The following is a 41,642-nucleotide window of genomic DNA, read 5'->3' as shown; positions in this document are numbered from 1 at the left end:
TATTCAATTGGTTAAGTGACGCTAGCCTAGGAGATACACCTGTTTCCATGCCGAACACAGCAGTTAAGCCCTAGCACGCCGGAAGTAGTTGGGGGTTGCCCCCTGCCAGATATGGGAGTCGCTTAGCTTTCATCCGCCATAGCTCAGTTGGTAGTAGCGCATGACTGTTAATCATGATGTCGTAGGTTCGAGTCCTACTGGCGGAGTTTATTTATAGCATTAAGGAACAGAGCTTTAAGAAGCTCTGTTTTTTTGCTTTTCTTTTGAAAATAGGACATTGATGTCCTGTTCACTTTTGCCTATACTTTTTATAATAAGAGTATCACTACTAAAAGGAGATACGATTTATGGTAAAAGAGAGTGATTTTGTTTTGGCTTATGATAGGGTGAGACCTATTGTGCTACGCTGTAGCCGTCATTATTTTCTGCAGTTATGGGAGTTGGCGGATATGGAGCAGGAAGCCATGTTTTTGCTTTATAAGCTTTTGGAGAAGCATCCCTATCTTTTGGGGGATATTGGGCTTTTACGGCGTTATTTTAAGACGGCTTTTACTAATCATTTAAACGATGAGGTTCGTCGTCAGGAGTCGGAGAAGCGTCGGTTTCATAAGATGGCTTATGAGGAGATTTCGGAGGTTGCTTATAGTGTTCCGTCTAAAGTCATGGATGCTTGCGATCAGATTGCCTATCGGGAGGGTCTTGCGGCTTATCGGAGGACTTTATCGTATGAGGAAGCCGAGCAGTTGGAGCTTTTGCTTGAGGGAAGGTCTTTTAAGGGGAGAAAGAAGATGATGAAAGCTCTGCAGGTTTACTTAATGGAGTTTAAACAATCGGTCTAGGGGGAGATATCAGGAGTTGTAATAATCTTTTGTACTGAATAAAAATTCTTATTTTGAATTTTTGCTGCTGGATTTCGAATAACTTAAATGTAACTATTACTTAGGAGGTTTTATGAAAAAAACGAAATCATTATTGTTTACAGCAGCAGTTCTTAGTTCTTTGGGAACAGCACCTTTGGCTTTGGCGAAGGAGAGCAATCAACTTAATGTCAGCTATAGTAATTTGAATACTCAGGAAGGGACTTATGATGTTTTTGTTGATGCAGCAAAGACAGATAAGACAGTGGCTTCAGTCTCAGTTGCGATATGGTCTGATAAGGATGGCCAGGATGATTTGAAGTGGTATCACTCAAATTCTTCTGATGGGAAGACAGCTAGCGTTCATTTTGACATTGCTAATCATGGTCGTAAAGCTGGCAGTTATAATGCACATGTGTACACAACCTATTCTGATGGAAGTCAGAGTGGACAAATTTTAGAGAAGCAGAGCTTTTCAGCTAGTCTTCCTAAAGTTACACAAACATTGACGGGCTTTGAATTATCGTCTTATATTTTGCCGGAAAGTGGAACATTGCAAACGGCGGTATGGTCTAATGAAAATGATCAAGATGATATTGTTTGGTATACAGCTGATAATTCGGGAAATATTCAGATACCATTTTTAAACCACAAGTCTTATGGGGATTATCAATTTCACACTTATATTGATGTTAATGGGCAAAAAACAGGCGTGGGCGCTCAGACTGTAACACTTGCCAATTCGGCTGTTCAGCTTGCGACAAATAAGATTAGCGATACTCGTTATGAAATGACACTTTCAAATGTGCCGACTTATTTTTCAGATATTAAGATTCCAATATGGTCAGATAAAAATGGACAAGATGATATTATCTGGTATAGTGCACAAAAAATTGATGCAACGACTTATTCAGTCTCAGTTCCTTTGAAAAATCATCGTTATGACTTAGGAAATTACTCTGTACATGTTTATGGTGTTAGTTCCCTAGATGGGAAATTTTCTGGCATAACATCTGGCAGTTACACGGTTGACAGTATCGTATCTTATGAACAGCCCACATTAACACTTGAAAATATCAATAAAACTTCAGGTAGCTTTTTAGTCAAGGCAAGTGAGACTTTGTATTCCAAATCCATTGCGTCAATTAATGTAGCTATTTGGTCTGCGTCAAATCAATCCAATATTTATTGGTATACTTCAAACAAGGTAAATGATGGGCAAATCTTTATTCAAGCAAATCTTGCAAAACATGGCAATTTATCTGGCTCTTATAATATTCATGCTTATGTTACGTATACAGATGGGAGCAGCGGTGGTTTTGTTTTGCCAAATCAAGATATGACCGCTGTTAGTACGAACAATAGGGCTGCAGAGCCTAAAATTAAAACTTATCTCAATGAAGCTAATACCTATCCAGTTGGTCAGTGTACATGGGGGGTAAAAGCGCTAGCGCCTTGGATTCCAAACTATCTAGGCAATGCCAAAGAGTGGGCAAATGGTGCAGCAAGAAAAGGTTTTCGTACGGGAACAACACCAGCTGTTGGGTCAATTGCTGTCTGGCCTAATGATGGAGGCGGATATGGGCATGTTGCCTATGTTGTTGCAGTTGAATCAAATAGCAGAATTCAGGTGAAAGAAGCGAATTACGCTGGTAAGCAGTACATTTCAAATTTTCGTGGCTGGTTTAATCCTACTACTGCAACTTGGGGAGGCGCAGTTTACTATATTTATCCGGATTAAACACTATTGGAAAATAAAGGAGAGAGATGGAAATCGGTAAGACGAAATCTTCGATTTATCGGTAGGTCTTCATTTTTCATTACTAACCTGAAACGATCTAGGATATGCTTATTCTATTTTTCAATTTTAACTGTCTGAGAGAAAAGTATTCTCAGCTTCTCATAGCTCAAAAGGTTTGTGAGACAGTTTAAAATTGAAAAAAGAGTTTTCTGAGCAGATGTCAAAAATTACCTAATGAACAATTGTGCAGGGAAAACTTTAAATTGAAGTCAACAAAGTCATTCACGACACCTGCGTTTTATGTACTAAAATTGTAAAAAAAAAAGAGTTTAGAACTGCTTTGTTCAAACTCTTATTTTTTATAGGTTAAAACGAAATATTTTTTCTTACCACGACGGATTACAGTGAGTTCTTCATCAATTTTATCATGATCTGAAAGTGTGTAATCCAAGTCTTGCATTCGTTCACCGTTAATATAAATAGCTCCATTTTGTACATCTTCACGTGCTTGACGTTTTGATGATGAAATTTTAGCAGCTACGAGGATTTCAACGATATTGTGGTTATCGTCAGAATGAACAGCGTGGTTAGGAACATTGCTAAGACCTTGTTTGAGTTCTCTAGCAGAAAGATTTTTAATATTTCCCGCGAAGAGCTGCTCGGTGATATTGAGTGCTTGCTTGTAGGCTTTTTCACCATGAACAAGTGTTACAACTTCGCGTGCTAGAATTTTCTGAGCCAGACGCTCGTGGCGTGCTGCATTGAATTTTTCTTCAATTTCAGCGATATCATCAAGCGATAAGAAAGTGAAAATTTTCAGGAAACGAACAGCATCCTCATCCATAACATTCAACCAAAATTGATACATTTCATAAGGCGATGTCTTGTCTGCATCAAGCCAGATGGCATTGCCTTCAGATTTACCAAACTTTTTACCGGTTGAATCTGTAATGAGAGGGACGGTAATGACGTGTCCTGTTTTATCGGCTTTGCGGCGAAGGAGTTCGGTTCCAGCGGTCATATTTCCCCACTGGTCAGAACCGCCGACTTGCAAAGTGACATTGTGGCGGCGGTTAAGTTCATAAAAATCATAACCTTGCATAATTTGATAAGCGAATTCGGTGTAAGAAATTCCTGTTTCAATACGTTTCTTAACCGATTCTTTACTCATCATATAGTTGACGGTGAAGTATTTCCCGATGTCACGTAAAAAATCAATGAAACTAACATTTTCAAACCAATCATAGTTGTTGGTCATCTCAGCTTTATTATCTCCATTTTTAAAATCCAAAAAACGAGAAAGCTGGGCTTGAATGCTAGTTACCCAACTGTCAACCGTCTCCTTAGTTTGCAGGCTGCGTTCAGCATCTTTAAAGGATGGATCCCCAATAAGACCTGTTGCTCCTCCAACCAAAGGGAAGGGTTTGTGACCAGCCAGCTGCAAATGGCGGCAAACTAGAATAGGTACCAGGTGGCCGAGATGAAGGCTATCGGCAGTTGGATCATAGCCTGAATAAAAAGCAAGAGTGCCTCCGGTAAGTGCTTTTTCTAAAGCTTCTTCATCCGTTGTTTGAAAAATGAGACCGCGTGCTTTTAATTCTTCAAAAATATTCATCGTTTTCTCCAGTAAATGCTTAATAGTACCCTCCATTATACCAAAAGATAAGGAACCTATGCAAGCCTTGTCAAAGTTTGTTATAATAATCTTGAGGTGTTCTGATGTTAAAAGATAAACTAGTGGAATTTTTAAATACATTCAAGACTAAACTGACAAAATTTTTTCATAAAAACGAATCGCAGGAAAAGGCAGACAGATTTTATTTTAAAGTACACCGCTCTGGGAACAAAAGTGAAGGAGAAGGGCTGTCTTGGCTTGATTTTGGGGATGTTTTCTTAAAAACGCTCAAACTCTTATCAGATTTTTTCTATGTGGTTGTTATTTTATTGACAATGCTGGGGGCGGGTATTGGTCTGGGCTATTTTGGCAGTCAGATTGAAAATGTTAAAAGCATGTCTGATAATGATTTGCTCAAACAAATCTCGACGGTCAGTTTGATTTCCTCAATGCACTATTCCAATGGCGACAGTATCTCTGACATTGATACGGATTTATTACGAGAGCCAGTTGAAGGCTCAGCTATTTCTGAAAATGTAAAAAATGCTGTTATTGCAACCGAAGATGAGAATTTTAAAAGCCATAGTGGGGTAGTGCCTAAGGCAGTTTTTCGTGCCTTGGTATCTTCGGTTCTTGGTATTGGTTCGTCTAGTGGAGGTTCCACTTTGACTCAACAGCTAATTAAACAGCAAATCACAGGAGATGATCCAACTTTTAAACGTAAGGTAACAGAGATTATTTATGCTTTGCAGCTAGAGCGTTCTCTCAGTAAGGATGAAATTCTAACGGACTATCTAAATGTGTCACCTTTTGGACGTAATAATAAAGGGCAGAATATTGCTGGAATTGAAGAAGCTGCGCAAGGGATTTTTGGTGTATCTGCCAGTGATTTAACCATTCCGCAGGCAGCTTATCTTGCAGGGCTTCCGCAAAATCCTATTTCTTATACGCCTTATACGTCAGCTGGTCAAATGAAAGACGATACTTCTGTCGGTGTAGCTCGTCAGCAAGATGTTCTTTACAATATGTACCGCGCAGGCTATTTAAGCAAGGATGAGTACAACACCTATAAACAGTATGACATCACCCAAGATTTTGTTGCTGCTCAAACATCGGGGGCATCGTCACATGATTACCTTTATTACGCTGTTATGTCTGAAGCTGAGGATGTTATGTATGATTATCTGGTAAAACGTGAAGGTGTATCTTCTCAAGATCTGAAAAATGACACGACTAAGGAAACCTACCGTGAAAAAGCTTTAGAAGAGTTGCAGACAGGTGGCTATACCGTTAAAACAACCATTGATGAGGGGATTTATGCAGCTATGCAGTCAGCAGTTGCTCAATATGGCAATACTTTGGATGCTGAAACAAATGGCGGTGTTGAGGTTGGTAATGTTTTGATGGATAATCAGACGGGAGCCATTTTGGGCTTTATTGGCGGCCGTGATTATAACAGTAATCAGAACAATCATGCTTTGGATACTGCTCGCTCTCCAGGTTCTTCAATCAAGCCGATTATTGCCTATGGTATTGCCATTGATCAAGGTTTAATGGGAAGTGCCAGCATGTTATCAAATTATCCGGCGACTTTTTCTGGCGGTCAAAAGATCATGCACGGTTCAGATGAAGGAACAGGTATGGTCACTCTTCAGGAGGCTTTAAATACCTCATGGAATATCCCAGCCTACTGGACTTATCAAATGCTGCTGCAGGATAATGTTGATGTTGAGGCTTATATGTCAAAAATGGGCTATCAAGTTGATAATTATGCTATTGAGAGTCTGCCTCTCGGCGGCGGGATTGAAACCACTGTTGAACAGCAGGTAAATGCTTACCAGATGCTGGCTAATGGCGGTGTTTATCAGAAAGGTTATATGGTTGAGTCTATTACTTCAAAAAATGGTGATGTTATTTACCAACATAAAGACGAAGGGGTACAGGTATTTTCCGAAGCAACAGCAAGTATTATGAATAATTTATTGAAAGAAGTTATCGTAAAAGGCGGAACTACTAAATTTTATGAAGACCTCAAAGGTCTAAATGCTACAGCAGCGACAGCTGATTGGTCTGGTAAAACGGGAACAACGGATAATTATTCTGATGTTTGGCTGCTTCTTTCAACTCCGAACGCAACCCTAGGAGGCTGGGCTGGTTATGATGATAATTCTTCTCTGGCTTCAACTTCGGGGTATGATCATAATGCTCAGTATATGGCTTATCTTGTTGATGCTATTTATGATGCTAACCCAAGTGTGTTTGACACGAGTCAAAAATTTGAACTATCAAATAGTGTGATGAAATCAACAGTTCTCAAGTCAACAGGTCAAAAACCGGCTACCGTTACTGTTGATGGCAAGAGTATATCTGTTTCTGGGGATACAACCACTAGTTATTGGGCTAAAAATGGTGCTGGAGATACCGTTTATAATTTTGCTATTGGAGGCAGTGACAGTAACTACAAAGATGCTTGGAATAAAATCCTTAACAAATAGTCTATCAAGCTCTAAGTAGCTTGCAAAAATGCATAAAATAGGGTATAATAATTGCAACTATTTGTCGTGTGTTTTAGTTGAAATATTGTCCAACTAAGGCTAACAGCAGTTAAATCAAACTTATTCGGTCGGATTTAGCTGCTCTTTTTGTGTCATTTTTCTTATGAATTGTGCTTATATTGACATTTGTAATGTATATTTAAATATTCTGAAAATAGACAAGAAGGACAGAAGTAGACAATCGAACTTGACCCCAAAAATCAGATAAAAACAGCTGTGCTTTCTAAACCATTATAACGTTTAGTGTCTGATCTGAAGGGTCTCAGTATCTTACTATAAAAGGAGTTATATCTTGGCAGGACATGACGTTCAATACGGGAAACATCGTACCCGTCGTAGTTTTTCAAGAATCAAGGAAGTTCTTGATCTTCCAAACTTGATTGAAATCCAAACAGATTCATTCAAGGATTTCTTGGATACTGGTCTAAAAGAAGTTTTTGAGGATGTACTTCCCATTTCAAACTTCACAGATACAATGGAATTGGAGTTCGTTGGTTATGAATTGAAAGAACCTAAGTATACGCTGGAGGAAGCTCGTATCCATGATGCATCATACTCGGCGCCTATTTTTGTAACCTTTCGTTTGATTAATAAAGAAACCGGCGAAATTAAAACTCAGGAAGTCTTCTTTGGTGATTTTCCAATTATGACTGAAATGGGTACCTTTATCATCAATGGTGGTGAACGTATTATTGTTTCCCAGCTGGTTCGCTCACCGGGTGTATATTTTAATGATAAAGTGGATAAAAATGGTAAGGTTGGCTATGGTTCGACAGTTATTCCTAACCGCGGAGCATGGCTTGAACTTGAAACAGATGCCAAAGACATTGCCTACACACGTATTGACCGTACGCGTAAGATTCCATTTACAACTTTAGTGCGTGCGCTTGGTTTCTCAGGTGATGACGAAATTGTTGATATTTTTGGGGATAGCGATTTGGTTCGCAATACCATTGAAAAAGATATTCATAAAAATCTTTCAGATTCACGTACGGATGAAGCTCTTAAAGAAATCTATGAGCGTCTTCGTCCGGGAGAGCCAAAGACTGCTGATAGCTCACGCAGTTTGCTGGAAGCCCGTTTCTTTGATCCGCGCCGCTATGATTTAGCAGCTGTCGGCCGTTATAAGGTTAATAAGAAACTTAATATCAAGACACGTCTTTTAAATCAAACTATTGCTGAAAATTTAGTTGATCCTGAAACCGGTGAAATTCTTGTTGAAGCTGGAACAGTCATGACCCGCGATATCATTGATTCTATTGCCCAACAATTGGATGGCGAGTTGAACAAATTCATTTATACTCCAAATGAGTATGCTGTTGTAACAGAGCCTGTAACACTTCAGAAATTTAAGGTGCTTGCGCCTAATGATCCGGATCGCGTCGTGACAATTGTGGGGAATGCGACTCCTGATGATAAAATTCGCGCTTTGACGACTGCAGATATTTTGGCTGAAATGTCTTACTTCCTTAATCTTGCAGAAGGTCTTGGGAAAGTAGATGATATTGACCATCTTGGAAATCGTCGTATCCGTGCTGTTGGTGAATTGCTTGCTAATCAGTTCCGTATTGGTTTAGCGCGTATGGAACGCAATGTTCGCGAACGTATGTCGGTTCAAGATAATGAAGTTTTAACGCCGCAGCAAATCATTAATATTCGTCCCGTGACAGCTGCGGTTAAAGAATTCTTTGGTTCATCTCAATTATCTCAATTTATGGATCAGCACAATCCGCTTTCTGAACTGTCTCATAAACGTCGTTTGTCAGCCCTTGGGCCTGGTGGTTTGACCCGTGACCGTGCTGGTTATGAAGTGCGTGACGTGCACTATACTCATTACGGCCGCATGTGTCCGATTGAAACACCTGAAGGACCAAACATTGGTTTGATTAACAACTTGTCTTCGTACGGACATCTTAACAAATATGGCTTCATCCAAACGCCCTATCGTAAGGTTGACCGTGCAAAAGGTATTGTCACAAATGAAATCGTCTGGATGACCGCTGATGAAGAAGACGAATATACTGTAGCGCAAGCTAACTCTAAATTGAATGAAGATGGTACTTTTGCAGAAGAGATCGTTATGGGACGCCATCAAGGTAATAACCAAGAATACCCAGCCAGTGCTGTTGATTTTGTTGATGTTTCACCAAAACAGGTAGTCGCTGTTGCAACGGCATGTATTCCGTTCTTGGAAAATGATGATTCAAACCGTGCCCTTATGGGGGCTAACATGCAGCGTCAGGCTGTGCCTTTGATTGATCCTCATGCTCCTTATGTTGGAACGGGTATGGAGTATCAAGCAGCCCATGACTCAGGTGCAGCTGTCATTGCTCAGCATGATGGTAAAGTCATTTATTCGGATGCTGATAAAGTTGAAGTGCGCCGTGAGGATAGCTCACTTGATGTCTATCATATTACGAAATTCCGTCGCTCGAATTCAGGAACAGCCTATAATCAACGGACACTTGTAAAAGTTGGTGATACTGTTGAAAAAGGTGATTTCATCGCTGACGGACCGTCTATGGAAAAAGGTGAGATGGCACTTGGGCAAAATCCAATTGTTGCTTATATGACCTGGGAAGGGTACAACTTTGAGGATGCTGTCATCATGAGTGAACGTCTTGTGAAAGATGATGTTTACACATCAGTTCACTTGGAAGAATTTGAATCAGAAACACGCGATACAAAACTTGGCCCTGAAGAAATTACGCGTGAAATTCCAAATGTTGGTGAAGAGGCTCTTAAAGACCTTGATGAAATGGGTATTATTCGTATTGGTGCTGAAGTTAAGGAAGGTGATATTCTCGTCGGTAAGGTTACTCCTAAAGGGGAAAAGGATCTTTCTGCAGAAGAACGTCTTCTCCATGCTATCTTTGGTGATAAATCTCGCGAAGTCCGCGATACCTCTCTGCGTGTTCCACACGGTGGTGAAGGGGTCGTCCGTGATGTGAAAATCTTTACCCGTGCTAATGGTGATGAACTGCAGTCAGGTGTCAATATGCTGGTTCGTGTCTACATTGCGCAAAAACGCAAGATCAAGGTTGGTGATAAAATGGCCGGCCGTCACGGGAATAAGGGTGTCGTTTCTCGTATTGTTCCTGTAGAAGATATGCCTTACTTGCCTGATGGAACGCCAGTTGATATCATGCTTAATCCACTCGGGGTACCATCACGTATGAATATCGGACAGGTAATGGAACTTCACTTAGGTATGGCTGCTCGTAACTTGGGAATCCATATTGCGACGCCAGTCTTTGATGGAGCTACCTCAGAAGATCTTTGGTCAACAGTTGAAGAAGCTGGCATGGCTTCTGACGCTAAAACTGTTCTCTATGATGGCCGCACGGGTGAGCCGTTTGACAATCGTGTCTCTGTTGGTGTCATGTATATGATTAAACTTCACCACATGGTTGATGATAAACTTCACGCTCGTTCGGTTGGTCCTTATTCAACTATTACTCAACAGCCGCTTGGAGGTAAAGCTCAATTTGGCGGACAGCGTTTTGGTGAAATGGAAGTTTGGGCTCTTGAGGCCTATGGAGCATCAAATATTCTCCAAGAAATTCTGACTTATAAATCAGATGATGTGAATGGGCGTCTTAAAGCCTATGAAGCTATAACAAAAGGTAAACCAATTCCTAAACCGGGTGTTCCAGAGTCATTCCGCGTTCTCGTTAAAGAATTGCAGTCACTGGGTCTGGATATGCGTGTTCTTGACGAAGAAGATGCTGAGGTTGAACTTCGTGATCTTGATGAAGGTGAAGATGATGATGTTATGCATGTTGATGATCTTGAACGTGCACGTGAAAAACAAGCTCGCGAAGCTGCTGAGCTAGCTGAAAAAGAAGCTTTATCAGAAGAATAAATCTTACAACATCTAAGACGATAGCTCTGCTATTATCAAAAGAAAAAAAGAAAGGTAAAACTAGTGGTTGATGTAAATCGATTTAAAAGTATGCAAATCACATTAGCTTCGCCAACTAAAGTCCGTTCATGGTCTTATGGTGAGGTTAAAAAACCTGAAACAATCAATTACCGTACACTTAAGCCAGAACGTGAAGGCCTCTTTGATGAAGTGATTTTTGGTCCTACCAAGGATTGGGAATGCGCCTGCGGTAAGTACAAACGTATTCGTTATAAAGGTATTGTTTGTGACCGTTGTGGTGTTGAAGTGACCCGCGCTAAAGTTCGCCGCGAACGTATGGGACACATCGAGCTAAAGGCTCCGGTGTCTCATATCTGGTATTTCAAGGGAATCCCTTCACGTATGGGTTTGACTCTTGATATGAGCCCGCGTGCACTTGAGGAAGTCATCTATTTTGCTGCTTATGTGGTTATTGATCCTAAAGAAACACCGCTTGAAGCTAAGTCGCTTTTGACCGAACGTGAATATCGTGAAAAGTTGCAAGAATACGGACATGGTTCATTTGTCGCTAAAATGGGTGCAGAAGCTATTCAGGATCTTTTAAAACAAGTGGACTTGGAAGTTGAAATTGCTGAGCTTAAGGAAGAATTAAGAACTGCCAAGGGACAAAAACGTGTTAAAGCTGTCCGCCGTTTGGATGTGCTTGATGCTTTCCAAAAATCAGGCAATAAGCCTGAGTGGATGGTTCTTAATATCTTACCTGTTATCCCACCAGATATTCGTCCAATGTTGCAGTTAGACGGTGGTCGTTTTGCAACTTCTGACCTCAATGACCTTTATCGCCGTGTTATCAATCGTAACAACCGTTTGGCTCGTCTTCTTGAACTTAATGCCCCAGGTATTATTGTGCAAAATGAAAAACGAATGCTGCAAGAAGCGGTTGATGCTTTGATTGATAATGGTCGCCGCGGACGTCCCATTACTGGACCGGGCAGCCGTCCGCTTAAGTCTCTCAGCCATATGCTCAAAGGTAAACAAGGTCGCTTCCGTCAGAACCTGCTTGGTAAGCGTGTTGATTTCTCAGGACGTTCTGTTATCGCTGTTGGTCCAACGCTAAAGATGTATCAATGTGGCGTACCACGTGAGATGGCGATTGAACTTTTCAAACCATTCGTCATGCGTGAAATCGTTGCCCGAGAGTATGCAGGAAATGTTAAAGCTGCAAAACGTATGGTTGAACGCGGCGACGAACGTATCTGGGATATTTTGGAAGAAGTAATTAAAGAACATCCAGTTCTTCTTAACCGGGCACCGACTCTTCACCGTTTGGGAATTCAGGCCTTTGAACCAGTTCTGATTGATGGTAAGGCATTGCGTCTCCATCCTTTGGTATGTGAGGCCTATAATGCTGACTTTGACGGAGACCAAATGGCCATCCACGTGCCGCTTTCGGAAGAAGCGCAGGCAGAAGCACGTTTGCTCCTTCTTGCTGCGGAACATATTCTTAATCCTAAAGATGGAAAACCAGTCGTAACACCATCTCAGGATATGGTTCTTGGAAATTACTATCTGACAATGGAAGATGCTGATAGTGAAGGTGAAGGTATGGTCTTCAAGGATAAAGATGAGGCAGTTATGGCCTATCACAATGGCTATGTTCATCTTCACAGCCGTGTTGGTATTGCGGTTGACAGCATGCCAAACAAACCTTGGAAAGAAAACCAATTGCATAAGATTATGATTACTACAGTTGGTAAAATTCTTTTCAATGATATTATTCCTGATGAAATCCCTTATCTTCAAGAACCAACAAATACTAATCTGACGGAAGGCACAGCGGATAAATATTTCTTAGAACCAGGCACAGATATTAAGCCGGTTATCCAAGCTCTTGAAATCAATTCACCGTTTAAAAAGAAAAATCTGGGAAATATTATTGCAGAAATCTTCAAGCGTCTTCGTACAACTGAAACATCAGCCTTTCTTGACCGTTTGAAAGACCTTGGCTATTACCATTCAACTCTTGCTGGATTGACAGTTGGTATTGCCGATATTCCAGTCATTGACAATAAAACAGAAATTATTGATGCGGCTCACCATCGTGTTGAGGAAATTAATAAAGCTTTCCGTCGCGGTCTTGTGACGGACGAAGACCGTTATGTTGCCGTTACGACAACATGGCGTGAAGCTAAAGAAGAACTTGAAAAACGTTTGATTGAGACTCAAGATCCTAAAAACCCTATCGTTATGATGATGGACTCAGGAGCACGTGGGAATATCTCTAACTTCTCCCAACTTGCTGGTATGCGCGGTCTTATGGCTGCTCCTAACGGACGCATTATGGAATTGCCAATCCTTTCAAACTTCCGTGAAGGACTGTCTGTTTTGGAAATGTTCTTCTCAACTCACGGTGCACGTAAAGGGATGACTGATACCGCCCTTAAGACAGCCGATTCTGGTTACCTTACTCGCCGTTTGGTTGACGTGGCTCAGGATGTTATCATTCGTGAAGATGATTGCGGAACTGATCGCGGTCTTCTTATCAGTGCCATTACAGATGGCAAGGAAGTCACTGAAACGCTTGAAGAACGTCTTGTTGGCCGTTACACTAAAAAATCAGTGAAACATCCTGAAACAGGTGTGGTTATCGTTGCTGCTGATACTTTGATTACAGAAGATAAGGCATCAGAGATTGTAGCCGCAGGTGTTGAAGAGGTAACCATTCGTTCGGTATTTACATGTAATACACGCCATGGTGTCTGCCGTCATTGTTATGGTATTAACTTGGCAACTGGTGATGCGGTCGAAGTCGGAGAAGCTGTTGGTACAATTGCAGCCCAATCTATCGGAGAACCGGGTACCCAACTTACCATGCGGACCTTCCACACGGGTGGTGTTGCCTCAAATACTGACATCACTCAAGGTCTGCCTCGTATTCAAGAAATTTTTGAAGCCCGCAACCCTAAAGGGGAAGCAGTTATCACTGAGGTTAAAGGTAAGGTTATTGACATCGAAGAAGATGCTTCCACTCGTACGAAGAAAGTCTTTGTTCAAGGCCAAACAGGTATGGGAGAATATGTCGTACCATTTACTGCTCGTATGAAAGTTGAAGTTGGTGACGAAGTTCATCGCGGTGCTCCTCTTACAGAGGGATCAATCCAGCCTAAGCATTTACTTGAAGTACGTGATACATTATCCGTAGAAACTTACCTGCTTGCTGAAGTTCAAAAGGTTTACCGCAGTCAAGGGGTAGAAATCGGAGATAAGCACGTTGAGGTTATGGTTCGTCAAATGCTTCGTAAAGTTCGTGTTATGGATCCAGGCGATACCGATTTACTTCCTGGAACTTTAATGGATATCGCAGATTTTACAGATGCCAATACTAATATTGTTATCTCGGGTGGCATTCCTGCAACTTCTCGTCCAGTTCTTCTGGGAATTACAAAAGCTTCGCTTGAAACCAATTCATTCTTGTCGGCGGCTTCTTTCCAAGAGACTACACGTGTTCTGACTGATGCTGCTATTCGCGGTAAGAAAGATCATCTTCTTGGTCTGAAAGAAAATGTTATCATTGGTAAGACAATCCCAGCTGGTACAGGTATGGCACGTTACCGTAATCTGGAGCCACAGGCTATTAATGAAATTGAAGTCATTGAAGACAGCGAAGAGTTAGCAGTTGAAATTGACTAGTGAAGAGAGTGGGACAAACCGCGATGGTTGCTGCGCAATCACCCACAGAAGAGTGTAATCGTGAAGATTACGTATAAAAAATTGGTAAATCGTCATGAAATGACAATTTCGATTTTGTTGTCCCACCTCCGCACAGTTTGTTAGGGATTGATATGAACTAACGTTCATAGGATTAGATAACCTCAAACAGTTCCCCAAACTGTTGGAGCTATCCCTTGCGTAATTGAACACGAGCTACGAGCTGTGTCAAAAAGATAGTTTCTCCTAGAGTCTTGTAACTCTTCGTCAAAACTCCTATTTTGCCCTTGCTCGTAAACGCTCTTTGTATCTTGTCTAGCAAGAGATAAGGACTTCCAATCAGCAGTGGTTCATTGGTGCTAAAGCACCTAATGAACTGTGCAGGGGTAAGACTAAGTTGGCGTAGCCAACAAGTCTTTCTCCCAACCACTGCGTCAAACATTTTATATTGCACAGATTGAAGGAGTTTGAGACTTTTGGGCTCTTTGTCAACTGTAGTGGGTGACTTATAACTAAGCACGAGAGAGAATCAGATTGGTTCTCTCTCTTTGCATGTTCAAAGCGATAAGAATTTTAGTTTTATCTTTTTGAAGTTTCGAAAGCCAAAAGCTTGGCGTTTGATATCCTTGATGAGCTTGTTGGTAGCTTCCAGTTTAGCGTTAGAATAAGGTAACTCAAGGGCATTTGTAATGTAAGCCTTGTATTTGAGAAATGTTTTGAAGACGATTAAAAATGGCTGATTGACCAGATTCAAATGGTCTTCGATGAGTCCAAAGAATTCAGTTGATCTCTTTTCTTGAAAATGGAAGAGCAGGAGTTGATAAAGCTCATAATAAAAGCAAAGTTCATCAGAGAAAGCTAAAGTTTTATTGACAATCTCACGAGGGGTTAAAGTTTGCCTAAAGGTTCGTGAATAGAAGGCCTTGTCAGAGAGCTTGCGGCTGTCCTTATGAAGAATGCGCCAATGATTTTTCATGGCCCGATAAGGCAGTGACTTTTTGTCAAAGCTCTTCATAATGGCAATTCTAGTGGTCATCATAGCCCGACTCAAGTGCTGGATGATATGAAAGCGATCAAGAACAATTTTGGCGCAAGGAAACAGTTGTTTGATGATAGGAATGTAGCTACAAGACATGTCCACCGTTACCACTTTAACCTGCTCGCGAACCTTTCTAGGATACTTTTGGAAGTAGTTTTTGATGGTTGATTGCCTGTTGTTTTCAAGGATGGTGACAATCTTTCGTGTTTCAAAGTCTTGAGCGATGAAGGCTAATTTCCCTTTATTTCGAGAGAATTCATCCCAAGATAAGATTTCAGGAAGTTTGGTAAAATTCTCTTTAAAGGTGAACTGTTCCAGCTTTCTTTGGACGGCAGAGACAGAGATATGAAGTTTCTTTGCGATAGCGGAGTTAGTCAATTTCTCTGTGTGCAGCTGAGTGATTTTAGCCCAGACAGGTTTGGAAATCTGTCCGTTTTTCTGCACAACATCGGTCTCAGATACAACAACTTTCTTGCAGGCTTTGCACTGAAAGCGGCGCTTTTTGAGTTTAAGGACGGTGGGCATCCCTTGGATATCAAGAAGAGGGATAGTTGAAGCTTTCTGAAAGTCGTATTTAATCATTTTTCTCTGACAATGGGGGCAGTCAGGCGCTTGATAGTCCAGTTTAGCTTGTATTTCAATGTGAGTTTGGTGTTGTAAAACGAGAAGGATATTAATATTTTTGTCTTTCAATCCGATTAAATCTGTGGTATTCTTAAGGTGTTCCATATGAATCTTTCTAATGAGTTGTTTAGCGCTTTTCATTATAAGTCATATGGGACTTTTTTCATACCCTCAAAAAGCCCTATAATATCTGAATGAGATTTACCCACTACAGATATTATAGAGCCGACTTTTGTCCCAAACTCTTTTTTTGTAAAAAATGGACAAAATTTTTCAGTTTTTTCAAAATATTTTATATAATGAAGATACAAAGTGTGAGGAAAAAGCTATGTATCAAGTTGTAGAAATGAAGGGCGATATAGAACCTTGGTGGTTTTTTGATGGTTGGAAAGAAGATATTATTTCCTTTAAGGAGTTTGACAAGTATTATGATGCTCTTAAATACTACAGAAAACAATGGTTTCGCCTTGAAAAAGTATTGCCAAGTTATAACAGCAAAAGCAGTGTAATGACAGCTTTTTGGGACAAAAAAGACAGACATTGGTGTGAGGCGTGTGACGATTATCTGCAGACCTATCAATCTATCGCTTTACTGGATAACTGGCAGGAGATTTCTGAAGAGCAGTTCCGTCCAGGTTACGAAAAACGCAATGATATTCCTCAGCAAACAGTTTGTAATATCAGACGTTAAACAAGCAGATGGGTTAAAGTACTATAGTCTAGCAACCATGAAAATCAATTAGCAATGGTATCAAACGGCAGTTTTTATATTATTTTAAGGGAGGTAAGCCTTAGGGCCAACCTCTTTTTTGCTGTTTTTAAAATTTTTCAATCAAAAAAGATTATTTTAAGCCTCTTTTTTAACCTTTTTTTCGAATAATAAAGTAAGGAGGTTTTTATGACGACTCAAAAAGCTAAGAGTATTATCAAACAGGCCGTGGATTTGCAGGCACAGGACATTTACATGATTCCCAGCAAAGATGGCTATGAACTGTATATGCGTATTAGAGAAGAAAGGAGATTTATTGATGTTTTTGAGCTTGATTGCATGGCTAGTCTTATTGGTCACTTTAAATTTGTTGCAGGAATGATGGTAGGAGAAAAGCGCCGCAGTCAGCTTGGAGCTTGTGATTACGAGTACAGTGAAAATGAAGTTGTTTCTCTGCGTCTCTCAACAGTGGGAGATTATCGCGGAAAAGAGAGTATGGTCATTCGTTTATTGCATTCAAAAGATCGCGATTTACATTATTGGCATCAAGGTTTTGACAATATTCTTGAAAAAATGGATCATAGAGGGCTTTATCTTTTTTCTGGGCCAGTTGGCAGCGGAAAAACTACCCTTATGCATGAGTTAGTCAAGAAGCGTTTTCCTATTGCTCAAGTGATTTCTATTGAAGATCCTGTGGAAATTAAGCAGGAAGGGATGCTGCAGCTGCAGCTCAATGAGGCAATTGGAATGACTTACGACAGTCTTATTAAACTAACTTTACGGCATCGCCCTGATGTTTTAATTATTGGTGAAATTCGTGACAAAGAGACGGCGCGTGCTGTCATTCGTGCCAGTTTAACAGGAGTAACTGTATTATCCACTATTCATGCAAAGAGTATCCCAGGTGTTTATGAGCGGCTTTTAGAACTCGGTGTTGAACGTTCAGAATTGGATAATGGCTTACGCGGCATTGCCTATCAGCGTTTGATAGGGGGAGGAGGATTGATTGATTTTGCCACAAAAAATTTTGAGAAACATTCGTCGGACAGCTGGAACCAGCAGCTTGATGACTTGGTTAAGAAAGGATATCTCACCGCTGAACAGATTCGGGGTGAAAAAATTGAAGCTGGCTCAGCAGGCCAAGATTATTGAGCTCTTCAACAATTTACTAACTGCAGGATTTACTTTATCTGAAATTTTGGATTTCTTGGAGCGCAGTCAGCTTTTGGAAGACAAATATACAGCTGTTATGCGGCAATCGCTTTTATCAGGTCAAAGTTTGTCCGCTATGCTGGAAACTATTGGCTTTTCAGATCAGATTGTAACTCAGATCTCTTTGGCCGATAAACATGGAGATCTCCAAGGGAGTTTAGAAAAAATCGAATCTTATCTTAACCAGATGGCCAAAGTAAAGCAAAAATTGGTTGAAGTGGCTACCTATCCGGCTCTGCTAATGGGATTCTTGGTTCTTATCATGCTTGGCTTGAAAAATTATCTTTTGCCTCAATTGGCTGAAGGAAAAAGCAATCTGGCGACTCAATTAGTCAGTTTATTTCCTCAGATCTTTTTTGGATTTATCATTAGTCTTATGATAATAGTGGCACTTGTCATTAAATGGGCTAAGCGTAAACCTGCTGTGACTGTTTATAGTTTACTGATGCATTTGCCTTTAATAGGCAAGTCAATTCAACTTTATCTAAGCGCCTATTATGCCCGAGAGTGGGGCAATTTATTGGGGCAGGGGGTTGAGCTTATTGATATGGTCAAACTGATGCAGTCACAAAAGGATAAGCTTTTTCAAGAGATTGGCAGTCAAATGGAGGCTGCATTGTTAGCAGGCCAAAGCTTTCCTGATAAAGTGGCCAGCTATAGCTTTTTCGCAAAGGAGCTGTCTCTTATCATTGAATATGGTCAGGTTAAGTCGCGTCTGGGCAGTGAATTAAATATTTTTTCAGATGAAATTTGGCAGCGCTTCTTTAGTCGTATGACTAAGGCAACAGCTTTTGTCCAGCCTTTGATTTTTATTCTGGTTGCCTTGATTATCGTTATGATTTATGCAGCTATGCTTTTACCAATGTATCAAAATATGGAAGGATTAACGTCATGATATCTTTTATTAAATCGGCTAAAACGGCTAAAGTCAAAGCTTTTACCCTAATTGAAATGCTAGTGGTGCTTCTCATCATCAGTGTTCTTTTACTTTTATTTGTTCCCAATTTGTCCAAACAAAAAGACTCTGTCAAAGAAACTGGTAATTCTGCTGTCGTTAAGGTTGTGGATTCCCAAGCAGAGCTCTATGAAATGAATCACTCGAAATCAGCTAATCTATCAGTTCTGGTATCAGAAGGTCAAATCACACAAAAACAGGCGGATTCCTATAATGATTATTATGCCAAACACGCAGGCGAAAGCCGTTCAGTTGCGAATTAGAGCATTTACTTTGCTTGAAAGCTTAGTAACTTTAGCAGTCATTGTTTTTTTAACCATGATACTGTCCGGTTCAGTGTCAAGTCTTTATGGACAGGTAGAAGAAAATATTTTTTTAATTCGTTTCGAGTATCTTTATCGGGACAGCCAACGTTTAGCAGCGGCTAAAGGAGAAACTGTTTCTCTTGCCATTTCTAAAACAGCCATCTCAAATGGTTATGACAGCTTAGCCATTCCTCAAAATATTCATATAGACAAGGAACAAACACTGACTTTTGACAATAAAGGAGGTAATTCAAGTCTTAGTAAAATCAATTTTTCAACAGATCAGGAGGTGGTGACTTATCAGCTGTATATGGGAAGCGGTAAATTCAAAAAGACAGTCTCCTAGAGCTTATATTCTTATGGAAAGTTTAATTTCCTTAGCGGTTTTAGCAGCAATTGTTGGTCTTGTTTTAAATCAGGTTAATCAAAATCGTCAGACAATGGCTTCAAGTCTTCGTTATCAGGAAGTCTTAAATGTGGCTGTAATGGCTGTTCAAAGCGGCCAAAGTCAGCTTGATATTAATAGTATCTCAGTGACGGTAAAACGAACACCTATTAGCTTATCGGTTTATGAATCTGGACGGGAGGTCATGTATGTGGAGAAAAACTAAGCTTAGAGCCTTCACGCTTTTAGAGTGTTTGGTGGCTTTACTGGTTATCGCAGGATCCGTTCAGGTCTATCAAGGTTTGACCAAGATCTTGGCTGGCAATATTGCTCAGGTTAATCGTCAGGAGCGCAGCGATTGGTTGCTTTTTGCCCAGCAGTTAGAAAGAGATCTTGATGGCAGTCAGCTGGTTAAGGTTGAAAATGGTAGGCTCTATATCAAAAAAGATTATCAGACATTAGCCTTTGGAAAATCTAAGTCGGATGATTTCCGTAAAACAAATGCTGACGGAAGGGGTTATCAGCCCATGATTTACGGTGTAAAGTCTAGCCAAATTAGCCAAAATGGAGATACTGTTCTCATTTCTCTGACTTTGAATAATGGTTTAGAAAGGAGCTTTGTTTATGCTTTTAAAAAAGCGTCTTAGAGGAGGAATTCTCCTTTATGCTATTCTAATGGCAGGGCTTTTTTCCTTATTGCTTCAAGTCTATTTGGATCGTTCGGTGGCTATGGAAAGGCAAAGTCAGGCACAGCTTCAAGCCAGTCAAAGCCAGCTAATGGCAAAGATGACTCTGGAAATGGCTGATGCAAAGTCAGGTCAGCTCAGCTTTTCCCAAGGAAAGAGCAGCTACCAGAAAAAAGATGAATTTATTAGTGTAACGGTGGTAATGAATAACGGTCAGTCTTATACTTATCAATATCTAACAGAAGGTGGGAGATAGCAATTCTCTCCTCTTTTTGTTATCATAAATAAATGGAGGAAACCATGAACTTTGAAACGATTGAAACAGCTTTCGAGTTGCTTTTAGAAAATGTCCAAATCATTGAAAATGAACTAGGCACTCATGCTTATGATGCTTTAATTGAGCAAAACTCTTATTACCTTGGAGCCGATATAAGCAATGAGCAGATCAAGGCTAATAATGATAAACTACGCGCATTGAAGCTTAGTAAAGAAGAATGGCGGCGTGCCTTTCAATTTCTTTTTATTAAGCTGGGACAGCTGGAAACCTTACAGGCTAATCACCAATTTACACCTGATACGATTGGTTTTATTTTGCTCTATCTATTAGAAAATTTGGTTCATTCAGATGAGCTTGATGTGTTGGAAATTGGATCTGGCACAGGCAACCTAGCAGAAACGCTTCTCAACAATAGTCAAAAGACGCTAAATTATATGGGGATGGAAGTAGATGATCTTTTGATTGATTTGTCGGCTTCTATTGCAGATATCGTTGATTCTAAGGCTGTTTATATCCAGGAAGATGCAGTGCGGCCTCAGCTTCTTAAAGAGAGTGATATCATTATATCTGATTTACCTGTTGGTTATTATCCTAATGATGAGATCGCCAGCCGTTTTAAAGTGGCAGCTCAAGGAGAACATACCTATGCTCATCATCTGCTTATGGAGCAGTCGCTTAAATACCTTAAAAAAGACGGCTATGCCATTCTTTTGGCGCCAGCCGATTTATTGACCAGTCCGCAAAGTGATTTGCTGAAAAAATGGCTGACAGATTACGCGGATATTGTTGCCGTTATTACTCTGCCTGATGAGGCTTTTGGCAATAAGCAGAGCATGAAATCTATTTTTGTACTTCAAAAACAGAGCAGTCAGGCGCCGGAGACTTTTGTTTATCCGCTCAGCAATTTTCAAAATCCAGAAGTTCTAAAAGATTTCACCGAAAAATTCCAAAATTGGGAAAAAGGTAATTTTCTTTTGTAAAAAAAAATGCTAAAATAGAAATATACTTTCTGAAAACGCTTTACAATATGAGGTGAATTTATGTCAAAAACAATTGCAATTAATGCAGGCAGCTCAAGCCTTAAATGGCAGCTTTATCAAATGCCCGAAGAAGAAGTTCTTGCTAAGGGCCTAATTGAACGAATCGGGCTAAAGGACTCGATATCAACAGTCAAATTTGATGATCAATCAGAAGTGCAGACGCTTGATATTCATGATCATACCCAAGCTGTTGAAATTCTTTTGAAAGATTTGATACACTTAGGTATTATCAAAGATTTCAATGAGATTACGGGTGCTGGACATCGTATAGTCGCTGGCGGTGAATACTTTAAAGAGTCAACCGTGGTTGATGATGATGCGTTGGCTAAAATTGAGGAGTTATCTGCTTTAGCTCCTCTCCATAATCCTGGAGCGGCAGCAGGGATTCGTGCTTTTAAGAAACTGTTGCCTAATATCACTAGTGTTGCAGTTTTTGATACGGCTTTCCATACGACTATGAATGATTATACCTATCTTTATCCTATTCCGCTTCACTATTATGAAGATTATAAGGTACGTAAATATGGGGCTCACGGAACCAGTCATCAATATGTTGCTCAAGAGGCAGCCAAATACATGAATCGGCCGTTGGAAGAGTTAAAGTTGATTACGGCTCACATTGGAAATGGTGTATCTATCACTGCTAATTACCACGGAAAATCTGTCGATACTTCTATGGGCTTCACCCCTCTGGCGGGACCTATGATGGGGACACGGTCTGGAGATATTGATCCTGCTATTATTCCTTATCTAATTAAAAATGATCCAGAACTTAAAGATGCAGCGGATGTTATTGAAGTTTTAAATAAAAAATCTGGTTTGCTAGGAGTTTCAGGGGCATCTAGTGATATGCGAGATATTGAGGCTGGAATTCAAAAGCAGGATAAGGCTTCTGTGCTGGCTTATAATATTTATGTGGATCGTATCAAGAAATACCTAGGTCAATATTTTGCAGTACTTAATGGAGCAGATGCTATTGTTTTCACAGCTGGTGTTGGTGAAAATGCATGGTCACTGCGTCGTGATGTTTTGGAAGGTTTAACTTGGTTTGGTATCACTGTTGATCCAGAAAAGAATGTTTTTGGTTACTATGGAGATATTACAAAACCGGAATCTAAAGTTAAAGTACTTGTTATTCCTACAGACGAAGAGCTCGTTATTGCACGTGATGTTGAGCGTCTGAAAGCATAGACGATAAAAACCGCAAAATGGTTTGGGTGCTGTCTTTCTTACTTGAAAGCAAAAACGCTAAATAGTGAACAATCAAGGTTAACATCTTATCATTAAAATCAAAAAATCTGAGATAAAGGGAATCTCAGATTTTGTTATTTTTAGAACTAATTGAGCAAAAATGTAAAATGAGCTTGACATATAATGTAAAGCAAGCTATACTATTTATGTAAAGTTAATTTAACATATAGGAGACTTGAATATGTTCATTAAAAAAATCAAAGATAAGACATTAAGCAGAGAAAAAGTGAAACAGAGATTGTGGTACAGTGCTGTAAGTCTAGGAAGCTCAGCCGGCATTACTAATTTTATGATAAGTCAAGCTTTTGTTTCCGATTTTGTTAAAGGAGTTTTTACAGGGATAGAAGTTGTAATGGTTGGTTTTAGTCTTTATTTTCTGGGACTCCTGAAAAATAAGTCAAAATTTGAGGCTTTTTATAATAAATATTATGGTCAAAGATAGACTTGGAGAAGAACATGAAAACAAGAATTCAAGAATTTAGAAAGGCTAGAAAAGTCAGTCAGGCTGAGCTGGCAGACGAGATGGGGGTCACAAGGCAGACGATCATTTCTTTAGAAAAGGGGCGTTACAACGCTTCTTTGGAACTAGCCTATAAAATTGCCAAATACTTTGGGAAAACCATTGAAGATGTCTTTTTATTTGAAAGCGAGGAGTAAGAGATGTTAATGAAGATTATTGAAAATGTAAGTAAAAAGAAAAGTATAGAAAATTATGCTAGAAGTCAAAAAAGGTTGAGTGCTTTTTATCTGCTTCTTGCCATTGTTGCTGTGGTTTTAATAAAACTAGTTTATCCCAATTCCTTTGCAATGGGAATGTTTACGGGAGTTGCAACTGCAAGCATCGTTTGTTCTTTTGTCTGTTATTACCGAATTTCAAAGCCTGAAAAATTAAAAAGGTGCTATATTGAGACCTATGATGAACGTAATGTGAAGATTCTATCTTTATCTTGTCAGTATACTTTGGTGCTGCTAGCTGCGGCGATTATTATCTTTACTCTTTTAGAATGCTTAGGTGTACTTTTTCTGACAAAGGTGGAAATTTTGACAGCTTTGCTCTATCTCACCTTTTTGAGTTATTTACTGCTGCGCAGTTTTTTTAACCATTATCTCTAGGAGGAAGTTATGATTGTTTCTGTAAAAAATTTAAAAAAATATTTTGCCAAGCAAGTTGCTCTTGATGGTATTTCCTTTGAGATTGACAAAGGTGAGATTTTTGGATTTTTAGGCCCGTCTGGCTCTGGAAAAACAACTACTATTAATATTTTGACGGGGCAGTTATCTGATGATGGGGGCTCTGCTATGATTTTTGATAAAAAACCAGAGGCTCTTACGTCAGATGATTTTGCGCAATTAGGGATTGTTAGTGACCAAACAGGTTTCTATGAAAAGCTGACGCTGGAGAAAAATCTTTTGGCCTATGCTAAACTGTGGGATGTTCCTAAAAAACGTGTGCAGGAATTAATGGAGACTGTAGGGATTGCAGATAGTGCTAAGAAACCAGCGGAGAAACTTTCCACTGGGATGAAACAGCGCATGCTGTTGGCGCGTGCCTTACTCAATAAACCCAAGCTGTTGTTTTTGGATGAACCGACTTCAGGGCTTGATCCGGCTACTTCAAGAGTTATTCATCAATTGCTGCTGGAACTCAAAGAGCAAGGAACAACTATTTTCTTGACTACGCATGATATGACAGAAGCAACACTTTTATGTGATCGTGTGGCTCTTCTTAGTCAAGGCAAACTTGTTGAAATAGGTCGGCCAGATGATTTGGTTCGCAAGTATAATCAAAAAAAGCAAGTTCAGTTAATCTATATAGATGGTCGTAATCAGCAGCTTTCTTTTGAAGAGTTGGTTTTAATTTCTGATATAGAATCACTTGAGAGTATTCATTCTTGTGAGCCAACTTTGGAAGATATTTTTATTACTTTGACAGGAGGAAAACTCAATGTATAAACAAGTTAAAGCCTTGCTGTGGAGCAGGCGTGAAATTCTCTTGGCCAATAAAGCTTTCTTTTTACAAATGCTGTTGCCGCTGATTTTATTATTATTGTTCAAGTTTATTTACCGTGATATGAATGCGGATATGAGCTTTATCATATTATTAATCATACTGCCAATGTCTCATGCTGTATTTGGTATGACAATAACTCTGCTGATTGCTGATGAAAATGAAAAAGGTAACATGAACAGTTTGGTTTTATCAGGGGTCACAAGCTCAGCCTATCTAACAGCCAACCTGTTTATTCCCTTAGTTATTGATTTTTTGCATGTGTTTATTATTCCCTTGGTTTTAGGCATAAAACTTGTGGATCTCGGTTGGACTTACTGGCTAGTTAATCTGTTAACTGCTTGGGTGATTATCATGCTCTTTATTGGAATCGGGATTCTGATGGATAGCCAGCAAAAAGCAACTATCGTCACTATGCCGCTTTATATGATTATTGGTTTCTTGCCAATGATGACCATGAATGATAAACTAATTTTAACCCTTACAGATTATACTCCTGTTGGTGCACTGAGTCATTCCCTGTTAGATTTAACAGATTATCGTCTGCTGACTCCAAGCTTCTTTAGTTTAATTGTCTGGCTGGTAGTTGTTAGCGCGGCGGTGCCTTATGTGATGAAGCGGACACACATTAAAAGATAAATAAGTGTGTGCTTACTTAGTCAGAATAATCAGAATAAAAAGATAACTATTGTCAAAATCAGAAAGGATAATTTAAGATGGCAGTTTCAAACATAAAGTCTCATATAGGTTATTTTGTCTTAGCCTTTGTCATTTATGGCATTGAACAAACAGCAACTTTTTATGTCCGTGTCAGTCAGCCGTTACAAATTTTATTATTAGTAGCAGCAATGCTGCTTATTAGTCTGACAACTCTTTATATTGCGAAACGCACTAGGCTGGTTGAAAGTTTCAAAAATATTATGGGAAAGAGGAATTGGGAGCTTATTGGTCTAGGTCTTCTATTTCTTTACGTTGTCAAATATGTGGGAGCCTTGGTTCTGCAGGAAGAAGGAGCAACAAGCACAGCCAATCAGTCTGGGATTGAAAATTTAGGCATGAATCCTATCATTTTAATCGTTGCAACGACCATTTTAGCTCCGATTGTCGAGGAGGTCGTTTTTCGAGGCCTTCTTATGGGACGTGTCTTTGATCGAAATTCTTATTTTGGTCTGGCTTTAAGCAGCTTTCTATTTGGCTTAGCTCATTTTCCCACTAATATTGGCAGCTGGATTATATATGGCGGTATGGGCGTGGTTTTAGGCTTGCTTTATCGTCGTACGGGTAAACTGGAGCACACGATGATGGTTCATTGTTTGAACAATGCAGTGGGTACGGCTATCATGCTTCTTTTGCAGCTACTCCTACACTATGTTCAATAAAAAGCCTGTGAAAGTTCACAGACTTTTTGATTTTTCAATTGTTTTGTCAATAGCAGAGCAAACACTGTGCGTTAATCCTGTCCGTTCCAGATCCATCAAGCCTGCGATAGTAGTGCCGCCTGGACTGGCAACTTTATCAATTAAATCATTAGGTTTATCAGCACTTTTAAGTAAATGTTCGGCTGTTGCTTTAACGGTCTGAGTGACAATATCCAGAGCTTGTGTTTTACCAAAACCATTTTTGACACCAGCCTTAGCCAGTGCTTCAATAAACAGAGCAATGTAAGCAGGGCTTGATCCAGCAAGGGCAGTGAAGTTATCAAAGTCTTTTTCTGCTATATCAAAAGTTGTTCCGAAACTATCTGTGATTTCCTTAGCGGCAGTCAGTAAGCTCTCTGAGACATGCTGGTTGCTGCAGATGGCAGTAGAACTTTGAAGAATTTGAGCATTGAGGTTAGGCATGATCCGAATGAGGGGCAATTCAGGATTGGTTAAAGCAGCCAATCTGTCCAATGTCACTCCGGCAGCCATAGACATGATAGGCTTGGTAAAAGTAAGCTCTGGCAGCAGTCTGTCAAATAGCTGTGGCTTAATCCCTAGGATAACCAAATCAGCTTCATCAATCAGAGCTTGGTGGGATTCAGCGGCTTCCACCTCAAGCAGCTCTGCTATTTCTCTAGAGCGAGCAAGAGATGAACCTGAGATAATAATATCATGGGAAGTTGTATTGAGGCCGGAGATAATGGCACTGGCCATCTTTCCGACACCGATAAAACCAATCTTCATAGAAGTCTCCTTAATAATTTTTGATGAGATCAACAGTTGAGCGATCCAACCGTTTCAGAATGGCTTGCAAAAAAGCTTGTGCTTGCAAAAAGTCATCCATGGCATAAAGCGTTTGGTGTGAGTGAATATAGCGGGCACATACACCGATTGTTGTTGAAGGAATCCCGCCATTTTTCATATGAGCGGCTCCGGCATCTGTTCCGCCAGCTGCGCAATAATATTGATAATTAATCCCAGCTTCTTCTGCCGTCGTCAGAAGAAAATCCCGCATATTTGGCAGCATGATATGACCGGGATCATAGAAGCGAAAGAGTGTTCCTTCTCCGATTTTTCCTTGATTGCCATAGACATCACCAGCCGGTGAACAATCAACTGCAAAAAAGATATCAGGATCAAATTTTGTGGTTGAGGCGTGAGCACCGCGCAGCCCAACTTCTTCCTGAACATTAGCACCTGCGATGAGAGTGTGGTGAAGTTCTTCATTCTTTAAAGCTTCCAGCATTTCTGTTACCATGAGAACACCGTAGCGATTGTCCCAAGCTTTAGAAATGATGTGCTTTTTGTTAGCCGTAAGGATCGTTTGGCTTTCTGGAATGATGACATCTCCTGGGGCTATGCCATACTGCATAGCTTCTTCATGGCTTGTAAAACCTGCATCAAAGACAATGTCTGCGATTTTTGGAAGAGCAGCTCCGCCATTTTCTCCACGAAGGAAATGAGGAGGGACAGAGCCAGAAATAGCTGGGTAAATGCGGCCATCCCGTGTGTGAAGCGTAAAGCGCTGAGAACTCACGACGAGGGGATTCCAGCCGCCAAGTGGTACGACACGAAATGTCCCGTCAGGTTTAATTTCGTTAATCATAAACCCAACTTCATCCATGTGGGCAGCCACTAACACTTTGGGGGCATCAGCTGTTTGATTGTACCGAATCCCAAATATACCACCGAGGCCATCTGTTTGCACGTTGTCAACCAGTGGTGTCATTTTTTGGCGCATAAAATCCCGCACGGGTTGCTCAAAAGCAGAAGTTGCTTTGAGTTCTGTTACTTCTTTAATTTTCTCGAATAAAGCTGTCATAATTACCTCAATTCTATATTCTCTATTGTAGCACAAAATCCTTCAGGATTGTTTTATTGACAAGGTTTTTACGTTGTTTTATAATAGCGATACAACTATGCTGACTATAAAAGGAGATGTATTATGAGCCTTGTTTTAGAGAAGCTGAAATGGCTTTTAGTTATCATCGGCTTACTCTTTGTGGAAACTCTGCCTGATCTATTTCAAGCTTTTTTTTACAGAATTAACAAACCATTACCAGTTTGGCAGCAAGCAATAGTCCTATTGGTAGCACTTGCTGTTACTTATTTTCTTATTCGGAAATATCGCAAATACGACCTGCTTACTTTTGATAAATCGCTTTTGACTTGGAAGCTGCTGGGAATCGCCGTTCTTGTTTATGTTATTGCACAAATAGGCAGTTATTTTGGTTACCAGATTATGATAATGGAGGGTGTAAGAGAAACGGCTACTCAAGCACAGCAGACCAAGGAATTATTAGGTCAGCCATTTCTCTTTGTTTTCTTGACAACCGCTATCGTTTCTCCCTTAAGCGAGGAACTTGCTTTTAGGGGAATTGTGTTTAAAAAGTTACTGCCCGGCTTTCCGCGCACAGCTGTCATTAGTAGTGCAGTTCTTTTTACCTTGTTGCACATGCCTACTAATTTTGGTTCTTTCGTTGCTTATTTTATTCCAGGAATAACCTTCAGTTATGTTTACTACAAGACGGATAAAATAGAATACGTTGTAGCCAGCCATGCCCTTAATAATTTGCTGACCACCGTAATGTTTTGGTTAGGATTTTCACTGAATTAATGACTAAAGACCATCTTTGATGGCTTTTTATGTTACAATTAATAGCATGAATACAAAACAAAAGATAATAGGTTCGAGTTTACTGCTTGTCGGTGCTGGCAGCCTTATTGCACTGGGGTTAACCTTGAAGGATTATTTAGACACAAAAAAGGAAGAACAGTTAAAAGACACTATTCGTGATTATTTTAGTTCTATGGGTGAAATAGCTGTCCTCTATATTAATGCCTTCGAATCAGATGAAGATGTTACTACAGGCGGTGTTGTTATGACAGATGATAGGGTCTATCAGTTTATCTATCGCTGTGGAGAGATTGATTATACAAAGGAGGATTTATGATTAGCCCCAAGTCTTATGAAGAGATTGCCTCTTATATTGAAAAGCCCGAAAAGACCGTTTTCTTTTTTACAGCAGATTGGTGTCCAGATTGTCAGTTTATTTATCCTGCTCTGCCTGAAATCGAAACTGAAAATCCTGACTTTACCTTTATCCGTATCAATCGTGATGATTTTATGGCAATGGCAAAGCAGTGGAATATCTTTGGGATTCCCAGTTTTGTAGTTATTGAGAATGGACAAGAACTTGGCCGTCTGGTCAATAAATTACGTAAAAGCAAGGAAGAAATTAACAGCTTTTTAGCTGGATTGAAATAGGAGAAAAAATGATTTTTTCATATAATAAGGAACATGTTGGCGACGTTTTGATGGTTATTTTGCAAGATACTAAAGCTATTAAACGCAGTGCAGAGCGTAGGGGCAGGGTGGCACGCATCTTTTCAGAAAAAACAGGCGAAACCCTTGCTTGGAATATTTTTGACGTGTCGCATCTTATAACGATTGATGGCGAGGGTCAAATTTTTTTAACAGACCAAGATGTGGCTGTGCTTAATGCAGAGCTTGCCAAAGAAGGTTTTACAGAAAAGCTTGAGGCAACTCCAACACCAGTATTTGTCGTTGGTCAAATTACTGAAATGAAAGCACATCCAAACAGCGATCATCTTAACATCTGTCAGGTACAAATTGCAGCTGACAGAACTGTCCAAATTGTTGCTGGTGCTCCAAATGCGGCTGTAGGCCTTAAGACCATTGTTGCTCTTCCAGGTGCTATGCTTCCCAGCGGCAGCCTTATCTTTTCAGGAAAACTTCGCGGAGAAGATAGCTATGGTATGATGTGTGCTCCGCGAGAGCTGGCTTTGCCTAATGCTCCGCAAAAGCGCGGTATTATTGAACTAGATGACGATGCGGCTGTTGGCGAAGCCTTTGATGTCAAAAAACATTGGAAGAATTAAGGGGAAATATTCTAGTTTTATAAGAAAGAAGGTTGGGGAAATTTATGGAAAACAAAAAGTTAACAATGTCAAAACAAGTTGGAATTCTGCTTGGAATTGTTTTATTCGCTTTCATCAATGTTTTTTTGTTTGATGAGCAAAAAGGGATAGGATTTTCTGTTTTTTCCACCCTAATCTTATTGACTATTGGCTTGCTTTCTAGGAGAACGACGCTTAGAGTCTTAGGAATAATTTCTTACCTCGTCAATGTTATTACAGCACTGTTTGGTTTTAATTATCTCGGATGGCTGACAGGAGTGCAGGCTATTGAGCTTATTTTTGCTGTTTGGTACTTATATCCTAGAGATACTTTTCTAAAGAATGACACGACAAATAGATTTATTTATCGCTACCGATGGGTACAGCTGATTCAGGCGGTTGCTATTACAATAGCGGCCTATATTGGCTTTAATATTGTAAGTCATTTGTGGGAAGGCTCTTTTCTCGAATTTGGCGGAAATGCTGCTTTTATTTTTGGAATCCAATATCTCTTATTTACCTTTTTGTCTAATGCAAGAGCAAGAGAAAACGTTGAGGTTCAAAGAAGTTTTGAAGCAGCACAATTTAAACAGCAACAAATGGCAGTTATGAATAATGGTCAGCCGGCTAAAAATTCTGCTATACCTGCCATCGCTACAAATACTTTTGTCAAATTTGCCAGTATATGGTTGATTGTAATGGATTTATCCATTCTATCTTATCTTATAAAACCAAATGATTTAGGTTTTGGGATAGGTGCATTTTTTGTCCTGCTAAGTATTGTCCTTTCTTTATTTATTAAGACACATGAAAATACTGCCGATGTTTTTTCTGTTATTTACCACAAGATACGTCCGGTGCAGCCTGTCTTTTTCATTATTTTACTGATTGCCCATGCTCATAAATTTAGTTATGGAGCAGCCTATGCTTTATTGTTTGCGGTGATTTACTTTATTTGGGCGCTTAATAAAATCAACATGAAGACCCTACTGACAGTTACTATTCTAATTTACTTCTTTCCTGTTCTGGGGTATATTTCAAATCCTTTCAGGCTCGGTGCTGCAAATATAGGCGAAGCTGTTAAACTCATTGTTGATACTGGTGAAGTAAATTACTTCGACCTTAGTAATTGGTTAAGTCTTAGTCAAGATGATAATAACGCTAATCATATAGATCCGTTAATTGAAGCAGCCAGAGATTTTGGTGATAGGATTGAACTTAAGGCTTATGGTGAAAATGAGATGAGTTCAGGAACACAAGGCGAGCTGTCTTTTAGCTATGATTTCACTGAAAATACGGTAACTATAGAAGACGAAACGACTTATGATGAGCTTGTGCTGGAAGATTTAGACTCAACTTATGATAAATATCAAAGTTTAAGTAAAAAAGATAATGATAAACGTTATCTTGATTATTATTACGTAGGAAAAACAGAAGGAGACTATGGAACCTATAGTTTTTATCTCAAAATGGATTCAAACTGGCTTAATTCTTATAAGAGTGACCCAAGCAGCGTGACTTATACGATTTTAGTTGTAGGATTTGATAGGACTCCCAAAGAGGTTTATGAGTCTACGGACTGGTGAATTGAGAAATCTATGGAAAACTAACCATAGATTTTTTTAATTGACGGTTGACAAAAAAATGATAATCAGTTATACTGATTATCAGTCGAGGTGATTATATGGAGTTGAAAAATTCTTTTGGGTTTAATCTTGGAAAAATTGTTCAAAAGATGGATAAGGTTTTTTCAGAGACCATAGAACAGTATGCTATTGATTCACGAGATTATGGGATTTTGTTGACTGTTTTGAATCATCCGTCTTTAACGCAAGCAGAGATTGGTGATCGTATGGGGATTGACCGCACGACCATTGGGCAGTTAATTGATGATTTGGAGAGGAAGGCCTTACTTCAGCGACAAAAAAATCCAAAAGACAGGCGTCAGAATTTGCTTATTTTAACGACAACTGGCGAAAAGATTGCCAGAGAGATGTGGGAAAGTATGCATAAGATCGAACAGGAGATTGTCAAAAATCTGACCAAGGAAGAAGAGCAGACTATTTTAACTATTGCAAAAATCATTCAGGAGGATTCATAAAAATGGAAAAAATCGCATTTTTGGAGATGTACTTAGACTTATACATTAATCATTTTAAAGTCTTGGAGGCTATGAAGGAGGAGAATTCGGATATAGTGGTATTGGATGTTCGCAATGCCCCTGCCTTTGTCAAGAAAGAACAAATCAAAGGAGCCAAGGCGCTTCCTGCTAAGGATTTAGCCGGTCAGTTAGATACTTTAGATAAAAGCAAAACCTATGTGGTTTATGATTGGAATGGTGGAACAATTCTAGGTAAACAGGCTTTGCTAATCCTTCTTAAGGCTGGTTTTAAAGCTTATGAACTTAGCGGAGCCTTTGAAGGTTGGAAGGGAATGAATTTGCCAACAGAAGTATTATAAAAAGAGGCTGGGACAAACCACAATGATTGCTGTGCAATCATGGCTGTCTGTCCCAGCTTTTTGTGAGTCTTCAGAGATAAAGATAGTCTGCTAGGGTCATCATAATAGGGATACTAATAAGTGACAGTACGGTTGTCAGAAGCACCAAACGAGAACCATACTCATAATCCCCGCCGTAAACCTGACTAAGCAAGGCCGCATTCATAGCTGTTGGTGATGTTGAGGCAATTGTCAGGGCTAGTTTTACATCATAAGAGGAAATAGGCAGAATCCAGATGGTTATGATACTGATAAAAGAAGTCAAAAAGAGTCGTAGAAAAGCGGTGTAATAAGCTGGTTTATAGAGAAAAATATCTTTGAATTTAACTTTGTAAAAATAGGAGCCTAAAACCAAGGTGGAAAGAGGTGTATTTAATTTAGCGACGGTGGTAATGGCATCAGTAAAAACTGTTGGTAAATCAAAGGGAAGGCTGAAGAGAAAAAGACCTATAATTGTAGCAATCATAGCAGGGTTAACCAAGACTGAGCGTAAATTAATACCAGCTTTTCCTTTTGAAATCAAGTAAATTCCGTAAGTCCATTGCATAATCTGATTAGCAACAACGAAGCCTGAAATGAAAAAAACCGCATTTGTACCGCCGACTGCCTCTGCTAAAGGTGTTCCCATGAAACCAACATTGGCAAAAAGAGTCGCATATTTGTCCATATTGCGTTCATCAGCCAACAAAAATTTTACTAAAATCATACGGGTGAATAGCAAAAAGAATGCGGCGGCAATCATGGTTAAGAGCAAAAAGAGCCGTTCAGCCGAAAATTTTTGACTGATAAAGGAGGAAACAAATAGACTTGGGGCAACATAAGTTGTCAGTAATTTGGATAATTTCAGAGTGACATCTTTTGTAAAAATCTCTTTATGTGTTAAGTAGAGCCCAAGCCCCATAATTGAGAAGAGCACAACTAATTTTTGAAAGACTAAAAATGCAATGGTCATATAAAATCCTTTTGATAAAATGATTTAAATTTTTCTTTATTTTAGCATTTTTCTCTCTGACTTACGAATAGATAGTTAGGAGGTAAACAAATGTATAATAAAGTTGTTTTAATTGGTCGCTTGACAGCGACTCCAGAAACGGTCAAAACACCTAATGATAGGTCAGTAACACGTGTAACGGTAGCTGTAAATCGCCGCTTTAAATCAAAAGATGGCGAGCGTGAAGCTGATTTTGTTAATGTTGTAGTCTGGGGGCGCTTAGCAGAAACGTTGGCATCTTATGCTGCCAAAGGCAGCCTTATTTCTCTTGATGGGGAATTACGCACCCGCAAGTATGAAAAAGATGGGCAAACTCATTATGTAACAGAGGTTTTAGCGCAATCATTCCAGCTTTTGGAAAGCCGTGCTCAGCGAGCTATGCGTGAGAATAATACAGCTGGGGACTTAGCTGATTTGGTTTTAGAAGAGGAGGAACTGCCATTTTAACTGTTAATGTGATGCTGTAACAAGGTATCAAAGTATCTGTCATAAATAAAAGCAGCCGCGAGGCTGCTTTTTTGCAGTAAAAAATATCAAGATTGGATCTGAAATCTTGATTTCAAATATGACAAAATATTTTATTTTGTATTTTAATCTTAATATAATTTACAAGATAGCCCTTTCATGGTAAACTAATAATTAAGGGGGATTATTGTATTATATTAATGGTATGTAAATAATTAATAACTGAAACTATTTTCACTTAATATTTGCAATTTTTTTCTGCAACCATTTCTAAGCAATCAGCCATTTAAACCATTTAAGTAACAGTAAGTTTAAAAAATTATTATGACTCCAAATTTAATAATCACATTGGTAATTTCTAGTGTTGCTGTAGACAAATAGATGATGAAAGGAGGCACCGTAGCAATTTTCCCTTTTGAATGTGTTTAAAGATAGTTGCAGATGATTTATCAAAGTGTTAAGAAAGGTGATGATATGAAAAAAATACTCTCAACTTTTTTAGGGTTGACTTTACTTGCTTTAGTAGGCTTTATTTTTACGACAAGAGTTGATGCTAGTGAAATTACAAGCTATACAAATTCTACGAATCTGACGGTTGATGGATCAACGGTCAGCTCAGCTACAAGTGTTAATGCCGGAACAACGATAACGGCTACAAACAGTGTCTCTTTTGACGATTCAGTTTCCATTGCTGAAGGTGATACGCTGACACTTACTCTTCCAAATGAATTGGCATTTGTCTCAGGACAAACTTTTGATGTAGCGGACTCTGATGTTTACGATAAAGCAGGTGTAAAAATTGGAACAGCTACGATTGATCGTTCCTCTAAAACGCTCACAGTAACCTTTACCGATCAATTTACAAAAGAACCTCTAAATAAAACCTTAGAATTAACCGTTTTGCTGCACATTGATTCGAGTGTGGTAACCGAATCTGGACCTGTCACAACCACCTATCAAGGAACCCAATATTCTTTAAATTACAATGCCAGCAACGCTGGCGAAATTGATAGTTACACGTTTAAGTATGGCTATCAAAATGAGTCAGGTTATATTGAATGGTTTATGGTTGTTAATGGGGCGCAAGATCCTATTACAAATATGGTTATCAGTGATACTATTGGTGAAGGTCAGGAAATGGTGACAAATAGCCTTCGTATTGTCCGTTTGCAGTATGTTGCAAATGATCCTGTTGATTCAGACGCAGAAGCTCGTTCACGCTTTGTCCATGATAATCATACGGCAGAAGCTGAGGTGACTCCTACAGGATTTACCCTAAGCCGTAATAACAATAGCGGTGATGGCTATGGTTGGGCTTATGTTATTTCTTACCGTACTAAAATCACAGATGAAGCAGCCACAACAGGTACTTCATTCACTAATACTTTGAATTTATCTGGAGATAACTTTGCAGGACGAACTCGTACGGCTACTTATGTTATGCAGGAAGCTTATGGTTCAGGGCGTTCTAACCAAGTAGCTGCAAGCTCTTCTTCAACAGAAGCATCAAGTTCTTCTGAAGAGAGTACCTCAGCCTCATCAACAGATCCGTCTGCTTCAACAAGTGCTTCTTCAGCAGATGCTAAGGCGGCAGCGCAGACATCAAAATCTTCTAAAAAGAATAAATCTTCAAAAACTAACGGTTTACCTTCTACCGGCGAAAAATTTGCTCCGTATTTAACGGTGGCAGGATTTATTATATTAGCTCTTGCAGCACTTATTGCCATTCGCCGTCCACAGTCAGAAAAATAAAGCCAAAGAAGTTAGGACACAATAAAGTTCTAACTTCTTTTGATAGTTAAGCAGTGAGATACAAGCACTTTCTAACCTTGATAGTTTCACAAGATGACCCTCTTAGATTATGTTTTTCACTTGTTAGAGATAGCCATTAGGTTTTTTAACTTATCCTACTTTCTTTTTGTTATAATAATACTCAAAGAAAATCGGAATCGTACTGGAAGGTAAGCAGCAAGTTGCAGCAGCGTACGGCAAGGTGCTGTCAAGGATGTGCCATTCTGGTTTTCCATGAGTATTTAATCAAAGAAGGTGTTTTTTATGAAACTGACAACACTTGGCTGCTGGGGAGCTTATCCTTACAAAGACGGTGGCACAACCTCTTATCTCTTGACAGGCGCAGACGGCTTTCAACTGCTGGTTGATTGCGGCAGCCGTGCTCTCAATGAACTCGAAAAAGAAATCAGTCCGCTAGATTTGGATGCGGTTATTATTTCCCACTACCATCCTGATCACGTCGCTGATTTGGGCGTTCTGCGTCACTATTTTCAACTTTATCCCAAGCATCTCTGGGAGCCTAAGGTTTTGCCCATCTACGGACATGATGAGGACGCCTACGAGTTTAGCAAACTGACTCTTGATGGTGTCTCGCAGGGTCTTGCCTATGATGTTAAGGGTGTGCAGCAAATCGGACCCTTTGACATTACTTTTATCAAAACGGTTCACCCTGTGCCCTGCTATGCCTTTCGGATTGTAGAGCGCACGACAGGGCAAGTATTTGTCTTCACGGGTGACACAGGTTATTTTGCTGATTTGGCGCAATTTGCCGCAGGCGCTGACCTCTTTTTGGCGGATGTTTACCTTTACGAAGGCAATGAAAATCACATCGCTCATTTGACCACCAAGGAAGCTGGGGAAATTGCTAGCGCGGCTAAGGTAAAACGTCTGGTTTTGACCCACATGCCGCCAGTACCGCCAGCAGGTATTGCTCCAGACAGCCATCTAGAAATTCTCAGAAGTCAGACGGAAACCTACTCCAATGGCATTCCGGTAGAATTGGCAGAGCCCCACAAATCATGGGAAATTGGTGATTGCTGATGACAGACTTCACTCAGGCAGAAAAAGAATTTTTTATGGCAGAGGCCCTGAAAGAAGCTCAAAAATCACTAGCCAAAGAAGAAATTCCTATCGGCTGTGTTATCGTCAAGGACGGCCAAATCATTGGTCGCGGGCACAATGCGCGTGAGGAGCTCAACCAAGCCATCATGCATGCCGAAATCATGGCTATCAACCAAGCCAATATCCATGAAGGCAATTGGCGTCTGTTGGATTGTACGCTTTTTGTCACCATTGAGCCCTGTGTCATGTGCAGCGGAGCCATTGGCTTGGCACGCATTCCGCAAGTCATCTATGGCGCCCCAAATGCTAAATTTGGCGCTGCTGGCAGCCTTTATAACATTCTAACCGATGAGCGTCTCAATCACCGTGTGAAAGTAGAAACAGGGGTGCTAGAAGCGGAATGTGCCCAAATCATGCAGGATTTTTTCAGACAAAGCCGCGAGAGAAAGAAAGCAGTCAAAGCAGAGTCAAAACTTGCAAACTAAGTAAAATATGCTATAATAATCCTTGGAGCAACGTCCGTGCGTGAAGTGGGTCAGGGGAGGAATCCAGCAGCCCTAAGCGATGTCGAGCGTGTGCTCTTTTTTATTGCTCTTGAGAATACTTTTTATCTAAGTTATAATAAAAGTTCAAGACAGAGGTCCTAATTTTACCCGTTTTTAGAACTTTTAATTACAAGGAGAATTTATGAGAAAATTTTTTCAAGTCAGTTTATATGAGCTATCTTTTTACGTAGAAATTATCATTTCACTCATCTTGCTTGTAGTTCTGCTGCTCTTAACTGGCCGTTTAGTATTGGATATGGGTAATGTTTTAACCGATAATGTTGATATTGAGGCTTATTTGCAAAATTTTCTAAACCAGGCTATGAACATTGCCATAGGTGTGGAATTGATCAAGATGCTGACCAAACATACGCCTAGTACTATTATCGAAGTACTCTTATTTGCGGTAGCAAGAGAGCTAGTAGTCTCGCATAGCAGCGCTTTGGACACTTTAATCGGTGTTGCAGCTATTGCCATTTTATTTGCGACCCGTAAGTACTTGTTTACGAGTTTTGATGATTCTAACAATATCATTGTCAGAGGAAGCCAGAAAGTCAAAATTGCCAATGTCTTGGCAAGAGTTGATTTAGATGGAGAAAAAAGTGAATTGATGCGGGATTTTATGGCAAGACATTTACGAGAAGAGGACAAACATATAGCTATAGGCGCGTCCATTTATTTTAAAGATGTTGCCTTACGTGTTGACAGTATGAAAGATGATGTTATTACGCGAGTAGAAATTATTAAGTCTGTTTCCTAACTGTTTAGCTTTTATAAAGTTTTAGCAGAGCAACCGTTTTCTTTTTTTGTAAAAAGGGACTTAAAAACATTGAAAAATAGAGCAGAAAAGAGTAAACTGAAAAAGTATACCTAATTTTATAGAGGAGTATCCTTAACATGACACATATTAAATTTGATTATTCAAAAATTTTGGGCAAATTTGCCAATCAGAATGAAATTGATTACCTGCAGTCTCAAGTTTCAGCAGCGGATAAAATGCTTCGCGAAGGAACAGGACCAGGGGCTGATTTTCTTGGCTGGCTTGATCTTCCAGAAAACTATGATAAAGAAGAATTTGCACGTATTCAAAAAGCAGCTGAAAAAATTAAATCAGACAGTCAGGTGCTTGTAGTTATCGGTATTGGCGGCTCTTATCTTGGTGCCAAAGCAGCTATTGATTTCTTAAGCAACCATTTTGTGAACTTGCAATCTGCTGACAAACGTAAAGCCCCACAAATCCTTTACGCTGGTAACTCTATTTCATCAACTTACTTGGCTGATCTTGTGGAATACGTTCAGGATAAAGAATTCTCAGTAAATGTTATTTCTAAATCGGGTACAACAACCGAACCGGCCATTGCCTTTCGTGTTTTCAAAGAACTTTTGATCAAAAAATATGGTCAAGAAGAAGCCAATAAGCGTATCTATGCAACAACAGATAAGGTAAAGGGTGCTGTTAAGGTTGAAGCTGATGCCAATGGCTGGGAAACATTTGTTGTTCCGGATAATGTCGGTGGGCGCTTTTCAGTTTTAACAGCAGTAGGCCTTTTGCCTATTGCAGCCAGTGGTGCTGACATCACTAAATTGATGGAAGGGGCAAATGCAGCGCGTCAGGACTATTCTTCAGATAAAATTGCTGAAAATGAAGCTTACCAATACGCAGCAGTTCGTAATGTTCTTTACCGCAAAGGCTATTCAACAGAAATTCTGGTCAATTATGAACCATCACTTCAGTATTTTTCAGAGTGGTGGAAACAGTTGGCAGGTGAATCAGAAGGTAAAGATCAAAAAGGCATTTACCCATCATCGGCTAACTTTTCAACAGATCTTCATTCGCTTGGACAATATATCCAAGAAGGTGCACGAATCATTTTTGAAACAGTTGTTCGTGTTGATAAACCACGCAAAAATGTAATCATTCCAGAATTAGCTGAAGATCTTGATGGATTGGGCTATCTTCAAGGAAAAGATGTTGATTTTGCCAATAAAAAAGCTACAGATGGAGTGCTTCTTGCTCACACAGATGGCGGTGTACCAAACACTTACCTAACTCTTCCAGAACAAGATGAGTTCACGTTAGGATACACTATTTATTTCTTCGAGATTGCGATTGCTATTTCAGGTTACCTTAACGCTGTTAATCCGTTTGATCAGCCAGATGTTGAGGCTTATAAGAAAAACATGTTTGCCCTTCTTGGTAAACCAGGTTTTGAAGAACTTAGTGCAGAATTGAGTGCACGTCTTTAATCATAAAAAATCGGCTTCAAGCCGATTTTTTTGTTATCTCTTTTAAAGCAAGCGAATTAATCAAACTCATATAATTGAGGAAACTTATGGCATTCAGGATTTTTGGGATGGCAGACTTGACGGCCAAATAAAATCATTGCTTGGTGAGCAGGCAGCCATTCTTCTGGCGGCAAGACCTCCATGACACGTTTTTCGGTTTCAAGAGGTGTTGCTGATTTTTTGACAATATTATGATGTTTACAAATACGGCCAACGTGTGTGTCAACTGCAAAGGCTGGGATACCAAATCCGATACTTAGAACAACATTGGTTGTTTTTCTTCCGACTCCTGCCAAACTCTCTAGCTCTTCACGCGTATGAGGAACAACCCCATCATATTTTTCAACCAGTTCTTGGGCACAGGTCTGCATAAATTTGGCTTTGTTACGGTACAAGCCAAGTTTTGAAATATATTTTTCCAATTCTTTTGGTGTCGCTTTAGCCATAGCCTGCGGTGTTGGATAAGCTGCAAATAGAGCCGGAGTAACTTTGTTAACTGCCAAATCTGTTGTCTGTGCTGATAGCATGACTGCAATTAATAACTCGAAATGATTACGAAAGTTCAGAGTTGGCTGTGCATCAGGGTACAGGGCTATAATTTCTTCAATGACTTTACGTGCTCTCTTTTTTGATAAAACCATAGATTATCCTTTGTCTTTTTTGTAATTATTATAACAAAATGGTTTGAAAATCTAAAAATAGGTGTTTATTATTTTTTTCTGTTGTAACAAATATATTTTTGTGATAACCTCTTAAGTCTTCATAGAATGGGAGGTTAAATTCTTTTCTTGGAAAGGCTATTTTACGAATATTTATCAAAATGTTATAATATCGGAGCAAGTGTAGTTTATTAAAAGAGAGGACTAAGTAATGAACGAATATTCTAGGGAAGAGCTGCTTAATAAATTGGTTTATACATATGGTTATTTAAACACGTTAGAAAATTTAAAGGGTCAGATTGCTGATATACATGATAGATACCAAATGTTAATCAATAAGGAGAGGGAGAATAATAGAGCCTCAGACATATCTGGTTTTGTAGCAGGTGCGGTAGGGCTTATCCTTCTTATAGCTGCTATTGTATTAACTTTTATGGATGTCCATGCTACTTTATTTACGAAAATTGTAGAATTTATCATGTACATTGTTGGGGTAGTGGTTATTGTTTGTGTTGTAGGAATTGCTATATATTCTGTATTAACTATAGTGGGGTATAGCAGGATAATAAGCAGCCGTAATATCTCACGCTTGGAAAAAGAATGGGAAGAGGATACTCATTTGTCTGAGTTAGAAACGGCTGTTCATAATATCGAAATTGATTCGCAGTATCTTGAGTTAAAGGAGGTTATTCCCAGCCGCTTTTGCAACGCAACTGATGTAGCAGGCCTTTGGGAGCTTATAGAGGATTACAGAGCAGATACCTTCAAAGAAGCAGCCAATATTTTGCGTGATGAACAACACAAATATAGGCTAGAAGAAAGACAAGGACAAATCTTGGAAGCTGTTCATAAGATTAATGAGCAGTTAGATGAAGTTGTTAGACAATTAAAAACCGCAAATGTGCACTTGGCTTCTATTGCATCAAATACAGCTTCTATTGCCTTAAGTACAGCTTCTGCAGCTAGAAGTAATTCGCTTTTAGTTGGGATTGCTTTGATGAAATAGGGATAGAGTATTCATAAACTAAAACTGCCTCCTTTTGAGGCTCTTTGTCAACTGTAGTGGGTGACTTATAACTAAGCACGAGAGAGAATCAGATTGGTTCTCTCTCTTTGCATGTTCAAAGCGATAAGAATTTTAGTTTTAAAGTTTTTGAAGTTTCGAAAGCC

41 protein-coding genes, 1 tRNA gene, 1 rRNA gene and 1 other RNA gene are annotated in these 41,642 nt (G+C 39.5%); 38 read left to right on the top strand and 6 right to left on the bottom strand.

Annotation, left to right across the window (positions count from 1 at the left end; all coding sequences use genetic code 11):
* The first annotated feature begins 11 nt into the window (after positions 1 to 11).
* From rrf to ACVRZ8_RS09115, 4 genes are all read left to right on the top strand, one after another.
* Positions 12 to 127, top strand: a 5S ribosomal RNA gene (rrf, locus tag ACVRZ8_RS09130).
* Positions 128 to 132: 5 nt separating this feature from the next.
* A tRNA-Asn gene (locus ACVRZ8_RS09125) sits at positions 133 to 206 on the top strand.
* Between the two features lie 141 nt (positions 207 to 347).
* Entirely contained in the window at positions 348 to 839 is a 492-nt protein-coding gene (locus ACVRZ8_RS09120; protein WP_447449011.1) for a sigma-70 family RNA polymerase sigma factor, read from the top strand.
* Between the two features lie 112 nt (positions 840 to 951).
* On the top strand, positions 952 to 2,598 hold the full coding sequence (locus ACVRZ8_RS09115; protein WP_447449010.1) for a GBS Bsp-like repeat-containing protein: 1,647 nt from the start codon (positions 952 to 954) through the stop codon (positions 2,596 to 2,598).
* A 352-nt stretch (positions 2,599 to 2,950) separates the two neighbouring features.
* On the opposite strand, the gene tyrS is transcribed toward ACVRZ8_RS09115, so the two are convergent.
* Entirely contained in the window at positions 2,951 to 4,213 is a 1,263-nt protein-coding gene (gene tyrS / locus ACVRZ8_RS09110) for a tyrosine--tRNA ligase (RefSeq protein WP_447449009.1), read from the bottom strand.
* 122 nt (positions 4,214 to 4,335) lie between these two features.
* Here tyrS and pbp1b point away from each other — a divergent pair, with 122 nt between their 5' ends.
* The 3 genes from pbp1b to rpoC all read left to right on the top strand — a co-directional run bounded on the left by pbp1b (position 4,336) and on the right by rpoC (position 14,323).
* The gene (gene pbp1b / locus ACVRZ8_RS09105; protein WP_447449017.1) at positions 4,336 to 6,708 is read left to right on the top strand and encodes a penicillin-binding protein PBP1B; all 2,373 of its coding nucleotides are present in this window, start codon (positions 4,336 to 4,338) and stop codon (positions 6,706 to 6,708) included.
* A 352-nt stretch (positions 6,709 to 7,060) separates the two neighbouring features.
* Positions 7,061 to 10,633 (top strand): DNA-directed RNA polymerase subunit beta, encoded by a 3,573-nt coding sequence (gene rpoB, locus ACVRZ8_RS09100; protein ID WP_447449008.1) that lies wholly within the window; start codon positions 7,061 to 7,063, stop codon positions 10,631 to 10,633.
* A 63-nt stretch (positions 10,634 to 10,696) separates the two neighbouring features.
* Positions 10,697 to 14,323: a DNA-directed RNA polymerase subunit beta' gene (rpoC, locus tag ACVRZ8_RS09095; protein WP_447449007.1), complete on the top strand. Its 3,627-nt coding sequence runs from the start codon at positions 10,697 to 10,699 to the stop codon at positions 14,321 to 14,323.
* Between the two features lie 530 nt (positions 14,324 to 14,853).
* Here rpoC and ACVRZ8_RS09090 read toward each other — a convergent pair.
* Positions 14,854 to 16,109 (bottom strand): ISL3 family transposase gene (locus ACVRZ8_RS09090; RefSeq protein WP_447449016.1). Its coding sequence is split into 2 segments (ribosomal slippage): positions 14,854 to 14,918 and positions 14,918 to 16,109, totalling 1,257 coding nucleotides; the frame shifts between segments, so codons are not numbered across the junction.
* Between the two features lie 223 nt (positions 16,110 to 16,332).
* On the opposite strand from ACVRZ8_RS09090, the gene ACVRZ8_RS09085 reads away from it, so the two are divergent.
* The 16 genes from ACVRZ8_RS09085 to ACVRZ8_RS09010 all read left to right on the top strand — a co-directional run bounded on the left by ACVRZ8_RS09085 (position 16,333) and on the right by ACVRZ8_RS09010 (position 26,211).
* On the top strand, positions 16,333 to 16,695 hold the full coding sequence (locus ACVRZ8_RS09085; protein WP_447449006.1) for a DUF1033 family protein: 363 nt from the start codon (positions 16,333 to 16,335) through the stop codon (positions 16,693 to 16,695).
* Positions 16,696 to 16,902: 207 nt separating this feature from the next.
* Entirely contained in the window at positions 16,903 to 17,865 is a 963-nt protein-coding gene (gene comGA, locus ACVRZ8_RS09080; RefSeq protein ID WP_447449005.1) for a competence type IV pilus ATPase ComGA, read from the top strand.
* On the top strand, positions 17,780 to 18,820 hold the full coding sequence (comGB, locus tag ACVRZ8_RS09075) for a competence type IV pilus assembly protein ComGB (RefSeq protein ID WP_447449015.1): 1,041 nt from the start codon (positions 17,780 to 17,782) through the stop codon (positions 18,818 to 18,820). Before comGA ends, comGB begins: the two co-directional genes overlap by 86 nt.
* A gap of 8 nt (positions 18,821 to 18,828) precedes the next feature.
* Entirely contained in the window at positions 18,829 to 19,143 is a 315-nt protein-coding gene (gene comGC, locus ACVRZ8_RS09070) for a competence type IV pilus major pilin ComGC (protein ID WP_447449014.1), read from the top strand.
* Positions 19,103 to 19,531, top strand: coding sequence for a competence type IV pilus minor pilin ComGD (comGD, locus tag ACVRZ8_RS09065; RefSeq protein WP_447449013.1), 429 nt, complete (start codon positions 19,103 to 19,105; stop codon positions 19,529 to 19,531). The genes comGC and comGD overlap by 41 nt, the downstream gene beginning before the upstream one ends.
* The gene (gene comGE / locus ACVRZ8_RS09060; RefSeq protein ID WP_447449012.1) at positions 19,494 to 19,796 is read left to right on the top strand and encodes a competence type IV pilus minor pilin ComGE; all 303 of its coding nucleotides are present in this window, start codon (positions 19,494 to 19,496) and stop codon (positions 19,794 to 19,796) included. The genes comGD and comGE overlap by 38 nt, the downstream gene beginning before the upstream one ends.
* On the top strand, positions 19,780 to 20,217 hold the full coding sequence (comGF, locus tag ACVRZ8_RS09055) for a competence type IV pilus minor pilin ComGF (RefSeq protein WP_447449004.1): 438 nt from the start codon (positions 19,780 to 19,782) through the stop codon (positions 20,215 to 20,217). Before comGE ends, comGF begins: the two co-directional genes overlap by 17 nt.
* Positions 20,195 to 20,512: a competence type IV pilus minor pilin ComGG gene (comGG, locus tag ACVRZ8_RS09050; RefSeq protein WP_447449003.1), complete on the top strand. Its 318-nt coding sequence runs from the start codon at positions 20,195 to 20,197 to the stop codon at positions 20,510 to 20,512. Before comGF ends, comGG begins: the two co-directional genes overlap by 23 nt.
* Before the next feature lie 44 nt (positions 20,513 to 20,556).
* Positions 20,557 to 21,513 (top strand): class I SAM-dependent methyltransferase, encoded by a 957-nt coding sequence (locus ACVRZ8_RS09045; RefSeq protein WP_447449002.1) that lies wholly within the window; start codon positions 20,557 to 20,559, stop codon positions 21,511 to 21,513.
* Positions 21,514 to 21,573: 60 nt separating this feature from the next.
* Positions 21,574 to 22,764, top strand: a complete 1,191-nt coding sequence (locus ACVRZ8_RS09040; protein WP_447449001.1) for an acetate kinase — start codon at positions 21,574 to 21,576, stop codon at positions 22,762 to 22,764.
* A 241-nt stretch (positions 22,765 to 23,005) separates the two neighbouring features.
* The gene (locus ACVRZ8_RS09035) at positions 23,006 to 23,266 is read left to right on the top strand and encodes a hypothetical protein (RefSeq protein ID WP_447449000.1); all 261 of its coding nucleotides are present in this window, start codon (positions 23,006 to 23,008) and stop codon (positions 23,264 to 23,266) included.
* Between the two features lie 14 nt (positions 23,267 to 23,280).
* On the top strand, positions 23,281 to 23,481 hold the full coding sequence (gene relB, locus ACVRZ8_RS09030) for a type II toxin-antitoxin system RelB family anti-toxin (RefSeq protein ID WP_447448999.1): 201 nt from the start codon (positions 23,281 to 23,283) through the stop codon (positions 23,479 to 23,481).
* 3 nt (positions 23,482 to 23,484) lie between these two features.
* On the top strand, positions 23,485 to 23,937 hold the full coding sequence (locus ACVRZ8_RS09025) for a hypothetical protein (RefSeq protein WP_447448998.1): 453 nt from the start codon (positions 23,485 to 23,487) through the stop codon (positions 23,935 to 23,937).
* Positions 23,938 to 23,946: 9 nt separating this feature from the next.
* The gene (locus ACVRZ8_RS09020) at positions 23,947 to 24,777 is read left to right on the top strand and encodes an ABC transporter ATP-binding protein (RefSeq protein ID WP_447448997.1); all 831 of its coding nucleotides are present in this window, start codon (positions 23,947 to 23,949) and stop codon (positions 24,775 to 24,777) included.
* On the top strand, positions 24,770 to 25,471 hold the full coding sequence (locus ACVRZ8_RS09015; protein WP_447448996.1) for an ABC transporter permease: 702 nt from the start codon (positions 24,770 to 24,772) through the stop codon (positions 25,469 to 25,471). The genes ACVRZ8_RS09020 and ACVRZ8_RS09015 overlap by 8 nt, the downstream gene beginning before the upstream one ends.
* Positions 25,472 to 25,548: 77 nt before the next feature.
* On the top strand, positions 25,549 to 26,211 hold the full coding sequence (locus ACVRZ8_RS09010) for a CPBP family intramembrane glutamic endopeptidase (protein ID WP_447448995.1): 663 nt from the start codon (positions 25,549 to 25,551) through the stop codon (positions 26,209 to 26,211).
* A 15-nt stretch (positions 26,212 to 26,226) separates the two neighbouring features.
* Here the strand turns inward: ACVRZ8_RS09010 and proC are convergent, their stop codons facing one another.
* Both proC and pepA read right to left on the bottom strand, forming a co-directional pair.
* Positions 26,227 to 26,997, bottom strand: a complete 771-nt coding sequence (gene proC, locus ACVRZ8_RS09005; RefSeq protein ID WP_447448994.1) for a pyrroline-5-carboxylate reductase — start codon at positions 26,995 to 26,997, stop codon at positions 26,227 to 26,229.
* 10 nt (positions 26,998 to 27,007) lie between these two features.
* Positions 27,008 to 28,075, bottom strand: a complete 1,068-nt coding sequence (gene pepA, locus ACVRZ8_RS09000) for a glutamyl aminopeptidase (RefSeq protein ID WP_447448993.1) — start codon at positions 28,073 to 28,075, stop codon at positions 27,008 to 27,010.
* Between the two features lie 123 nt (positions 28,076 to 28,198).
* Here pepA and ACVRZ8_RS08995 point away from each other — a divergent pair, with 123 nt between their 5' ends.
* The 7 genes from ACVRZ8_RS08995 to ACVRZ8_RS08965 all read left to right on the top strand — a co-directional run bounded on the left by ACVRZ8_RS08995 (position 28,199) and on the right by ACVRZ8_RS08965 (position 32,634).
* The gene (locus ACVRZ8_RS08995) at positions 28,199 to 28,870 is read left to right on the top strand and encodes a CPBP family intramembrane glutamic endopeptidase (protein ID WP_447448992.1); all 672 of its coding nucleotides are present in this window, start codon (positions 28,199 to 28,201) and stop codon (positions 28,868 to 28,870) included.
* Positions 28,871 to 28,916: 46 nt separating this feature from the next.
* Positions 28,917 to 29,207, top strand: coding sequence for a DUF4651 domain-containing protein (locus ACVRZ8_RS08990; RefSeq protein ID WP_447448991.1), 291 nt, complete (start codon positions 28,917 to 28,919; stop codon positions 29,205 to 29,207).
* The gene (locus ACVRZ8_RS08985) at positions 29,204 to 29,521 is read left to right on the top strand and encodes a thioredoxin family protein (RefSeq protein ID WP_447448990.1); all 318 of its coding nucleotides are present in this window, start codon (positions 29,204 to 29,206) and stop codon (positions 29,519 to 29,521) included. The genes ACVRZ8_RS08990 and ACVRZ8_RS08985 overlap by 4 nt, the downstream gene beginning before the upstream one ends.
* Positions 29,522 to 29,529: 8 nt before the next feature.
* A complete protein-coding gene (gene ytpR / locus ACVRZ8_RS08980; RefSeq protein ID WP_447448989.1) occupies positions 29,530 to 30,156 on the top strand; it encodes a YtpR family tRNA-binding protein in 627 nt (208 codons plus the stop codon).
* Between the two features lie 65 nt (positions 30,157 to 30,221).
* Entirely contained in the window at positions 30,222 to 31,760 is a 1,539-nt protein-coding gene (locus ACVRZ8_RS08975) for a hypothetical protein (protein WP_447448988.1), read from the top strand.
* A gap of 98 nt (positions 31,761 to 31,858) precedes the next feature.
* Positions 31,859 to 32,275, top strand: coding sequence for a MarR family winged helix-turn-helix transcriptional regulator (locus ACVRZ8_RS08970; RefSeq protein ID WP_447448987.1), 417 nt, complete (start codon positions 31,859 to 31,861; stop codon positions 32,273 to 32,275).
* A gap of 2 nt (positions 32,276 to 32,277) precedes the next feature.
* Positions 32,278 to 32,634 (top strand): rhodanese-like domain-containing protein, encoded by a 357-nt coding sequence (locus tag ACVRZ8_RS08965; RefSeq protein WP_447448986.1) that lies wholly within the window; start codon positions 32,278 to 32,280, stop codon positions 32,632 to 32,634.
* 70 nt (positions 32,635 to 32,704) lie between these two features.
* On the opposite strand, the gene ACVRZ8_RS08960 is transcribed toward ACVRZ8_RS08965, so the two are convergent.
* Positions 32,705 to 33,625: an AEC family transporter gene (locus tag ACVRZ8_RS08960; protein WP_447448985.1), complete on the bottom strand. Its 921-nt coding sequence runs from the start codon at positions 33,623 to 33,625 to the stop codon at positions 32,705 to 32,707.
* A gap of 90 nt (positions 33,626 to 33,715) precedes the next feature.
* On the opposite strand from ACVRZ8_RS08960, the gene ACVRZ8_RS08955 reads away from it, so the two are divergent.
* From ACVRZ8_RS08955 to ACVRZ8_RS08925, 7 genes are all read left to right on the top strand, one after another.
* The gene (locus tag ACVRZ8_RS08955) at positions 33,716 to 34,111 is read left to right on the top strand and encodes a single-stranded DNA-binding protein (RefSeq protein WP_447448984.1); all 396 of its coding nucleotides are present in this window, start codon (positions 33,716 to 33,718) and stop codon (positions 34,109 to 34,111) included.
* A 492-nt stretch (positions 34,112 to 34,603) separates the two neighbouring features.
* Positions 34,604 to 35,881 (top strand): collagen binding domain-containing protein, encoded by a 1,278-nt coding sequence (locus ACVRZ8_RS08950; RefSeq protein WP_447448983.1) that lies wholly within the window; start codon positions 34,604 to 34,606, stop codon positions 35,879 to 35,881.
* A 303-nt stretch (positions 35,882 to 36,184) separates the two neighbouring features.
* On the top strand, positions 36,185 to 36,961 hold the full coding sequence (locus tag ACVRZ8_RS08945) for an MBL fold metallo-hydrolase (protein ID WP_447448982.1): 777 nt from the start codon (positions 36,185 to 36,187) through the stop codon (positions 36,959 to 36,961).
* Positions 36,961 to 37,467: a tRNA adenosine(34) deaminase TadA gene (tadA, locus tag ACVRZ8_RS08940; RefSeq protein ID WP_447448981.1), complete on the top strand. Its 507-nt coding sequence runs from the start codon at positions 36,961 to 36,963 to the stop codon at positions 37,465 to 37,467. The genes ACVRZ8_RS08945 and tadA overlap by 1 nt, the downstream gene beginning before the upstream one ends.
* 19 nt (positions 37,468 to 37,486) lie before the next feature.
* Positions 37,487 to 37,572, top strand: an RNA gene (gene ffs / locus ACVRZ8_RS08935) — signal recognition particle sRNA small type.
* Positions 37,573 to 37,669: 97 nt separating this feature from the next.
* Positions 37,670 to 38,287, top strand: coding sequence for a hypothetical protein (locus ACVRZ8_RS08930; RefSeq protein ID WP_447448980.1), 618 nt, complete (start codon positions 37,670 to 37,672; stop codon positions 38,285 to 38,287).
* 137 nt (positions 38,288 to 38,424) lie between these two features.
* Positions 38,425 to 39,774 (top strand): glucose-6-phosphate isomerase, encoded by a 1,350-nt coding sequence (locus tag ACVRZ8_RS08925; protein ID WP_447448979.1) that lies wholly within the window; start codon positions 38,425 to 38,427, stop codon positions 39,772 to 39,774.
* Between the two features lie 56 nt (positions 39,775 to 39,830).
* Here ACVRZ8_RS08925 and nth read toward each other — a convergent pair whose 3' ends face one another.
* On the bottom strand, positions 39,831 to 40,454 hold the full coding sequence (nth, locus tag ACVRZ8_RS08920; RefSeq protein WP_447448978.1) for an endonuclease III: 624 nt from the start codon (positions 40,452 to 40,454) through the stop codon (positions 39,831 to 39,833).
* 229 nt (positions 40,455 to 40,683) lie between these two features.
* On the opposite strand from nth, the gene ACVRZ8_RS08915 reads away from it, so the two are divergent.
* Positions 40,684 to 41,478: a hypothetical protein gene (locus ACVRZ8_RS08915; protein WP_447448977.1), complete on the top strand. Its 795-nt coding sequence runs from the start codon at positions 40,684 to 40,686 to the stop codon at positions 41,476 to 41,478.
* Positions 41,479 to 41,642 lie beyond the last annotated feature (164 nt).

The organism is Streptococcus dentiloxodontae, assembly GCF_053206925.1.
Note: the sequence above shows the minus strand (reverse complement) of the source record. Positions and strands in the feature narration are given on the sequence as shown.

What these genes read in the sequence shown, in the direction of transcription:
- ACVRZ8_RS09120 (WP_447449011.1), top strand. Translation starts at nt 348, where the DNA reads ATGGTAAAAGAGAGTGATTTTGTTTTGGCTTATGATAGGGTGAGACCT.
- ACVRZ8_RS09115 (WP_447449010.1), top strand. Translation starts at nt 952, where the DNA reads ATGAAAAAAACGAAATCATTATTGTTTACAGCAGCAGTTCTTAGTTCT.
- tyrS (WP_447449009.1), bottom strand. Translation starts at nt 4,213, where the DNA reads ATGAATATTTTTGAAGAATTAAAAGCACGCGGTCTCATTTTTCAAACA.
- ACVRZ8_RS09085 (WP_447449006.1), top strand. Translation starts at nt 16,333, where the DNA reads ATGTATCAAGTTGTAGAAATGAAGGGCGATATAGAACCTTGGTGGTTT.
- comGA (WP_447449005.1), top strand. Translation starts at nt 16,903, where the DNA reads ATGACGACTCAAAAAGCTAAGAGTATTATCAAACAGGCCGTGGATTTG.
- comGB (WP_447449015.1), top strand. Translation starts at nt 17,780, where the DNA reads ATGACTTGGTTAAGAAAGGATATCTCACCGCTGAACAGATTCGGGGTG.
- comGD (WP_447449013.1), top strand. Translation starts at nt 19,103, where the DNA reads ATGCCAAACACGCAGGCGAAAGCCGTTCAGTTGCGAATTAGAGCATTT.
- comGF (WP_447449004.1), top strand. Translation starts at nt 19,780, where the DNA reads ATGTGGAGAAAAACTAAGCTTAGAGCCTTCACGCTTTTAGAGTGTTTG.
- comGG (WP_447449003.1), top strand. Translation starts at nt 20,195, where the DNA reads ATGCTTTTAAAAAAGCGTCTTAGAGGAGGAATTCTCCTTTATGCTATT.
- ACVRZ8_RS09045 (WP_447449002.1), top strand. Translation starts at nt 20,557, where the DNA reads ATGAACTTTGAAACGATTGAAACAGCTTTCGAGTTGCTTTTAGAAAAT.
- ACVRZ8_RS09040 (WP_447449001.1), top strand. Translation starts at nt 21,574, where the DNA reads ATGTCAAAAACAATTGCAATTAATGCAGGCAGCTCAAGCCTTAAATGG.
- ACVRZ8_RS09035 (WP_447449000.1), top strand. Translation starts at nt 23,006, where the DNA reads ATGTTCATTAAAAAAATCAAAGATAAGACATTAAGCAGAGAAAAAGTG.
- relB (WP_447448999.1), top strand. Translation starts at nt 23,281, where the DNA reads ATGAAAACAAGAATTCAAGAATTTAGAAAGGCTAGAAAAGTCAGTCAG.
- ACVRZ8_RS09025 (WP_447448998.1), top strand. Translation starts at nt 23,485, where the DNA reads ATGTTAATGAAGATTATTGAAAATGTAAGTAAAAAGAAAAGTATAGAA.
- ACVRZ8_RS09020 (WP_447448997.1), top strand. Translation starts at nt 23,947, where the DNA reads ATGATTGTTTCTGTAAAAAATTTAAAAAAATATTTTGCCAAGCAAGTT.
- ACVRZ8_RS09015 (WP_447448996.1), top strand. Translation starts at nt 24,770, where the DNA reads ATGTATAAACAAGTTAAAGCCTTGCTGTGGAGCAGGCGTGAAATTCTC.
- ACVRZ8_RS09010 (WP_447448995.1), top strand. Translation starts at nt 25,549, where the DNA reads ATGGCAGTTTCAAACATAAAGTCTCATATAGGTTATTTTGTCTTAGCC.
- proC (WP_447448994.1), bottom strand. Translation starts at nt 26,997, where the DNA reads ATGAAGATTGGTTTTATCGGTGTCGGAAAGATGGCCAGTGCCATTATC.
- pepA (WP_447448993.1), bottom strand. Translation starts at nt 28,075, where the DNA reads ATGACAGCTTTATTCGAGAAAATTAAAGAAGTAACAGAACTCAAAGCA.
- ACVRZ8_RS08995 (WP_447448992.1), top strand. Translation starts at nt 28,199, where the DNA reads ATGAGCCTTGTTTTAGAGAAGCTGAAATGGCTTTTAGTTATCATCGGC.
- ACVRZ8_RS08990 (WP_447448991.1), top strand. Translation starts at nt 28,917, where the DNA reads ATGAATACAAAACAAAAGATAATAGGTTCGAGTTTACTGCTTGTCGGT.
- ACVRZ8_RS08985 (WP_447448990.1), top strand. Translation starts at nt 29,204, where the DNA reads ATGATTAGCCCCAAGTCTTATGAAGAGATTGCCTCTTATATTGAAAAG.
- ytpR (WP_447448989.1), top strand. Translation starts at nt 29,530, where the DNA reads ATGATTTTTTCATATAATAAGGAACATGTTGGCGACGTTTTGATGGTT.
- ACVRZ8_RS08975 (WP_447448988.1), top strand. Translation starts at nt 30,222, where the DNA reads ATGTCAAAACAAGTTGGAATTCTGCTTGGAATTGTTTTATTCGCTTTC.
- ACVRZ8_RS08970 (WP_447448987.1), top strand. Translation starts at nt 31,859, where the DNA reads ATGGAGTTGAAAAATTCTTTTGGGTTTAATCTTGGAAAAATTGTTCAA.
- ACVRZ8_RS08965 (WP_447448986.1), top strand. Translation starts at nt 32,278, where the DNA reads ATGGAAAAAATCGCATTTTTGGAGATGTACTTAGACTTATACATTAAT.
- ACVRZ8_RS08960 (WP_447448985.1), bottom strand. Translation starts at nt 33,625, where the DNA reads ATGACCATTGCATTTTTAGTCTTTCAAAAATTAGTTGTGCTCTTCTCA.
- ACVRZ8_RS08955 (WP_447448984.1), top strand. Translation starts at nt 33,716, where the DNA reads ATGTATAATAAAGTTGTTTTAATTGGTCGCTTGACAGCGACTCCAGAA.
- ACVRZ8_RS08950 (WP_447448983.1), top strand. Translation starts at nt 34,604, where the DNA reads ATGAAAAAAATACTCTCAACTTTTTTAGGGTTGACTTTACTTGCTTTA.
- ACVRZ8_RS08945 (WP_447448982.1), top strand. Translation starts at nt 36,185, where the DNA reads ATGAAACTGACAACACTTGGCTGCTGGGGAGCTTATCCTTACAAAGAC.
- tadA (WP_447448981.1), top strand. Translation starts at nt 36,961, where the DNA reads ATGACAGACTTCACTCAGGCAGAAAAAGAATTTTTTATGGCAGAGGCC.
- ACVRZ8_RS08930 (WP_447448980.1), top strand. Translation starts at nt 37,670, where the DNA reads ATGAGAAAATTTTTTCAAGTCAGTTTATATGAGCTATCTTTTTACGTA.
- ACVRZ8_RS08925 (WP_447448979.1), top strand. Translation starts at nt 38,425, where the DNA reads ATGACACATATTAAATTTGATTATTCAAAAATTTTGGGCAAATTTGCC.
- nth (WP_447448978.1), bottom strand. Translation starts at nt 40,454, where the DNA reads ATGGTTTTATCAAAAAAGAGAGCACGTAAAGTCATTGAAGAAATTATA.
- ACVRZ8_RS08915 (WP_447448977.1), top strand. Translation starts at nt 40,684, where the DNA reads ATGAACGAATATTCTAGGGAAGAGCTGCTTAATAAATTGGTTTATACA.